The sequence below is a fragment of the Candidatus Binatota bacterium genome, assembly GCA_012960245.1.
GTDB lineage: Bacteria > Desulfobacterota > Binatia > UBA1149 > UBA1149 > UBA1149.
This window is the reverse complement of the sequence record DUBO01000006.1, coordinates 1-43,402: the sequence shown is the minus strand read 5'-3', so window position 1 is coordinate 43,402 and position 43,402 is coordinate 1. Positions and strand designations below refer to the sequence as shown.

The 43,402-nt window shown below is 64.2% G+C and carries 41 protein-coding genes and 1 tRNA gene; 30 read left to right on the top strand and 12 right to left on the bottom strand.

Annotated features, from left to right (window positions below; translation table 11 throughout):
- The 4 genes from EYQ35_00765 to EYQ35_00750 all read left to right on the top strand — a co-directional run.
- Positions 1-1,253 (top strand): hypothetical protein (locus tag EYQ35_00765; GenBank protein HIF62677.1); only part of this gene is annotated, 1,253 nt, incomplete at its 5' end.
- Between the two features lie 104 nt (positions 1,254-1,357).
- Positions 1,358-1,804: a hypothetical protein gene (locus tag EYQ35_00760; protein HIF62676.1), complete on the top strand. Its 447-nt coding sequence runs from the start codon at positions 1,358-1,360 to the stop codon at positions 1,802-1,804.
- Complete coding sequence (locus EYQ35_00755; protein ID HIF62675.1) at positions 1,801-2,940, top strand: ferritin-like domain-containing protein; 1,140 nt, start codon at positions 1,801-1,803, stop codon at positions 2,938-2,940. The genes EYQ35_00760 and EYQ35_00755 overlap by 4 nt, the downstream gene beginning before the upstream one ends.
- A 1-nt stretch (position 2,941) precedes the next feature.
- Entirely contained in the window at positions 2,942-4,036 is a 1,095-nt protein-coding gene (locus tag EYQ35_00750; protein HIF62674.1) for a hypothetical protein, read from the top strand.
- On the opposite strand, the gene EYQ35_00745 is transcribed toward EYQ35_00750, so the two are convergent.
- A complete protein-coding gene (locus EYQ35_00745; protein ID HIF62673.1) occupies positions 4,033-4,542 on the bottom strand; it encodes a peroxiredoxin in 510 nt (169 codons plus the stop codon). The genes EYQ35_00750 and EYQ35_00745 overlap by 4 nt on opposite strands.
- A gap of 92 nt (positions 4,543-4,634) precedes the next feature.
- On the bottom strand, positions 4,635-5,480 hold the full coding sequence (locus EYQ35_00740) for an alpha/beta fold hydrolase (protein ID HIF62672.1): 846 nt from the start codon (positions 5,478-5,480) through the stop codon (positions 4,635-4,637).
- A 125-nt stretch (positions 5,481-5,605) separates the two neighbouring features.
- Between EYQ35_00740 and EYQ35_00735 the strand changes: the two genes are divergently transcribed.
- Positions 5,606-6,670: a glutathione S-transferase gene (locus EYQ35_00735; GenBank protein ID HIF62671.1), complete on the top strand. Its 1,065-nt coding sequence runs from the start codon at positions 5,606-5,608 to the stop codon at positions 6,668-6,670.
- 30 nt (positions 6,671-6,700) lie between these two features.
- Here the strand turns inward: EYQ35_00735 and EYQ35_00730 are convergent, their stop codons facing one another.
- The 5 genes from EYQ35_00730 to EYQ35_00710 form a co-directional block, all read right to left on the bottom strand.
- Positions 6,701-7,774 carry a ketoacyl-ACP synthase III gene (locus tag EYQ35_00730; GenBank protein HIF62670.1) on the bottom strand — a complete coding sequence of 358 codons (1,074 nt, stop codon included), beginning with the start codon at positions 7,772-7,774 and terminating at the stop codon, positions 6,701-6,703.
- Positions 7,767-10,340 (bottom strand): ABC transporter permease, encoded by a 2,574-nt coding sequence (locus tag EYQ35_00725; protein ID HIF62669.1) that lies wholly within the window; start codon positions 10,338-10,340, stop codon positions 7,767-7,769. The genes EYQ35_00730 and EYQ35_00725 overlap by 8 nt, the downstream gene beginning before the upstream one ends.
- A gap of 6 nt (positions 10,341-10,346) precedes the next feature.
- The gene (locus EYQ35_00720) at positions 10,347-11,120 is read right to left on the bottom strand and encodes an ABC transporter ATP-binding protein (GenBank protein ID HIF62668.1); all 774 of its coding nucleotides are present in this window, start codon (positions 11,118-11,120) and stop codon (positions 10,347-10,349) included.
- On the bottom strand, positions 11,117-11,725 hold the full coding sequence (locus EYQ35_00715) for a PadR family transcriptional regulator (GenBank protein ID HIF62667.1): 609 nt from the start codon (positions 11,723-11,725) through the stop codon (positions 11,117-11,119). The genes EYQ35_00720 and EYQ35_00715 overlap by 4 nt, the downstream gene beginning before the upstream one ends.
- A gap of 239 nt (positions 11,726-11,964) precedes the next feature.
- Positions 11,965-12,984: a glutathione S-transferase family protein gene (locus EYQ35_00710; GenBank protein ID HIF62666.1), complete on the bottom strand. Its 1,020-nt coding sequence runs from the start codon at positions 12,982-12,984 to the stop codon at positions 11,965-11,967.
- An 86-nt stretch (positions 12,985-13,070) separates the two neighbouring features.
- Here EYQ35_00710 and EYQ35_00705 point away from each other — a divergent pair, with 86 nt between their 5' ends.
- The 12 genes from EYQ35_00705 (at position 13,071) to EYQ35_00650 (ending at position 24,117) form a co-directional block, all read left to right on the top strand.
- Complete coding sequence (locus EYQ35_00705) at positions 13,071-14,348, top strand: redoxin domain-containing protein (GenBank protein ID HIF62665.1); 1,278 nt, start codon at positions 13,071-13,073, stop codon at positions 14,346-14,348.
- Positions 14,349-14,466: 118 nt separating this feature from the next.
- A complete protein-coding gene (locus EYQ35_00700; GenBank protein ID HIF62664.1) occupies positions 14,467-15,162 on the top strand; it encodes an ATP-binding cassette domain-containing protein in 696 nt (231 codons plus the stop codon).
- Entirely contained in the window at positions 15,159-16,085 is a 927-nt protein-coding gene (locus tag EYQ35_00695; GenBank protein HIF62663.1) for a hypothetical protein, read from the top strand. The genes EYQ35_00700 and EYQ35_00695 overlap by 4 nt, the downstream gene beginning before the upstream one ends.
- Positions 16,082-17,254, top strand: a complete 1,173-nt coding sequence (locus EYQ35_00690; protein ID HIF62662.1) for a hypothetical protein — start codon at positions 16,082-16,084, stop codon at positions 17,252-17,254. The genes EYQ35_00695 and EYQ35_00690 overlap by 4 nt, the downstream gene beginning before the upstream one ends.
- Before the next feature lie 59 nt (positions 17,255-17,313).
- Complete coding sequence (locus EYQ35_00685) at positions 17,314-18,702, top strand: S41 family peptidase (protein ID HIF62661.1); 1,389 nt, start codon at positions 17,314-17,316, stop codon at positions 18,700-18,702.
- Positions 18,703-18,712: 10 nt separating this feature from the next.
- A complete protein-coding gene (gene xseA / locus EYQ35_00680; GenBank protein HIF62660.1) occupies positions 18,713-20,062 on the top strand; it encodes an exodeoxyribonuclease VII large subunit in 1,350 nt (449 codons plus the stop codon).
- On the top strand, positions 20,059-20,964 hold the full coding sequence (locus EYQ35_00675; protein HIF62659.1) for a M23 family metallopeptidase: 906 nt from the start codon (positions 20,059-20,061) through the stop codon (positions 20,962-20,964). Before xseA ends, EYQ35_00675 begins: the two co-directional genes overlap by 4 nt.
- A gap of 37 nt (positions 20,965-21,001) precedes the next feature.
- Complete coding sequence (locus EYQ35_00670; GenBank protein ID HIF62658.1) at positions 21,002-21,487, top strand: hypothetical protein; 486 nt, start codon at positions 21,002-21,004, stop codon at positions 21,485-21,487.
- Positions 21,367-22,044 carry a molybdenum cofactor guanylyltransferase gene (locus EYQ35_00665; GenBank protein ID HIF62657.1) on the top strand — a complete coding sequence of 226 codons (678 nt, stop codon included), beginning with the start codon at positions 21,367-21,369 and terminating at the stop codon, positions 22,042-22,044. Before EYQ35_00670 ends, EYQ35_00665 begins: the two co-directional genes overlap by 121 nt.
- 52 nt (positions 22,045-22,096) lie before the next feature.
- The gene (xseB, locus tag EYQ35_00660; GenBank protein ID HIF62656.1) at positions 22,097-22,360 is read left to right on the top strand and encodes an exodeoxyribonuclease VII small subunit; all 264 of its coding nucleotides are present in this window, start codon (positions 22,097-22,099) and stop codon (positions 22,358-22,360) included.
- On the top strand, positions 22,272-23,351 hold the full coding sequence (locus tag EYQ35_00655; protein HIF62655.1) for a polyprenyl synthetase family protein: 1,080 nt from the start codon (positions 22,272-22,274) through the stop codon (positions 23,349-23,351). Before xseB ends, EYQ35_00655 begins: the two co-directional genes overlap by 89 nt.
- Position 23,352: 1 nt before the next feature.
- On the top strand, positions 23,353-24,117 hold the full coding sequence (locus tag EYQ35_00650) for a TlyA family RNA methyltransferase (protein HIF62654.1): 765 nt from the start codon (positions 23,353-23,355) through the stop codon (positions 24,115-24,117).
- A 16-nt stretch (positions 24,118-24,133) separates the two neighbouring features.
- On the opposite strand, the gene EYQ35_00645 is transcribed toward EYQ35_00650, so the two are convergent.
- Positions 24,134-24,826, bottom strand: a complete 693-nt coding sequence (locus EYQ35_00645) for a hypothetical protein (protein HIF62653.1) — start codon at positions 24,824-24,826, stop codon at positions 24,134-24,136.
- Positions 24,827-25,010: 184 nt separating this feature from the next.
- Here EYQ35_00645 and EYQ35_00640 point away from each other — a divergent pair, with 184 nt between their 5' ends.
- The 10 genes from EYQ35_00640 (at position 25,011) to EYQ35_00595 (ending at position 35,813) form a co-directional block, all read left to right on the top strand.
- A complete protein-coding gene (locus tag EYQ35_00640; GenBank protein HIF62652.1) occupies positions 25,011-25,232 on the top strand; it encodes a DNA-directed RNA polymerase subunit omega in 222 nt (73 codons plus the stop codon).
- Positions 25,233-25,316: 84 nt separating this feature from the next.
- Entirely contained in the window at positions 25,317-26,504 is a 1,188-nt protein-coding gene (locus EYQ35_00635) for a sigma-70 family RNA polymerase sigma factor (GenBank protein HIF62651.1), read from the top strand.
- A gap of 40 nt (positions 26,505-26,544) precedes the next feature.
- Positions 26,545-27,291 (top strand): competence/damage-inducible protein A, encoded by a 747-nt coding sequence (locus tag EYQ35_00630; GenBank protein ID HIF62650.1) that lies wholly within the window; start codon positions 26,545-26,547, stop codon positions 27,289-27,291.
- A gap of 117 nt (positions 27,292-27,408) precedes the next feature.
- Positions 27,409-28,029 (top strand): SRPBCC family protein, encoded by a 621-nt coding sequence (locus tag EYQ35_00625; GenBank protein ID HIF62649.1) that lies wholly within the window; start codon positions 27,409-27,411, stop codon positions 28,027-28,029.
- 58 nt (positions 28,030-28,087) lie between these two features.
- On the top strand, positions 28,088-28,696 hold the full coding sequence (locus EYQ35_00620) for a YihA family ribosome biogenesis GTP-binding protein (GenBank protein HIF62648.1): 609 nt from the start codon (positions 28,088-28,090) through the stop codon (positions 28,694-28,696).
- Positions 28,636-29,583 (top strand): decaprenyl-phosphate phosphoribosyltransferase, encoded by a 948-nt coding sequence (locus EYQ35_00615; GenBank protein HIF62647.1) that lies wholly within the window; start codon positions 28,636-28,638, stop codon positions 29,581-29,583. The genes EYQ35_00620 and EYQ35_00615 overlap by 61 nt, the downstream gene beginning before the upstream one ends.
- Positions 29,584-29,605: 22 nt before the next feature.
- Complete coding sequence (locus EYQ35_00610) at positions 29,606-30,736, top strand: DUF362 domain-containing protein (protein ID HIF62646.1); 1,131 nt, start codon at positions 29,606-29,608, stop codon at positions 30,734-30,736.
- Positions 30,726-33,374 (top strand): preprotein translocase subunit SecA, encoded by a 2,649-nt coding sequence (gene secA / locus EYQ35_00605; protein ID HIF62645.1) that lies wholly within the window; start codon positions 30,726-30,728, stop codon positions 33,372-33,374. Before EYQ35_00610 ends, secA begins: the two co-directional genes overlap by 11 nt.
- Before the next feature lie 40 nt (positions 33,375-33,414).
- On the top strand, positions 33,415-34,644 hold the full coding sequence (gene argJ / locus EYQ35_00600; GenBank protein HIF62644.1) for a bifunctional glutamate N-acetyltransferase/amino-acid acetyltransferase ArgJ: 1,230 nt from the start codon (positions 33,415-33,417) through the stop codon (positions 34,642-34,644).
- An 80-nt stretch (positions 34,645-34,724) separates the two neighbouring features.
- Positions 34,725-35,813 (top strand): Zn-dependent alcohol dehydrogenase, encoded by a 1,089-nt coding sequence (locus EYQ35_00595; GenBank protein HIF62643.1) that lies wholly within the window; start codon positions 34,725-34,727, stop codon positions 35,811-35,813.
- 211 nt (positions 35,814-36,024) lie between these two features.
- Here the strand turns inward: EYQ35_00595 and EYQ35_00590 are convergent, their stop codons facing one another.
- Genes EYQ35_00590 through gatC form a run of 4 tightly spaced genes read right to left on the bottom strand, consistent with a single transcriptional unit; the run spans position 36,025 to position 40,490 of the window.
- Positions 36,025-37,212, bottom strand: coding sequence for a hypothetical protein (locus tag EYQ35_00590; GenBank protein HIF62642.1), 1,188 nt, complete (start codon positions 37,210-37,212; stop codon positions 36,025-36,027).
- Positions 37,213-37,218: 6 nt separating this feature from the next.
- Positions 37,219-38,679 carry an Asp-tRNA(Asn)/Glu-tRNA(Gln) amidotransferase subunit GatB gene (gene gatB / locus EYQ35_00585; GenBank protein ID HIF62641.1) on the bottom strand — a complete coding sequence of 487 codons (1,461 nt, stop codon included), beginning with the start codon at positions 38,677-38,679 and terminating at the stop codon, positions 37,219-37,221.
- Entirely contained in the window at positions 38,676-40,187 is a 1,512-nt protein-coding gene (gatA, locus tag EYQ35_00580) for an Asp-tRNA(Asn)/Glu-tRNA(Gln) amidotransferase subunit GatA (protein HIF62640.1), read from the bottom strand. Before gatA ends, gatB begins: the two co-directional genes overlap by 4 nt.
- Before the next feature lie 15 nt (positions 40,188-40,202).
- Complete coding sequence (gene gatC / locus EYQ35_00575; protein HIF62639.1) at positions 40,203-40,490, bottom strand: Asp-tRNA(Asn)/Glu-tRNA(Gln) amidotransferase subunit GatC; 288 nt, start codon at positions 40,488-40,490, stop codon at positions 40,203-40,205.
- A 93-nt stretch (positions 40,491-40,583) separates the two neighbouring features.
- On the opposite strand from gatC, the gene EYQ35_00570 reads away from it, so the two are divergent.
- The 3 genes from EYQ35_00570 (at position 40,584) to EYQ35_00560 (ending at position 42,412) form a co-directional block, all read left to right on the top strand.
- Positions 40,584-40,982, top strand: a complete 399-nt coding sequence (locus tag EYQ35_00570; GenBank protein ID HIF62638.1) for a YraN family protein — start codon at positions 40,584-40,586, stop codon at positions 40,980-40,982.
- 21 nt (positions 40,983-41,003) lie between these two features.
- Positions 41,004-42,272: a serine--tRNA ligase gene (gene serS / locus EYQ35_00565; GenBank protein ID HIF62637.1), complete on the top strand. Its 1,269-nt coding sequence runs from the start codon at positions 41,004-41,006 to the stop codon at positions 42,270-42,272.
- 50 nt (positions 42,273-42,322) lie between these two features.
- Positions 42,323-42,412, top strand: a tRNA-Ser gene (locus tag EYQ35_00560).
- Positions 42,413-43,402: the final 990 nt, after the last annotated feature.

Here is a 43,402-nt window from a genome sequence, read left to right as displayed (position 1 = left end):
CTGCGACCCTGGCCGTGATCGGGCTGGACGGTGGCACCTGGGACCTGCTGGATCCTTGGATACGCGAGGGCAAGCTGCCCAACCTGGCCGCCATCGCGGAACGCGGCTGTCGCGCGCCCCTGGGCTCGATGAAACCGAGCGTGTCGCCCGTGATCTGGACCACGGTGGCCACTGGCCTGGACCCCGAAGATCACGGCATCACCTTTTTTCTAAGGACGGGCGGGGGCGATTCTCCGCGGCCGGTTGACAGCGGCATGCGTACCGCGCCCGCGCTATGGAACATGGCCTCGCGATCGGGGGTCGACGTTGCGGTCATCGGTTGGTTCGTGAGCTGGCCAGCCGAACCCCTGAACGGTCGCATAGTGAGCGATCGCGCGCACTACGGTCCGGGGGTAGAGGGGCGTACTTTTCCAGCGGGGTACCTGAGCGACCTCAAGCCGCCGGGGCCCGGCAAGGTCACCGAGGCCATGCCGCGCTTCCTCACGGCCGACTACGATCCCGGTCGCATCGCCGCCGGTCGCGCGACGGACGCCCCCCCCGATGATCGCATTAACTTCCTGGTTTTTGATCGTTTTGTGCGCGCGTGGACCCGCGATCGTTTTTATCTCGACGCCGCCCACCGCCTGCTCGACGACGGGGCTCCGCCCGAGCTGCTGTTGCTCTACCTGCGCGGTACCGACGATGTCCAACACGGTTTCTGGAAATTCATGCAGCCCGAGTTTTTTGAGGGTGTGACCGAGGAGCAGGTTCGCGACTTCGGGGGAACCATCGAAAACTACTGGCGCTGGGTGGACGAAGAGCTAGGGTTGTTTGTAGACCGCTTGCCTCCCGACAGCGCCTTGCTGCTGCTTTCCGACCACGGCGCCGGCCCCGCGGTGGGTGAGTTTGCCATCACCAAGCCAGACTATATGCATCTTTCGGGTGCCCATCGCGACACGGGAATAATCGTGGCGGCGGGCCCGGGCGTAAAACGTGGCTGCAAAGTTGAGGGGGCCACCGTGAAAGACATAGCGCCCACGGTGCTGGCCTGGATGGGCATGCCCGTGGGCCGCGACATGGTGGGCCGGGTGATAGATGACTTGTTCGAGGCCGGCCCGGCCGTGGCCCGCGAGGCGGGCAGCGTGGCCACCTGGAAACGCGGCGAAGCTACTGCCCCGGGCGATACTGCCCCGGGCGATACTGACCCCGACGAGAACGACCCCGCCCGCGACGACGTACTGCGTCACCTTCGCTCCCTCGGCTACATCAACTGAGTAGAAGCGGCGAAAAGGTTGCAGGCCCGGTGTGCGGCCAGCTACCCGGTCCTCTTGCATGGGGTAGGGTGGTGGATATTCTTCGTGGGCCGTAGGAGCCCACGATGAAAGTAGATTTTCCGTCCGCCAGTTTTTTCGAGGCGCTCAACGCTCGCATGGCCCAGGAGCAGGACCGTTTCACCAAGCTGGGTTACTTTGACACGACCTTTGGTGTCACGGTCGTGGGACCGGGCGAGCAGCGCCGCAACTACCTGCTCAACTTCGAGGTCTACGAGTGCATGGGCGCGCGCGAGATAGACAACCTTGAAGGTGAGGATCCCGACTTCGTGCTCGAGGCCGACATCGCCCAGTGGCAGGACATGCTGCGCAACATCCAGTCCAACGGTGGCGCCGACACCGACCACGGAATCAACACGCTCACGCATTTTGGAGAGGGCATGAAAGTGATCTACGACGACCCCGAGCGACACGACAAGCTGTTCAGGTTTTCGGAGAGCATACAGGAGTACTTCGACCTGGCTGCCGGCCTGGAGATCGAGTACGCATCATGAGCTATCTCGCCACCAGTCATTTTCTCGACGACAACGAGTTTGTCGACAAGTACCTCTACAGCATGCGCACGGGTGAGCTCGACCTGTCCTGGATGGATGCGGCCACCAAGGAAGTCCATTGCACGTCGGCCAACGAGCGACGCGGGCTCACGTTTCGCGACCTGGACGTCGACGGCTACGGTTTCTCCGAGCTCCCCGACGTCGTGCGCGAAAATCGCTGCTACGCACCGCGCGGCGCCGAGATTCCCGACGGGGTTCCCGACATGCAGGCAGGCGTCAATCGCAGCTCGGACGTGTGGGCATACAACGTGGAGGGCTACGTAGAGGAAGCCATGAGTCGGCAGTGGGACGCCACCACGGACATTCCCTGGGCCGAACTGCAGGAGGCCGAGCTTCCCGAGGAAATAGGCAAGGCCTACGCCCAGCTGCTCACCTTTCTCACCGAGGTGGAGATGATCGCAACCGATGTGCCTGCCAAGTGGATGGGCCAGGTCAACGCCGACTTCATCGAGGTGAAGAACTTCATCGCCTTGCAGGCCATGGACGAGGCGCGCCACGCCGAGATCTTTCGCAAGCGCGCGTTGTCTACCGGCTACGGGCTGATGCGCGCCAGCGTACAGAACGAATACAACCTCAAGTTTCTGCGCGACGCCGAGACCTTCTCGGAGGCATCGGTCACCCTGCACCTGCAGGCCGAGGGTAACGTGCTTACCCTGTTTCGCTTCAGCGAGTACATCAGTCCCACCGACGCCGACAAGAAGATGTTTCGCCTGGTGATGCAGGACGAGGCTCGCCACGTGGGCTACGGCATGCAACACCTGAAGTGGCTCATGAAACACAACCCCGAGTGCCGCGAAACCTTGCACGCCCATCTCGAGGAGGCCGAGAATTTTCTCTTCGGATCGATCTTTGCCAACGAGGTTTTTGAGCCTTTCGTCATCCTCTCGGGCAAGGGGCTGAAGAAGGAGAACATTGACAAGGGCATGGTCATAACCGGCATGTTCCAGATGAGGCAGACCGAGGAATACTTCGAGAGGCTCGACAAGTGCGGGCTCACCGACCGCAGGGAACGCAGTCGCCTGCACGAAGTATACGAGTTGACCAAGCAGGGGCTCGCCGCGCAGGGGGCTATCTGAAGTGGCCTACTTTGCCGACCGCCAGTACTTTGACGACCCCGAGGCTATCAAGCGCGGCACGGAGTTCGGAGAGGGCAAGCTGATACTCGACTGGTACGAGATCGAGACCGACCGGGTGCGCTGTACACCGTCGGACCCGAGGCGCGGATTGACCTACGAGGACTGCAGTAAGGGCGCCTATTCCTGGGACCTGCTGCCCGAGTTCGTTCGCCACAACTACTCCATGGCAGCGCGCGGCTCCGTGCTGGTGCCGGGGCTACCCGACATGGGCTATACCGAGAACCGCAAGTCGGACATCTGGGCAGATAACATCGGCGAGCTATACGAGGAATCAAAGTCTCGCCGCTGGGCTCCCGCGGTAGACATCGACTGGAAGGCGCTGGCGGCCACCGACTTCGATCCGGCGGTGACCGCCTCGATGTGCCAGCTGTGCACCACGTTGAGCGAAGTGTCGCTGGTGGTCATGGAGTTTCCTTCGCGTTGGGTCTACCTGGTCAACCAGGAGTTCCTCGAGCTCAAAAGCCTGCTCTGTGCGCAGATGATGGACCAGGCCCGCGCGGTGGAGGTCTTTCGCAAGCGCGCGCTCAGCTCGGGTGGGCTCAAGCGCGCGAGCGCTAACGTGCAGCAGGCCTTGAAGGAGCTGCTCATGGCCGACAATTACATCGAAGGCTCGATCGGTATCAACCTGCTGGTCGGCAGCCTGCTGCTCGGCGTTTACCGTGTCGCCGCCACGGCGTCGACCATCGACGCACACTTGTTCCGGCGCTGCGAGCAGGACGCCGCGCGCCTGGTGGCCTACGGTATGGGCAATCTCGCCTACCATCTTGCCCATCGCGAAGGTCGGCAGGAAGTTCTCAACGAGTACCTCGACTCGGTGGAGCATTGCTTTGCGGGTATAGCCGGCGCTACCGAGATGCTGGAGCCGCTGATCGTGATCGCGGGCGGTGGCACGGAGCCTGGGCAGGTAGCAAGTGGCCGCGCCAGGGTCGCTTCGATTTACCGCGTGGTGGTCGATGAGTACCTCGGCCGCCTGGCTGCCGCCGGCCTCGAGCGCCGCGACCGCAGCCGCCTGCCCGCCTTCTTTGACGCCGCCTAGGACTCCTTGACGGCGGCGAGCACTTCGTCGGCGTGGCCGGGAATCTTGATCTTGCGCCACTCGCGCAGCAGTCGGCCATCCTCGCCTAGCAGGAAGGTGCTGCGTTCAATTCCCATCACCTGCTTGCCGTACATGTTCTTCTTCTTGAGGGTGTCCCAGCTGCGGCAGACTTTTTCGTCGGCGTCCGACAGCAGCTCAAAGGGGAAACCCTGCGCGGCCTTGAACTTTTCCTGCTTGGCGACCGTGTCTCGTGAAATGCCCAGGACAACTGCCCCGGCGCGCTTGAACTTCGCGTGCAAACCAGCGAAATCCAGGCCTTCCTGCGTTCAACCGGGTGTCGCGGCGCGCGGGTAGAACCACAGCACGACTTTTTTGCCGGCAAGATCGGCGAGCTTTATCTTCTGATCACCCGTGGCTTCAAGGTTGAAGGCGGGCAGCTTGTTGCCGACTTTTATGTTGGCAGGCTTCACGGGCTTGGCCGCTTTGGCGGACTTGGCAGTTGTCATTCCTCACTGACTGCCGCGCACGCGCTTCGCAGTCAATGCGGGGCGGGCTGCTGGTCGCCAGGCGCCCGGTGCTTATGCTCCCGGCGGGCCTCTCAGTCGAACACCGAGTCGGGGAATTCGACCACGCGGTCACCCAGGGTGAGAACGAGAAAACGATGCAGCTCGTCGGCCAGCTGTTGCGGCGCGACCGCCGGCCACCAGTGGCCTGGTAGCGTAGTGTCGGAGAGTTTCGCAGAGGCCCGCGAGGGAGCAGCTGCCAGCTTCACGAGCGGGTCGTCCTCTGCAGAGAACATCAGTGTGGGCACGTCTTCACCATTACCATCGCCGCTTTCAGCACTCGATTTGCCCGGGCCGGCCAACATCAACGCGGCCAGTAGCCAGTCGGGTTCCTCGCTCAGCCAGCTGTTGGAGCGGGCAGTGCCAATCACACCCTTGGGTGCCACGCCGGGGTTCGCCTTACCTGGTCGCCAGCGCTGCATCATTCCTCGCGAACGTTGCCAGCTCTCGCCCAGGACGGCGGGAGCGACGGGCGAGAACAACACGGTGGCCATGGGTTGCACCCTGGTGGTCAGTTCCGCAGCGAGGTGAGCGCCGAGGTCGGCGCCGAAGACGATGATCCCGGCGTTGGTTTCGGCGTCTGAATTGTCGGCTGGTGCGTAGCCCTGCCGGGTGCGCCGGGCCAGCTGCTCGGCCACGCGTGCGGTCTGCTCCACCAGCCCATCGAGGCTCGTCGCCCCCGGGCTCTTTTGGTCGCCCGAGCCGCCGTCGCGCGGCAGCAGGTACAGCTCCCATCCACGGTGGGCCAGGCGGGTGGTAAGCGGTCGCCAGCATTCGAAGGACTGGAACAGACCCGGCAACAGCAGTATTGGCGCGCGATAACGGCCGGCTTCGGGGCTTTCATAATACAGTTCACATTCTGCAATCGTGGTGCGCGACACGTTACTGGTTTACGATGCACTAGACGCCAATTCCACAGCCGTGCAGAAAAACCTCGCCGAACCGCCCGAATGGGTGTGATACAGCGTTGACGGCTTGCACGAGCGCCAGTTATCTTGGTTCAGGTATGGCAGTTCACTGGCAGTTCATGGCTACGCCGTTTTCGTACTTCTCGGCGAAAATACGTCCGCTGCTCAGGTACAAGAACGTCGATTACGAGGAGATCGCTCCCACGCCGGTCGTGTACCGCGAGGTAATACGGCCGGCCACCGGGTCTTACTTCATTCCGGTGCTGATCTCGGGTGACGACGTGTTGCAGGACACCCCGCGCATGATCGAGGCGCTTGAAGCCCTGCACCCCGAACCGGCCGTATTGCCTGCCGACCCGGTGCTGCGATTGGTGGCCGAGATCATCCAGGATTTTGCCGACGAGGCGATGATACTTCCGGCCATGTATTTTCGCTGGAGCTTTCCCGAGCAACGCGCGTGGATCGAGCACGACTGGAGCGTGTGCACCGGCCCCGAGTCGGCGCAGATGGCCGAGCGCATGTCGTCATCGCTGCCACCGCTGGGCATAAGCGATCGTACGCGCCCCTTGATAGACGAGTGGTTCAACCGCTTGCTCGAAGTACTCGACTTTCACCTCGACGGCAGCCGGTTTCTCCTGGGCGATCGCTTGTCGCTCGCCGATCTTGCCATGGCCGGCCCCATGCACGCCCACCTGGGCCGCGACCCGGTGCCTGCCCGACGTATGCGCGCACACGCTCCGCTCGTGATGGCCTGGCTGGCCGAGATCAACGAAGCCGCGCCGCCCGCCCCCTGGGCAGCCGACTTTGAGCTCAAGGAGAGTCTCGGCCCCTTGCTGTCCGAGATAGGTCGGGTGTTCGTACCCATGCAGCTGGTGGCGAGCGGTGCCGTCGCGGCTGAGATCGCCGACCTCGCCCCGGGCGAGCCGGTACCGCGGGTACTTGGCATGGCCGAACAACCGGTACTGGGCGTGAGCGAGCAACGCTTGCTCAACAGCTACTCTGCCTGGCGGCACGTGCGTACCGCCGAACGCTACAAGCACCTGGCCGATGATGATCGCGCGCGCGCTGACCAATTGCTGGGCGCACACGGTTTACTGCCCTACCTGCACGAAGCTCCCGAGCCTGCCCCGGTGATGGATGGCTTCGAGCTGCGCCGCGGCTGAGCGACGGCGACCAGCCGCTGCCGCGTGATCTTACCAGCGGAGGGCGGTCACGCCGGCTGAAAAACCGGCTGCGGCACCCACCATCAGCACGTGGCTACCGGCGTCGAGACGTTCCTGTTCGACTGCCCTCGCGAGCGCCATTGGCATGCTCGCGGCGGCGGTATTGCCGCAGTCGGTGAGCGTAAATACGGCGTCGTCCACAGTCCATCCAAAGCGGCCGCCGACGTTGGCAACCGCCGAAATGCTCACCTGGTGGGGCACGATGAGGTCCACATCGTCAGCTTGCCAGCCAGCGCGATCGAGCACGTGCTCTATCATGTCGGGCAGCAAGCGGTAGGCCGCATCGTAGAGCGGGCGGGCCTGGCAGGTGAACCAGTTGCCGTCGCTGGCGCCGGGATAGCGTGACCCTCCGGAGCGTATGACCGCTGCCTCCCACATGTCACCCTCTGTTACGAAGGAACTGGCCAGCAGGCCGCGGCCGTCACCCGCCGCCGGCACCACGAGGGCAGCGCCACCGCCGTCGCCCAGGGTTATGGAGCCGATGTATTCCAGCGGATCGACGGAGGCTTCGGCCAGGTGCCAGGGTATGAAGGGCGCCAAAGATTCGCCACAAGCCACGGCTACGCAGTCGAACTGACCGGTGGTGACCAGCGCGTCGGCCACCTGCAGTGCGCTGAGGAATCCGTTGCAGGCATTGCCTACGTCAAAGGCGGCGCCGCGTGCGCCCAGGCGTGACTGTACCATGTTGGCGGTGCAGGGTTCTATGCAGTCGGCGGTGGCCGACCCTACGATGATGCAGTCGATGTCATCGAGCGACCAGCGGCTGCCCTCCAACATGTCGAGCACAGCCAGCGCGGCGAGTTCCGATCCCGGTGTGCCGGGCTCGGCCACCCTGCGTGCTCGCACGCCGGTGATCTCTTCTATCCAGCCGGGTGGAGCTTCCACCCGCAGGCGGCGCTCTATGTCTACCGACAACAATTCGCGTGGCGGCAGGTAGCTGCCCACCGCGGCTATGCGCGACGAGACCACAGCGGGAGCCGTTACTTTAGAAGCCGCCGCCCCGGCGGGCATGTTTTTTGACCTGCCCAAGCGTTGTTCAGTCACTGCGCAGAGCCTCCATGGTGTCCACCCGGGTGGCCGCCCGCGCCGGGCCCCAGGTTGCCAGTGTGGCTACAAGGGCCGCCAGCAGGGCTGCCCGTGCTGTTGATTGCCAGGGGAAGTGTAATTCGAGTATCCAGCCTAGCAACCAGGTCCAGTGAAACTCCACCCACATCCAGGCCGACACCGCGCCCCCGAAGATACCCAGGCAGATGCCGGCGCTGATGAGCACCGCCGACTCGGCCATTACTGAGCGCGTGAGCAGTCGCGAATCGGCGCCCACCACCGACAGCAACGCGAACTCGCGCCGGCGGTCGTTTACGCTCGAGGCCAGCACGTCGACGATGCCGGCGAAGGTGACGATGAGCATCAGCAGCTCGAGCGATCCCGCCAACGCGAAGGCGCGGCGAACGTGGCTCGAGTGGTACTCGAGAAGCGACGACAACGACAGCACTTTGAGGTCTTCTCGGTCGCGGACTGCGTGTACCAGCGCAGCGCGCATGGCCGCCGGCTCGCGCGACGACGAGGTGTACACGTGCAGGCGGTTCACCGTGGGGTCGCGCCACTGCGCGGCGTAGAGGTGCGAGGCCAGTACTATGGCTCCCTGGTCCGAGGTGTAATCCACCACTATGCCCATCACCGGTAGATCGAGCTCGCCCTCGAGCGTGTTCATCACGAGCTGTTGCCCGAACTCAACCCCGTGCAAGCGCGAAAAGTTTTCGGACACCAGCACCGCATCTCCCTTTCTCACGGCCCGAAGCGCATCGCTGGGCCTTCCCTCTACGAACCACGGCCCGTAGTGATCCACCGTAAAAAAACCGTCCGACAGGGCCAGCAGTCCTACCCGCGCCGCCCCGTAGTGGTAGCCCGAAACCAGGCGCAGTGTTTCTACCCGGTCGACACCGGGCACGGCCTCCACCCGGGGCAGTATGGCCGAGTCGATGGGCTCTTCGAGCCATCCGCCGCGCGTGTGCCTCGAGGAGACCGAGAAGTCGCCGTCCATGAAGGTGCCCACGTAGCCGACGATCGAACGCTCGAAGCTCAGGAACAGGCCGGCAAAGGTAATGGTGGTGGCCAGGCTCAGGGCGAGCGCGGCCACGGCGACTGCCGATCTGCGCGAGCTGCGCGCCAGGCTTTCCGATGCCATGCGGCCAGCCAGTCCGAAGGTGCGTACCAGGGCAGGTCGCAGGCGTAGCGCGAGCCACGATACGGCGGGCACGCTGGCGAGTATGAAGGCCAGGAACCACGCGGTCGAGGCGATGTTGCCGAACATGATGGAGCGAAATTTCACCTCGGCGGCGATGCAGGCAACCACTAGGGTTACCAGCGCAGCTGCGGCGAGGGTAAAGTAACGTGACTGGCTGCCCTCGAGGGCTTCGCGTCCACTGGGGCGGTCGTCGAGGGCTTCGAGCGGGTGCAGCGAGGCGGCTTTCCACGCCGGCAGTAGTGCCGCCACCAGCGAGCACAGCGTGCCCAGGCCTATGGCCTTGAGCGCAACACTGGCGTCGAGTCCACTGGCCGTGATCTCGGCGCGTACCTGGAAGATCACTCCCATGGCTCCCGACAACTGGCCCGACAGTGCTCGCGCCAACAGAGCGCCCAGCAGGCAACCGATAGTCGAGGCTACCACTCCGCAGGCGACAGCCTCGGCGGCGAACATCAACATGATCTCGCGCCTGAGCACGCCCACTGCGCGCAGCGTGCCAATGGCGCGTTGCCGCGAGACGACCGAGGCCGATACCGCGCTGTAGACGATGAACATGCCGGTGAGCAGGGCAAGCAGGCTGAGCGAGAAAACCATGACCTGGAAACTTGACACCGCGTTGGCAAAATAATTTCCGCGTCCGTAGGGAGTCACCACCTCGGCCCTGTGGCCAACGGCCTCGCTGAGCAGGGCCTTGATGTCGGCCACACTGGCGCCTTCGGAGGGCACTATGTCTATCCTGTCCACCAACCTGTCGAGTGCGAGCAGCCTCTGCGCGGCCATGATGTCCATGACGAGGAAGTCTTCGCCCGTGGCGGCGAGCAGCCCGTCACCCGCGAGCAGGGCGGCCACCCGGAACTGCTGCCGACCGATGGCGCCGGCCACCGTGACCGTGTCACCCTCGGCCAGTGACAGGCGCCGGGCGGTCTGTTCGGGTAGCAGGGCTGCGCCCGGGTCGGCGAGTATCTCGAGTGGGTCGCCGCCACCCACGATCGTGACCCCGTAGGTTTCTTCGGCGCGGGGGTTGGTGAAGTCGGTTGCGAACAGCCGCAGGCGGGTCGCGCTGTCGGCCATGGGCACCGAGGCGTCTATGACCGGCAGCGCGGCCTTCACTCCGGCGACGCCGCCCAGGTCGTAGGCCAGCTCGTCGGGCAGGCGCGAGTCGGTGCCAGGCGCCACCAGTTGCAGCTCGGCGCGGCCCGAGGCGTTTTCCATCGAGCTGCGGAACTGCTCGACCACCTCGCGGTTGAGCAGCTCGATGGCCGACACCATCGACACACCGACCACTATGCCGCCGAGCATAAGCGCCGTACGACCGGGTTTCAGCCGAAGCTCGCGAAGAGAGACCAGGGTGAAAAGTCGCAACACTGTTTCTTACTGCAGGACCGCGGCGGCCTTGCCTCCGTTTTTGCCGCTGGTTTCTGCCACCGCGCCCCGCTCGTTGGGTTTGCTGTCACCGTTATCCCGAGGTTTCAGGTAGGTGTCCTCGCTCACCAGCCCGTCCACCAGCCGTACCACGCGGTCGCAGTTGGCCGCCCACACAGGGTCGTGGGTGACCACCAGCATGGTGACACCCGTGCTGTCGTTGATGTCGCGCAGCAGGCTTATGATCTGGCGGCCGGCGGCCGAGTCGAGGTTGCCAGTTGGTTCGTCGGCCAGTACGAGTCTGGGCGAGATCACCAGCGCCCTGGCGATGGCCACGCGCTGCATTTCGCCGCCTGACATCTGCGGCGGACGATGCGTAGCGCGGTGGAGCAGGCCCACCATCTCGAGCGCCTTGGTGGCGCGATTCCTGCGTTCATCCGTGCTGACGGCGTCAAGCAAGAGCGGCAGCTCCACGTTTTCGCGCGCGTCGAGATAGGGCAGCAGGTTGAAAAATTGGAAGACCACGCCCACCTCGCGCCTGCGCATGAGTGTGAGTTCCTCGGCGGTCATGCGCGATACGTCGCGCGCGCCTATGCTCACCGAGCCCTTGTCGGCGTCCACCAGGCCGGCGGCTATGTGCAGCAGGGTGCTTTTGCCCGAACCGCTCGGACCCATGATGCCGCAGAGCTGGCCGACCGGGATCTCGAGGTCTATGCCCTGGGCCGCGCAGACCTGGTTATCGCCGGTGCCGAATGTCTTGTGGACGTTTTTAAAACGAATCATGGGTTAGTTCTCCCTGTTGATTGGTCGCGGATGGTGGTCGCAGCGGCCGCGGCCATTTCTTCGAGCAACGTGTGCTCTACGTGTTCGAGCCAGGAAAGGTCGGCCTTCACCCGCATCTCCAGTCCGTCCATCACCAGCCGGGTGACGGTGGACTCAAAATCTATGCCGTCCAGCTTCCTGCGCCGTCGTGCGACGCGGGCCAGGCGAGACATGTAGATGGCGCGTTGCTCGCAGACCAGGCGCTGTACTTTCAGGGGGTCGCGGTGGCGTTGGAACAAGAGGCGCAACGACAACTCGTCGCGCAGCGGGCGGGGCTCGTCGGAGAGTGGCTGCAGCAGCCAGTCATCAAGACTCTGCTCACCCTTGCTCGTGATGCGGTAGACCTTACGGTTGGGCCGGCCGATCTGCACCTGCTGTTCGCCGACCAGTTCCCCGCTGGTCTCGAGGTTGTCGAGCGCCCGGTAGAGTCGGCCGTAATTCAGTTGCCAGAAATCTTCGCAGAGGGCCTCAAACTCGGTCTTGAGTTGGTAGCCGTGTACACCGGAGCTTCGTGCAGCCACGAGTCCGAGCAAAGCGAAGTTGAGATTACCTGCCGGTATTTTCATCGGCCCCCCTTGCCTTTCGTTTATAGAGCGGCTGGCTGGAGGTGGCGTCGGGGGAACCGCAGGTCAGAAAGGCGAATTGCAGAACGCGAACAAAAACATCACGTTTTACCACTTCGGGTCAATGCTAATCTGACACAACCGGAGAAAAACTATTTCGCCCGTGATATGCCCGCGCGAACTAGGCGCAGGCAGTGGTTAGAACGCGGGCCGTGGCGCGCCGCGTCAGGAAAATAACTCGCTCAACAGGCCAGCCAGTCGAGGCAGCCGCTGCGTTTGAGCAGGGGGGTGAGCTTCGACTCGTCGTCGGCCTGCGCGGCCGCATCGGCGTATTTCTGCTTGAGCGCGGTCAGCGAGCGCGCGTGGTACTTCTGTGTCTGCTGCACGAAGGGTCGGCCGTTCAGGTCCACTTCGAACTTCTCGTCGCCCCGGGCCAAGGCGACGGCGTTGGCCGTTGACCAGGGTAGGAACACGGCCGCCAGTTCTTTTGCGAGCAGGGGCTCGAGCGTGGCGGCCAACGCATCCCAGGTTTCGAACTTACCCTGCACCTTCGGGGTGAGCATGCGCTCGCACCATGCAGTAACAGCCGGGCTGTTGTCGCGCAGCAGCCCACCGGCAGTCGGGTCGGTCAGGCATTGGTATAGCTGTGGCGCGATGCCGAAGTCGGCCATGCAGGGACGGCCACCGAAAAGATAAGGCCGCTCAGCGAGGTGGGTTTCGAGCAGGGAAGTGAGCGTGGCGAAAGACTCTTCTATTATGGGTGCGGTGCCTTCGTTGCTGCCCACGAACGACAGCCGGGGAACCATGCGCTGCTTGATGACGTCGGCCACCCCGGAGAGCGTTTGCTCGTCGGAGTCGGGGGGGAGCATGTCGACGGCCAGGCGACCGGCGGCCGAATCCTGGTCGGCTTCACGCGACCAGCGGTAGTGAAACATGGGCTTGTTGACCCACTCGTCGCCGTATTCTTCGAGAAGCACTGATACGAAGGCCGACACCGGGTCGGGCGGCTGCAGGGACGGTTCGACAAAACGCTGTTCGAGTTTTTCGATGATGGGCGTGGAGTCCTGCATGGCCTCCTCGTCGGGCGATACCACCAGCGGAACCAGCGGCAGCTTGGCGTAGCGCTGGAATTCTTCCATGCGGTCCTGGCTGCGGATGATCCACTCGTGGGGGATCTGCTTGTAGTGAAAGTAAGCCCTGGCCTTGAGCGAATAAGGCGAAAGCTCGGATCCGTAGATACGCCAGACGGTTTCGTTGGTCATGCCCGAAGTTATCCCCCGGCCCGAGCTGAATAAAAGAGCGCGTACCGGCTGTCGTAGCGGGAGGCTGTGCTTGCTATGTTGCCGGCGTGCATCCGGTACTGTTCAGCCTGGGCCCGTTCACGGTCTACAGCTTCGGCGTGATGATGGCCGCCGGCTTCTACTTTGGCTCCATGGCCGCCGTAAGCGAGTTCCGCCGTCGCGGTGGCGACGGTGATAAGATGTGGAACTATCTCGTGTGGGTGTTCGTGGCCGGTCTGCTGGGCTCGCGCCTGCTCTCGCTCACCAACGACCTGTCGGCCCTTGCCCGCAACCCGTTGCAGGCGTTGCTCTCGGGCGCGGGTTTCGTGTGGTACGGGGGGCTGATCGGTGGCGCGGCCGTGGCCTGGCTACTGGCAAAACGCAATCACTTCGATTTCCCTACCGTGCTCGAGTGCTGTGCGCCGGCGCTCGCCCTGGGCCAGGCGCTGGGCCGGGTGGGTTGCCACGTGGCGGGTGATGGCGACTGGGGCAAGGTGACTTCCGTGCCCTGGGGCGTGGCTTACGAAAAAGCGATTATAGGCTGGCCACACGCTCCGGGCGTGCTCGTGCACCCGACCCCACTGTACGAGTTTGCCGGCTACATGGCTGTTTTTGGCGTGTTGTGGGGGCTTCGTCGTCGCGACCTGCCCCGCGGCACGATGTTCGCTCTTTACTGTGTACTGGCCGGTTCTGTGCGCTTTGGGGTAGAGTTTCTGCGGGTAAACCCGCTGGTGGGACTGGGCCTGACCCAGGCCCAGTTCATTGCCGCGGCGATGGTAACGGGAGGCCTGGCTTGGCTTTTCTGGCGCAGGGGGGCGTTGCTGCGGGGCCTGGGCACCCCGGCGGCGGTGGTAGTGCTGGCCCTGGGCTTGCTTGCCCTGCCGGGCTGCAACAGCACGTCGGGCTTGTCGCGCGGCCAGAAAGCCCCTGATTTCATGCTTGTGCGGCCCGATGGCGCCGTGCGCAAGTTGTCGGGTTACCGCGGCAGTACGGTGCTGCTCAACCTGTGGGCCACCTGGTGCCCGCCCTGCATAGAAGAGATGCCCCTGCTCAACGAGCTGGCGGCCGACTACAAGGACCGTGGCCTGCGCGTGGTGGGCCTGGCGGGCGACGACGAACCGGCTCGGGTTAAAGAATTTCTCGAGCGAAGCCCCCTTGACTTCGAGATCCTCTTGGACCCCGACGGTCAAGTAGGTACACTGTATGGTATAACCGGTTATCCGGAGACCTTCCTGATCGATCGTGAGGGGCGTGTACAGGGTAAGTACATTGGCCCGCTGCCCGCCGAGGGTGGGCGCCCAAGCGCGGAGCTCAGGAAGAGAATAGAAACCCTGCTGGGAGGCTGATCGTGGCAACGCGGTATCGGCTACGCGGCCGCCGGCAAGAGGGTGTGGTGCAGGTGGTGTTCGCAGGAACACCTTGAGAGGAGAGAGGAGGGGGCCGTACGCGGCTCCCGGGTTTCAGATGATCCGGCTTAACAACATAGGTAAATCTTTTAAGGGGCGCCTCGACCCAGCGGTTGACTCGGTGTCGCTGCACGTGGAGCCGGGAGAGTTCGTGCTGCTCACCGGCGCCAGCGGTGCGGGCAAGACTACGCTCATGCGCATACTGTTCGGCGATGAGATGGCCACCGTGGGTACGGGCGTTGTCAACGGTCGCAACCTTGACTGCATGGAGAGCGACGCGCTGGCCGCTCTCAGGCGCGAGATGGGCCTGGTGTTTCAGGACTCCCGCCTGATCGATCGCTTGAGCGTGCGTGAGAACGTTGCCCTCGCGGCCGAGGTTGGCGGCGTGTCCTGCACAGAGGCTCGTCGCAGGGCCGACGACCTGCTGTGCATGATGGGCATGGAGGACTACGGCGACATGCTGCCGCTGCACCTGGCCAGCGGTGAGCGACAGCGGGTGGCCCTGGCACGCTCTCTTGTCAACGATCCGGTGCTGCTGCTCGCCGACGAACCTACCGGCAGCCTCGATCCCGATACCACAGCCGAAATTCTCGAGCTTCTGCAGGAAGTAAACCGTCGTGGCACCACCGTGCTGATGGCTACCCACGACATGGACGCGCTTGAGCAGCTTTCGTGTCGCATGCTCGTGATGGCCGGCGGGCGCATAGTAGAAGACAGCCGCCTGGGGGAAGACCGCCCGGACCGCGTTCAGTGAGCCGGGGACGACCCCAGCTGCAACCAATCTCGTTTTTCGTTCGCCGCGCCGTTGACAGCATTCTCGCTACGCCGGTCATAAGCAGCGTCACCATAACCTCTATCGCGGTCAGCGTGCTGCTGGCCGGCACCGTCCTGCTGGTGGGTAGCAACGTCTACCGAGTGGTCTCTGGCGTGGCCTCCTCTGGTGTTGACGTTTCGGTATACCTCGCCAACGGGGTGAGCGAGGCCCGGGTGGTGGAACTCAAGAAAAGCTTTGCCGCCACCGAGGGCGTGGGCAGGGTGCAATACGTTTCGAAGGACGAGGCCTGGCAGTTCCTGGCGGGCAACCTGGTGGGCAGCGCCGAACTGCTCGACGGACTCGACGCCGAGGTGTTGCCCGCGTCGTTTGAGCTGGCCCTTGAGCAGGGGTTCAGCGGCCCCGGGCTCGACTCCCTGCTCGAGTCGTGGTCGGCCATGCCCGAGATCGAAGACGTTCAGTACAATCGCCAGCTGGGTCGCCGACTGCGCGGCACCATGGGGCTGGTGCGCTGGGTGGCGTGGGCGCTGGGGGCGCTGGCGCTGGTGGCCTCCACCATTATCGTGAGCGCTACCTTCCAGCTCGCGGTGTTTACGCGCCGCGAAGAAATGGAGGTGCTCAGGCTCGTGGGGGCCGTCGGCACTGCCTACTGGGGACCCTTGCTGCTGGCCGGCCTGCTCGAAGGGCTGCTGGGTTCGGCTGCTGCGGTGGCCATGCTGGCGCTGGTGTTCCGCCTGACCGCCGGGCCGCTGGCGGCCGAGATGCCGCTGCTAGCCGGCGCGACTGCTTTTCTCACGCCGCTGCAATCTGTGACGCTGGTGGCCTGGGGAGCCGGCCTTGGTGTGGTCGGTAGCTGGCTGGGCATGCAGAGGTTCGCGGCCTGGAGCTCGGCGCCGCAGCGATGAAAGCCGGCGTCGCCCGGATGGCAAAGATTTCTACGGCCGTGCTTTGCCTGCTGTTGGTCGCCGGCGTCGCGGGCGCGCGCGATGATATTGTCGCCGATAGTGTCGCCGCGGCCGAACTCACCGAACCCGGCCCGCTGCTCGAAGAGATCCAGGATCTCGATGACACGCTGATTCGCACCAGCCGCAACTTTGACCGCCTGCGCGAGGAGCAGGACGAGCTCACCCGCGAGCGGGACGCCCTGGCCGCCGAGCTCGAGGGGCTCGAGCAGCGCCGCGTCGGGGCCCGGCTGGTTATAGAAAAACGCCTGGCCGGCATCTACCGTCGCGGTCGCCTGGGTAGCATGGGCTCGCTGCTGGGCATGGCGTCGGCCAACGATCCGCTGCGCATGGCTCGCTACCTGGTGGCCGTGTCGAGGGCCGACAACGGCGCGCTGCACGACTACGAGCAGGCGCGCGACGGGTACCTCGAGGGATTGTCGCGTCTTGAGCAGGCCGGCCAACAACTGCAAGGCCGGGTGGGCGCGGCCCGCGCAGTCATGGACGAGAACGGGGGGGCGCGCGCGAAAAAAATCGTCCTCTTGCGGGGACTCGAAAAGCGCCTCGATGAACGCAGCCTTGCCGAGTCGGCCGGATCATCTGGCGGGCAGTCGGGCACCGCGAGCGGCGCCCGCGAAAGAGAAGGAGCCATGGAGCGAATCCTCAAGCGCGATCGCGGAGGCAGCTCGGGACACCGCTCGTCGCTGCGTGGGAGGACAGGGCTGCGCAGCTTCTCGCGGCGACAGGGGCAGCTCGAGGTGCCAATGACGGGCAAATTGCTGCGGGTGTTCGGGCAGGAGGGGCGACGACCGGGTACGACCAGCCAGGGTCTCGACGTGCTCGCGGCCTCCGACCGCGGGGTGAAGTCGGTGGCCCGTGGAGAGATAGTGTTCGCCGGACCCTTCCCGGGAATGGGAAACACCGTGATCATTAGTCACGGCGACCGATTTCACACTGTTTACGCGCGCCTGGCGGCCCTCGACCGGGAGGTGGGCGACGTCGTCAGCGCCGGCCAGCAGGTGGGCAGCGTTTCGGCGCTCACGCGCACCCTGCACTTCGAGCTCAGGCGCGAGGGGCAGACCACCGACCCCCTTAATTGGTTTGCCCGCGGCGGCGGCGCCTTCACTCCCTGAAAGCGAAAGCCCCCCCCCCTTTTGGAAGCCTCGAAGTCCTTGGTATATACTTAGTCGGTATGGCTTCACGCAGACAGCCCGCGACTAAAAAAACCCGCTTTTCACAGGCCCTGGCCGGTAAAAAACTGGCAGTTCTCGCTATCGCGGTAGCGGCTTGCACGGTGGTTGCCCTGCTTCCCACCACGGGCCGCGTGGCCAACGCCGCCCGCAAGGGCTACGAGCAACTTGAGTCCTTTGCCCGCATAATCTCGATCGTGCAGAAGAACTACGTCGACGACGTAGAGACCGACGCCCTGATCGAGGGCGCGATCAACGGCGTGATGTCGGCCCTCGACCCGCACTCTGCCTACCTCACCCCCGACCTCTACAGCGAGTTACGGATCGACACGCGCGGCAGGTTCGGTGGCCTGGGCATTGAGATCACCATGCGTGATGACGTACTCACCATCATCACCCCGCTCGAGGACACGCCCGCGTTTCATGCCGGCGCCAAGCCCGGCGATCGCATAATCGCCATCGACGGCCAGTTGACCAAGGGCATGGCGTTGATGAATGCGGTCTCGCTCATGCGCGGCCCCAAGGGCACCGACGTCACGCTGACCGTGGCCAGGGAGTCCGAGGTCGAGCTGGTGAGCATGACCATCACGCGCGCGGTGATCAAGGTGGCCAGCGTCAAGGATATCGACCTGCGCCAAGGTGATTACGGCTACGTGAAGCTCGCCCAGTTCCAGGAGGGTACCAGCCGCGAGTTGCGCAAGGCCCTCGATGAGTTGCGCGACCGGGCCGACGACGGCGTGCTCGACGGACTCGTACTCGACCTGCGCAACAACCCTGGTGGCTTGCTCGACCAGGCGGTAACGGTGTCCGATACCTTTCTTGATGCCGGGCTGATCGTTTACACCGACGGGCGCGTGCAGACCCAGAACCAGCGCTTTTACGCGTCGGCCGAGTCCACCGAACCGGCCTACCCCATGGTGGTGTTGGTCAACCGGGGCTCGGCGTCGGCCAGCGAGATCGTCGCCGGGGCGCTGCAGGATCACAACCGCGCCGTGGTGGTGGGTACCTCCACCTTCGGCAAGGGCTCGGTGCAGACCATACTGCCGCTGGGAGACGACGCGGCCCTGCGGCTCACCACGGCTCGTTACTTCACTCCTTCAGGTCGATCGATTCACGGCACGGGCATAACGCCGGATGTTGAAGAAGAGGCGCTTGACCAGGGTGCCCACGAAGGCGTCAAGGACGGCCCTGGCTCCTCGGATGGGGATTCTTCGGGAGACGATTCCCCTGGCGCGGATTCATCGGACGCGGTTTCGTCGGACGGCTCTTCCGGTGATGGCGAAGTGACCGACCGACAACTGCAGCGGGCCTTTGACCTGCTGCGCACCTGGAAGGTGTTTTCCAAGGTCGCCAGTTTCAGCGACGGGCCGGCTGCGCCGGCGGTTCCCTGATCGCTGACTCGTGGCGCAACAGGGCACACTCGATAACAGTGTAACGGTGAGCGAACTGCTTGCCGAGCTGGGGCAGACCCTCGAGGCCGGGTTTTCAAGCGTGGTGCTCAGCGGCGAGCTGTTGTCGTTCAAGCAGCCGGCGAGCGGCCATAACTATTTCACCATGGGCGATGGGAAGGCCGCTATCGATTGCGTCATGTGGCGCAGCGCGGCCCAGAAGCTGAGCTTTGAACCCGAGGCCGGCGACGAAGTGGTCTGTCGCGGCAGCGTATCGGTTTACTCCAAGCAGGGTCGCATGCAGTTCTACGCTCGCTCGATGCATCCGGCAGGCGAGGGCGCTGCGCGACTGGCGCTGGAAAAACTCCGTAACAAACTGAAGGAAGAAGGCCTGTTCGACGACGATCGCAAGCGCGAGTTGCCCTTCCTGCCGCGCACGATTGGCGTAGTTACCTCGCGATCGGGTGCCGCGTTGCACGACATACTGGTGACCCTGCGCAGGCGTTACGCTGGCGTGCGCGTGGTCATACGCGCGGCCACCGTGCAGGGGCCGGGTGCGCCGGCCGATCTTTGCCTCGCCATGTCCGAGCTCGCCGAGTTCGGCGCTTGCGACGTGGTCATACTGGGGCGCGGTGGCGGGGCGAGCGAAGATCTTGCCGCGTTCAACGACGAGAAACTCGTGCGCGCCGTCTCAGCTTTTCCGGCACCGGTGGTTTCAGCCGTGGGCCACGAGACCGACTTCAGCCTTTGCGACTTCGCGGCCGACCGGCGCGCGGCGACGCCCACCGCGGCTGCCGAACTGGTGGTGCCCGTGTATAGCGATCTTCTGGCTGATCTCGACCAGCGCAGTTTGCGCCTGAGGTCGGCGATGCAACGCAGGGTCGAGTCGGAAGGCTATCGCTTGCGCGCGGCCAGGGCCGGGCTCAAGGATCCAGCCCTGCGAGTGGCCGAGGGTCGCCAACGAAGCGACGAACTGGGCGTGGCGTTGGAAAGGGCACTCACCGGTCGGGTGTTGCAAGCCCGCGAGCAATTGACTGGCCTGGCCTCAAGCCTGGCGCTGGTCGGTCCGGGACAGCGTATGCTGCCGCGCTGCCGGAGCGCTACCGAGAGCGTGGCGGTGGCCTTGCGCAGCGCGCTGACGCGGCGATACCAGCTGGCTGGCAACGCGCTGGCAACTGCCGAGTCGAGGCTGGCAGCGCTCAGCCCGCTGGCGGTACTTGAACGCGGTTACTGTGTTGCAACCGACTCGTCGGGAGCCGCGCTTACGGTGGCGTCGCAAGCGGCGCCCGGAGATAACCTGGACCTGCGCCTGCACCGCGGTGCACTCAGGGCGCAGGTGCTTCTGACAACGGAGGATGAATGAAAAATTTTCTCAAGCGTAATCGTTTTGCCGGGCTTTATATGCCGGCATTCGCACCACCCGTGGCAACCGTGGCCCTACTGGTAGCGGCGTTTCTGTTCCTGCCGTCTCACGCGCCCGCCATGGATGTTGGCGAGCTGGTCTTCGACCCGACCGAACCGCGCCCGGGGGATATAGTGCGCGTGGTCACGAGGCTGCCCATGAAGGTACACGCCGGCACGCTTACCGTGGAGGGCCGTACCTTCAAAGGATTTGAGACCGGCGGCTTGATGACCACTTACATAGGCATAGACCTGGGCGTGAGACCGGGCCTCAAAGACGTGCGCTGGCGCATGGGTGCCGAGACAGGCGCTTACGGCGTCACGGTGGTCGACAGGGAGTTCGGCAAGGAGTCGCTCAAGGTGGCGTCGAGCTACACCGACCTCGACCCCAAGACCATAAAGCGGGTCACCGCCGAGAAGATCCGGCTCGATAAGCTCTGGAAGCAATCCACGGAGGAGAAGTACTGGTCAAAATCTTTCGTGCGGCCCGCGGTCGGCCCGGGCGGTTCGCCTTTTGGCCTGCGCAGGTTTTTTAACGGCCAGGCCCGCAGCCCCCATTCCGGCATAGACATCAAGGCCAACCGTGGCTCGGAGGTGTATGCTTCGAACACGGGCAAGGTCGTAGTGGCCGACGATCTTTTCTTTACCGGCAACACCGTGGTCATCGATCACGGCCTGGGCCTCTACACGATCTATGCCCACCTCTCGAAGATCGAGGTCGAAGAGGGGGTGATGGTGGAGCGTTCGCAGTTGCTCGGGCTGGTGGGTGCCACCGGGCGGGTGACCGGGCCGCACCTGCACTGGGCTGCAAAGCTGGGTGGCGCACGGGTGGACCCGCTGGGCCTGCCCGGCCTGGTATTTTGAGCCGGCGGGATGATTCGATCCGGCGGGAAGTTATGATGTGGCCCTGCTGCGCGCGACGATGAGTTACCCGCTGCTTGCCTTCGAGAAGTCGGACGATCCCGAGGGGGAGTGGATGAGTATGGGCCTGCGCATGAAGCTCGATCTCGCGGGCTTGCGCATCTCGTTGGCCGACTGGCAGGCGCTCGAACCCGACGACAGGGCGGCGCTCAACAACGCCCCCGCCGAAGCCCAGGCCGAGGTCGAGTCTTTCGCGGCACTACTCAAGCGGGCCATGCAGAGCGTGAGCAGGACTTGCGAATCCATCACGGTCGAGCGTGTGGGTTCCGCCGTGAACTGGAAAGACAGCTGTGACGAGCCTGTCGAGGTGACGAAGATGAGGACCGACGCGCAGTCGACGCCGCCCTGGCAGGGCCTCGATCGTTTCGGGCGCTACGTTCTTTATTCGCTCGCGTCCCGTGGGCGCAGGAAAAAATTCGACTGGGCTGCGCGAGAGTTAGCTGCGCGAGAGCGAGACGGTCGGTGAAGGGCGTAGATGGACTGTTACTCGCCGGCGGTCGGTCGAGCAGGTTCGGTCGCGACAAGAGGGTGGCACTGTTGAGCGGAGAGCCGCTGTGGGCCATCACGCTGGGCAAGCTGCGACGGGTGGCAGGTGGTCGCGTGATGATAGCGGGCGGTGGCGGCCCGGCCCTGTACAGGCACGGCTCGCGGGTTGAGAAAGTACCCGACGCCGTGATCGGTGGCGGCCCGCTGGCGGCGTTGGTTGCCGGACTGCAGCGCAGCAGCAGCGGCCTGGTCGTGCTGGCCTGCGACCTGCCCTGGATCAGCAGTTCGGTGTTGGAGGGAGTGGCGCGGGCGGGGTTGGCCTGCGGGCTTCCGGTGGCACCGCGCGGGCCGCGGGGCTGGGAGCCGCTGGCGGCCTGGTACCCGGTGTCGGTCTTGCCCCTGGCGCTGTCGCTGCTGGGGGGTGGCTGCGCCTCGCCGCAGCGCCTGTTGGACAAGGCCGGTGCGCTGGCACTTGACTGGCCGGCGCGCCGGCAGTTTCGTAACGTAAACAGGCAGGGTGATCTTCCCGCCGCATAGTAATAAGGAGAGCCGCGTAACATGCCGACTGAGATTGCGCCCATTGGGACTGATGCCAGCTAAGAAAAAAGAAACAACGAACAAGCAGGGGCCGAGCTTCGAAGAGGCCATGGCCGAGCTCGAAGAAACCGTGCGCAAACTCGACGAGGGGGACGTGCCCCTGGAGGAGTCGCTGGTGGCTTTCGAAAAAGGCGTGGCGCTGGTGCGCTTGCTGCACGGTCGCCTTGATGCCGTGCAGCAAAAGATCGACGAACTTACCCGCGGCGCCGACGGCAGCCTGTCGACGAAGAGCTTCGAGGGTGAAGACGACGGCTGAGTCGGCCAACCCGGCCATTGCTCTCGAGGCACGGGTGGAGGAGTTGTCCTCTCGCCTCGAATCAAGTCTCGCGGCGGTGCTTCCCGGGATAAGCGGTGCCGGTGCCGCGGATGCTGCTTCGCCCAGTCGCGAGTTTGGAGTCGACCGCCTCGTCGAGTCGATGCGTTACAGCCTGCAGACACCGGGCAAGCGCGTACGGCCGCTGTTGTTGCTCGCCGCTGCCCGCGGATTGGGAGCACCCTTGGAAAGCGCGCTCCCTTTCGCCACAGCGCTCGAGATGATCCACGCCTACTCGCTGATCCACGACGACCTACCGGCCATGGACGACGACGAGCTGAGGCGCGGTCAACCTACCAACCACGTGTTGTTCGGCGACGGCATGGCCACGCTGGCCGGCGACGGATTATTGACCGAGGCCTTCTGTTTGCTGATGGCTTGCAGCGCCGACCCCGCGCTGACCCTGCGAATTGCGGGTGAGTTTGCGCGGGCGGCGGGCGTGCAGGGCATGGTCGGGGGGCAGGCTGCCGACCTCATGGCCGAGGGCCTGCAGAGTGGCGACGGTGCTGCTGCTGCGGGTGGCGACAAGCGCGGCGACAGGGCTGAACTGCTGCGCGCGATACACCGCCGCAAAACCGGCGAGCTTCTCCAGGTCTCTGCGGTCGCCGGGGTCCTGTTGGCCGGTGGCGATTCGGCGCAACTTGCTGCTGCCGATGACTTTGGACTCCACTTCGGCCTCGCCTTTCAGATCGCCGACGACGTAAAAGACGAGCTGCTCGACACCGCGGCCACCGGCAAGCGAGCTGGGGGTGACCGAGCGCGTGGCAAGCTCACCTACCCGGCCGTACACGGAGTGGCTCGTGCGCTGGAGCTCGGTCGCGCCGAACTGGCAGCGGCCCTGGCCGCGCTCGCGCCACTCGGTCCAGCCGGCGGGCTTTTGCAGCATATTGCCAGCAGCAGCGTCGTGCCCGTTTTTGAGCAGGCGGCAGGCTGACGTGGCAGCTGCTGGATCTACTGGCGGTCGACTGCGCGCCGACCTCCTGCTGGTGGAGCAGGGGCTGGCTGTCGACGGCGATGAGGCCGCACGTTTGATCATGGCTGGCCAGGCCTGGGCGGGCACCGAGCGGCTGGACAAGCCGGGCCAACTACTGGCCGCCGACCTGGCGCTCAGGGTGGAACGGGGCAGTGACTGGGCCTCGCGCGGCGCCCTCAAGCTTTCCCACGCGCTGGAAGTTTTTGACCTCGAGGTCACGGACCGCGTGTGTCTTGACGCGGGTGCCTCCTCGGGGGGCTTTACCGACTGCCTGCTGCGCGCCGGTGCCAGCAGGGTGTACGCCGTCGACGTAGGTTACGGGCAACTCGACTGGCGCTTGCGCGGCGACCCGCGAGTGGTGGTCATGGAACGCTGCAACGTGCGTGCTGTCGATCGCGAGCAGCTCAGTCCACCGCCCACGCTGCTGGTGGCCGACCTGTCGTTCGTGTCGCTAACCACCTTGCTCGAAAAACTCTCTGCCCTGGCTGGGCCCGCCGGGGAACTGTTGTTGCTGGTGAAGCCGCAGTTCGAGACCACGCGCGATAAACTCGAAGGCGGCATCCTGCGCGATGACGCCGAGCGCGGGTTGGCGGTCCAAAGGGTAGTGTCGCGCGCGCGCGAGCTGGGGCTGACAGAGAGGGGGCAGACCGAAAGCCCGATCACCGGCGCGCGTGGCAACCGCGAGTTGCTGTTGCATTTTACCGTCGGGGCCGACGCTCCCGGGTGAGCCTTGGCGGCTGTCGCTACAGCCAGCGTGGCAGGGCTGTGTGTAACCAGAATACCAGCCAGCTGAGAAACAGTGCCCCGGCCAGCGCAGTCAGCGGAAACTCGGACAGGACCAGTCTATTGCGCCGCGCGGCTACGGCTGCGAAGGGCAACAGCGAGGTGTTGTTGAAAAAGTCGGCGAGCTCGTCGTCGGTTCCCCCTCGCTTGCGCGAGTCCTGGTGGGCGCAGCCAACGAGCGCGTAGACGGCGAAGCCGCCGAAGAAAACCAGGTCGGTGGCAAAGGGGTTGACCAGGCAGTGGGCCAGCCCCCACAGGCCTATTCCCATGAACATCGGGTGCCGCGTAATACGCATCACACCGCGGTCCAGCGATGTGATGCCGTCGGATTTGCCCGCTGTCAGGCTGGCGGGGCTGGGTTGCACAAGGCCGAGCACCACCCCCAACATGGCCACCACGGACAGCGCTATCGCAGCCTCGCGGATGCCGGGCAGGGCGGCCAGTGAGTGCAGGGCGGGGCCGCTGTGGCGGGCAGAGGACCAGGATATGACCAGTGGCACGAAGGTGGCAAACGCCACGAGCGAGTATAGGCCCGCGAAGGCGCCGTCGCCGGTGCGTTGGATGATGCTACCGCGAACGGTGGTAGAGGAGAGCAGTGCGTGACTGCCGCCAAAGGCCAGCCACCATAACAGTACCTCGATCCAGTTTTCCATGGTTTCCTCCCGCGGGTGGATTCCCGTTGGCTGGATAAATACCGGGTGTTTCGGGCTCTGGGAAGCGATATCGATGCATGAGCGTTCCAGGGTGGGTAAGCTGGCCGCGGCTTGTTTGCCCACGACCTTGTTTGTTGACTTCCGCCCAGTCCGGGCCTAAACTCCCGTGCTGGAAGGATAATCAATGGCACGAATTACTGTAGAAGACTGTCTCAAGAAGGTTCCCAACCGCTTTGAACTGGCCGCCCTGGCCGTCAAGCGCGCCAAGATGCTGCTGCGTGGATCGCGGCCCTTGATAGAGACAGACAATAAGGAAGTTGTTACCTCCCTGCGAGAAATTGCAGCGGGTGAAGTCCTCCTGGTGCGCAAGGAAGATACCCTTGCCATCGGAGACGATGCTGCCTGAAGGCGGCTGCCTGAAGGCGGCTGCCTGAAGACGGCTGCCTGAAGAGAGTTGCCTCGGGAGCGCTCGTTTGAGAGCGCCGGTTGGATGAAAGACTCCGGCAAAACAGGCCGTAGAGGCCGCGGCAGCAACACCGGCGGACCTGACAGCGGCGCGGTGGACATTCCAGACTCCAAGCACGCCGCCGCTGAAGATGCCGATGCGGAAACGATCGACGCGGACGATATCGACTCGCTTGAACTCGATCCGCTGGAGCTCGAGGCCGTCGTTATTGATCCGCCCCACGCCCACCGATCTGACGGTGACACGGCCAAAGTAGACGCGGCGGAAGTCGAAGTCGTAGACGAGCCGGCGACTTCGAAGAAGGCTGCCACGCCGGCCCCCGAGGTAATAGAGCTGGCCGACAGCGGCGCGCTCACCCTGCGCGATTCACTGCAGGCCTACATGGCCGAGATGCGTCGCTACCCGATGCTTTCGCCCGAGGAGGAGCACGAGCTGGCGGTGCGCTTTCACGAAACCGGCGACGAGGAGGCCGCCTACCGCCTGGTCACGTCCAACCTGAGGTTCGTGGTCAAGGTGGCGCGCGAGTACCAACGCGCCGTGCACAACCTTCTCGACCTCATACAGGAAGGCAACGTCGGCCTGCTCGAAGCCGTGCGCAGGTTTGATCCTCACCGCGGTGTTCGCCTGCCGAGCTACGCGGTGTGGTGGATACGCGCTTACGTGATCCGCTACGTCATGAACAATTTTCGCATGGTCAAGGTGGGTACCACCCAGGCCCAGCGCCGCTTGTTCTTCAACCTGCAGAAGGAAAAATCCCGGCTCGAAGCCAGCGGGTTTACGCCCACCACGGTGCAACTGGCCGAGAACCTCGGTGTGCGCGAACGTGACGTCGAGGAAATGCAGCTGCGCATGGCCATGTCTGCCGAGGTTTCTGCCGACGCCCCGGTGGGCATAGACACCGAGACCCGGGTACTCGATCTCATCCCCAGCGAGGCGAACGTTGAAGAAGACGTCGCCGACTCAGAGTTTTTTTCGCTGATGAAGCAGCAGCTCGATATTTTCAGCGAAACGCTGTCGGGGCGCGACGAGCAGATCTGGCGCGAGCGCCTGGTGTCTGAAGACCCCGTAACTCTTGCCGAACTGGGCGAGCGCTGGGGCGTGAGCCGAGAGAGGGTGAGACAGGTGGAGGCCGCGCTCAAGAAAAAACTACGCGAGTTCCTCGTCGACGCACTGGGTGAGCAACCGCCGCTGCTCGAAGATAGCCGCGGTTGACCCAGCGTGTTAAGGTTTCAGCCACGGTGACGGCAATACGGTGACAGCAGTACGTAATCCAAGTACCGCCGCGATGGTGGTCATCGGCAACGAGATCCTTTCGGGCAAGGTCGTAGACAGCAACTCCGGCTTGCTCGCGCGCGAACTACGCGAACTCGGTGTGTCGCTCGACCGCGTAGTCGTCATTCCCGACGACACTGAGACCATCGCCGATACCGTGGCGCGTTACTCGGCCGAGTTCGATGTCGTGTTCACCTCCGGTGGGGTGGGCCCGACCCACGACGACATCACCATCGGTGCGGTGGCCGGCGCTTTTGATCGCGAGGTGGTGATACACCCCGAGCTGAGGCAGCTCATCGACGGTTGGATAGACGGTGATCTCACGCCCGCTCACCTGAAGATGGCCGAGGTGCCCGCGGGTGCCGAACTCGTGGCGGACGAACACTTCAGGTTTCCGACCGTGATGATCGAGAACGTGTACGTGCTGCCGGGCATACCCGAGATTTTCAAGGCCAAGGTCGCTGGCCTGCGCGATCGCTTGCGCGGGCAGCCCTGGTACCTGAGGCAGGTTTACGTGAGCAGTGACGAGGCGGCCATCGCACCTTCGCTCGACGCCACGCTCGAAGCTTTTTCCGAGCTCCTGCTGGGTAGCTATCCGCGCCTGGATCGCAGCGAGTACTCGGTCAAGCTCACACTCGAATCCCGCGACGAACAGTACGTGGACGCGGCCCTCGACGATCTTATGGGGCGCCTGCCTGCGGGCTCGGTTCTGCGCGTGGAGCGCTGACTCTCCTCCTCTTGTGAACCGAGTGGGCCTGCTATAGGTTTTCGGGTGTCATTATCTACCGGGGCGGGCGTAAGTATCCGGCCGCTGGGTAAGAGAATATTACAGGGGTTATATAAGATGCGGTATTTCAGGACGAATAATAATTTCAGGGCTGGTATGGTCGCTGTCTGCGTGACCGCGTTTCTCGGTCTTTCGGGTTGCGACGCCATCATGGGCCTTCTCAATACGGGCAAGGCAGCCAGGCAGTGGGAAGGCGACATAAAAGAGATCGCATTTTCCGAGCTTATCAAGGACGGCAAGGTCTTTACCATCGAGCTACACTCGCGCATCGACGCACCGGCAGACAAGATCTGGGAGTCGATGAAGAACCCCGGGCGTCTCGCCGAGACCAGCGAGCAGTACAAGAAGAGCGAAGTGCTGGTCGACGAGGGTAATCGCAAGGAAGTCGAGGTGCACATGCTGGCCCTGGGCAATCTCCAGATGCTCAAGCTGGAGATGACCTATGACGACGCCAACAAGGTCATGCACTTGAAGACCCTGGAGTCGGCCATGGTCGACATCGACGCCACTTACTCGCTGGAGGCTTCGCCCGACGGCAGCAGGACCATGTACGTGTACAAGGCGAAACAGACCGACAAGATCCAGCTACCCATCGGTACCGGTGTACAGGAAAGCGCCATCAAGGAGAGCTTTGTGAACCAGGTGCGCGCGATCAAGTCGCAACTGGGCGCGGGCTGAAAGCGGAAGCGCCGCCCGTTGTCGCGTTGGCGGCACCTGGCCGCGGTAAGTTGAAGTCGTGGCCAGGGTTCGAAGCGTGGAGTTCGCGGCCGAGGCCAATTCGGCAGCCGCGTTGCCGCGGGCGGTCGGCCCCGAGGTGGCCGTCGCCGGTCGATCCAACGTCGGCAAGTCCTCGCTCATCAACAGCCTGCTGGGACGCCGGCGACTTGCCCGCACCAGTCGCACCCCGGGCTGCACCCGCGGCCTGATCTTCTACGCCATCAACGAACGCCTGCGCCTGGTTGACCTCCCCGGCTTTGGTTACGCCAAGCGGTCGCGCGGTGAGCGCGCGGAGTGGAAAAAGCTCGTCGAGGGATACTTGTCCGACCGCGAAGAGCTCGTGGCGGTGCTCATACTCATAGATGTCAGGCGCGGGCCACAGACCGAGGAAATAGAGCTGGGCGCGTTTCTCGACGAGGCCGGCGTACCGTGGCTGTGGGTGCTGACCAAGTGCGACAAGTTGTCGCGGGCTAAAACGCAGACGGCCATTCGCGAGATTTCTGCGCAGACAGGCGACGTGCCGGTGTATGCTACTTCGTCGAATACGGGTGCGGGCGTAAAGGAACTCTGGGCCTGCATAGACGAAGCCTGGCAGACGGCCCTGGGCAGCGAGGGCCGGCCGCGGTGAAAGACCTGCTGGTGCTGGCCAGGCCCGCGCAGTGGACAAAGAACGCCTTCGTATACGCGCCCCTGTTGTTCTCGGGCAGGCTCTTCGAGGGCGAGGGTTTCAGCAACGCGGGCATCGCGCTGCTGTGTTTCTGCGCGGCGTCGAGCGCAGCCTACGTTTTTAACGACCTTGTCGACCGCGAACGCGACCGACTGCACCCGCTCAAGTGTGACCGTCCGCTGGCAGCCGGGCGCGTGGGGACACCCGCGGCTTGCGCGTTAACCGTTGCGTTGGCGCTGGTGGCCGTGGGGGGCGGCTTGCTGCTCGGCGCTCGTTTTACCTTGGTGGTCGCCGTGTTTCTCGGCCTTCAGCTGCTATACAGCTCGTGGCTCAAGCACGTCCCGGTGGTCGACGTGGTGGCCATCGCCGCCGGCTTCTGCTTGCGCGCGGCGGCGGGTGTGGTGGCCGTCAACGCTCGAATGTCGGCGTGGCTGTTCGTGTGCACCTTTTTTCTCGCGCTCTTTCTCGCCCTAGCTAAGCGCAGGCACGAGGTCACGCTTCTGGCCGGCAGCGCCACTGGTCACCGCGAGGTGCTGGGGCGCTATGACCCCGAGCTGCTCGACAAACTGGTAACCATCTCGGGTCTGTTGACCATGTTTGTCTACGTCCTGTACACGCTGAGCCCTGCGGTGGCTGCCAACCTGGGTACGGATCGCATGTACCTGACCATTCCCTTTGTGGTCTTCGGGGTTTTCCGATACCTGTTTCTGGTTTACGGCAGGCAGCAGGGCGGTTCGCCCACCGACGTATTGCTGGGAGATTTGCCCCTGCAGGCAGGCATAGCGCTGTGGGCGGCAACTGTAGTGCTGCTGCTGTATAGTCAGCTGGCGGCCGGGGCGGGAGGATAGCCGGCCGGGCGGGTCTGAGAATATGAGTACAAGTGTAGTCGGCATAGTAAGAACCAGCCCAGAGACGGTGCTGGACGACTACCGCCGCGTGATGGAGGCGGCCGACTACCGTTCGGAGCTTTCCGACCAGGTGGACACCCTGGTCAAGCTCAACCTGTCGTGGACCCGGTATTTCCCGGCCTGTTCGAGCCAGCCCTGGCAGCTCGAGGGGGTCCTGCGCACCATGCTGGGCGACGGTTTTGCCCCCCAGAGGCTGCTGCCGGTCGAAAATCGCACCGTTGTCACCGACCCCCTGAAGGGTTGTCGCAACAACCTCTGGCAGGGGGTGCTCGACCATTACGATCTGCCGTTTATCCCGCTCACCGACGTGGAGTGGAAGACCCACCGTTTTGAGCGTCCGCTGTTGAAGCTCAACGATATATTTCCCGACGGCATCGAGATACCGGCCATGTACGAGGGCCGACAGGTACTGCACCTGCCGACCGTCAAGACGCACGGGCACTCCACGACTACCGGGGCCATAAAGAATTCGTTCGGTGGCCTGCTCAAGGAGGTGCGCCACTACGCTCACAAGCACATCCACGAGGTGCTTGTCGATCTTGTTATAATGCAGAAAGAGCTGCACCCGGGTATTTTTGCCGTGATGGACGGCACGGTCTGTGGCGACGGAGCCGGACCGCGTACAATGGTGCCCAGGATTGGCAACGTTCTCATAGCCGGCGCAGACAGCGTGGCCGTGGACGCGGTCGCGGCAAAGATGATGGGTTTTGATCCTATGGAGATTCCTTACCTGGCCATGTGCCACGAGCGCGAGCTGGGTTGTGCCGATGTATCCAGGATTGATATCGTCGGCGACGAGCTGCGGGAGTTTAACCCTGCCTTCAGCACGCGGCGGAGCCTGGTGATCTGGGGTGACCAGATGCTCAGGCGCGGACCGCTGCGTTTTCTTGAAAAGGCCGCGCTGCATTCGCCGTTGATGGGCTGGGCACCGTTCGCGTCTAACGTCTACCACGACTTCCTGTGGTACCCCACGATAGGGCGCCGCCGCATACGCGAATTCGAGCAGACGCCATGGGGCCAGATGTTTGACCGCTACCGGCGGCCGGTCACGGCACCGGGCGCGCGAGGTGGGGAGACTGGCGATGCTGGTTGATTCGGTACGAAAGATTTTCGGCACGGCCAGCGATAAGTATGTCAAAAGCATGCGGCCCTTCGTTGCCCGTGTCAACGAACTTGAGCCGGACATGCAGGCGCTCGACGAACAGGCTCTTGCCTCGATTTCAACCGACTGGCGCCAACGGCTCGACCGTGGCGAAGAGCTTGACGACCTGCTACCCGAGATTTTTGCAGGCGTGCGCGAGGTGGCGACGCGGGTGCTGGGTATGCGTCACTACGACGTGCAGCTAATCGGTGGTCACATACTGCACGACGGCAAGATAGCCGAGATGAAGACCGGCGAAGGCAAAACGCTTGTGGCCACCCTGGCCCTGGTGGCCAACGCGCTCGAGGGCAAGGGTGCCCACCTGGTCACGGTCAACGACTACCTCGCCCGTCGCGACGCCGACTGGATGGGGCGCGTGTATAAGTACCTCGGCTTGTCGGTGGGTATTGTTTACCCCGACATGGACGAGCAGGAGCGACGCGAGGCTTACCGCGCCGACATCACTTACGGGCAGAACAACGAGTTTGGTTTCGACTACCTGCGCGACAACATGAAGTTCGACGCCGAGGAGTTCGCCCAGCGCAAGCTCAATTTCGGCATAGTTGACGAGGTGGATTCAATTCTGGTCGACGAGGCCCGAACGCCGCTTATCATCTCCGGGCCGGCCGAGCAGTCGACCGAAAAATACGGCCAGGTGAACCGCCTGATTCCTCGCCTGGTCAAGGAAGAAGACTACAAGCTCGACGAGAAGACCCGCAGCGCGACCCTCACCGAGGAGGGCGTGACCAAGATGGAAGGCCTGCTGGGCGTGGGCAACCTTTACGACCCTGCCGAGATCGAGACACTGCACCACGTGAACCAGGCGCTCAAGGCCCACACGCTGTTCAAGCGCGACGTTGACTACATGCTGCAGGACGGCGAGGTCGTCATCGTCGACGAGTTCACCGGTCGCCTGATGCCGGGACGGCGCTGGTCGGACGGCCTGCACCAGGCCGTCGAGGCCAAGGAAGGCGTGAAGATCGAGCGCGAGAACCAGACGCTCGCCACGATCACCTTCCAGAACTACTTTCGTATGTACGACAAGCTGTCAGGCATGACCGGCACCGCGGAGACCGAGGCCGAGGAGTTCGGTAAGATATACGGGCTCGAGGTCCTGGTGGTTCCCACCCACCAGCCCATGGTGCGAGATGATCGGCCCGACGTGGTCTACAAGACCGAGCGCGAGAAGTTCAATGCGGTCATCGAGGAGATCCGAGAGTGTACTGTCGACCAGCAGCCAGTGCTGGTGGGTACGATCTCCATTGAGAACTCCGAAAAACTCAGTGCGGCGCTCAAGAAGGTGGGCATGAAACACCACGTTCTCAACGCGAAGCACCACGCGAGCGAGGCAGAGATCGTGTCCCAGGCCGGGCGCAAGGGCGCGGTTACCATTTCGACCAACATGGCCGGCCGCGGCACCGACATCGTGCTGGGTGGTAATCCCGAGTTTCTGGCCCGCAAGGATCTCGCCAACGGCGAGGATGATCCCCAGTGGGAGGCCACGCTGGCCGGATACACCGAGCAGTGCGCGGCTGAACACGAAGAGGTGCTGGCAGCCGGTGGCCTTCACATCGTGGGTACCGAGCGCCACGAGTCGCGCCGGATCGACAACCAGTTGCGTGGTCGCTCGGGTCGGCAGGGCGATCCCGGCTCGTCGAGGTTTTTCATGTCGCTCGAGGACGACCTGCTACGCGTGTTCGGCGCCGAGCGTATACAGGGCCTGATGGAGCGCATGGGCATGGAAGACGGTGTGCCCATCGAGGCCAAGATGGTGTCGCGCGCCATCGAGAACGCGCAGAAGCGGGTTGAGGGCCAGAACTTTGATACCCGCAAGCACCTCATCGAGTACGACGACGTGATGAACAAGCAGCGCGAGGTGGTGTACCATCGGCGTCGCGAATGCCTGTCCGAGGGCGAGCTGAGGACCGAGGTGCTGGGCATGGCAGCCGCCGCGGCTACAGATCTCGTGGCCTTGCACGCAAACGAGGAAATCGAAACGGCCGAGTGGGAACTGGAATCGCTCGACGACGCCTTGTTCGCCCAGTTTCTTGTGCGCGCTGGACTGGCCGACCTGCCGCGCGACGGTTTGACTGTGGAAGTGCTTGAAACCGCCATACAGCAGCGGGTGCTGGCGGCCTACGAGAAGCGCGAAGAAGAAATGGGCGTCGAGGTGGTGCGGCACCTCGAGCACGTGCTCTCGCTGCAGTGCCTGGACAACCACTGGAAGGACCACCTGCTGGCCATGGATCACCTCAAAGAGGGTATCGGTCTTCGCGGTTACGCCCAGAAGAATCCCCTCCAGGAATACCAGAAGGAAGGCTTCGACATGTTCGAGAACATGATGCTTTCCTACGAGAACGATGTCGTCGAGAAAATGTTTTCGGTGCGTATCGCCGACGAGCAGGAAGTCGACCGCATGGAGGAACGCCGCCGAGATGAAAGCGCGGCGGTGATGATGGGCAGGGGAGGCGGCGAGGGTGGCGCTCCCGAACAAAAACAAGTGAAGCGCACGGGCAACAAGGTGGGTCGCAACGACCCCTGTCCCTGCGGTAACGGCAAGAAGTACAAGAAGTGTCACGGCAAGTCATGAGCGCCTCACCGACGGTGGCCCAGCGGGCGACGGGGCGACGGTGGCAGGGCCCGCGCGCGTGAAGATCGATCCCGGGCCGGCCCCGGGGCCCGTGGCGGGCTTTCGTTTTGCCGGCGTTCACGGCGGCCTCAAGACCGGTGGCAGGCGTGACACGGCGCTCGTGGTGGCCGATTCGCCGGTGCCGACCGCGGCCGTGTTTACCCGCAATACCGCTGCCGCCGCGCCCGTTGTGGTGGCGCGCGAGCACGTGGCCGATGGGCTGGCGCAGGCGGTGCTCATCAATTCGGGTAACGCCAACGCGGCCACGGGCAGCAGTGGTCTCAAGTTGGCCGAGTGGAGTTGTCGTGAACTGGCCAAGCGGCTGGGCATAAAGCCTGGCCTCGTACTGCCCTGCTCAACCGGCGTCATAGGCGTGCAGCTCGACCGACGGCGCATGACGCGGGCGATCTCGCTGGCCGTCGACGCGCTCGGTACGCGCCGCGCCAGCGCTTGCGGGCGCGCCATGATGACATCTGATGCGTTTCCCAAGTGGGCCTCCCGCAGCGTGCAACTGCCGGGCGGGGAGACCGCTACGGTGGCCGGCCTGGCCAAGGGTGCAGGCATGATCCACCCGGGCATGGCCACCATGCTGTGTGTGTTGGTGACCGACGCGCCCTTGTCACCAGGAGCCGCGCGGGCGGTGTTGGCCGAGGCCGTTGCGAGCAGCTTTAACAGCATCACCGTCGACGGCGATACCAGTACCAACGACACCGTGGTGTTGATGGCATCGGGACTTGCCGGTGGCGAAGCCATACGTTCGAGGAAGTCGGCGGGTTACGAGCTGTTGGCCACGGCCGTCGGCGAACTCACCGATGAACTGTCGCGCATGATAGTGCGCGACGGGGAGGGCGCCACGCGGGTGGTGGACGTGCTGGTGGAGGGTGCCCCGGGTGACGCCGACGCTGAGCGCGCGGCCCGCGCCGTTGCCACGTCCACGCTCGTGAAAGCCGCGTTCGCGGGCGGCGATCCCAACTGGGGACGGATAGTCTGCGCGCTCGGCAATTCTGGCGTCGATGTCGACTTCAAGCGCGTGGCGATATCGGTGGACGACGTGGCGCTGGTGAAGGCCGGCGAGCTGTTGTCCGAAGAGGCCCGCCGTCGCGCTGCCCGCGTGATGAAAAATGATACCTTCACTCTCGCCATACGCCTGGGCCACGGCCCCGGCCGCGCAAGCATAGTCACGTCGGACCTCACCGAGGCCTACGTCCGCTTCAACTCTGCATACTCCTGAACGGGGACAGGCAGCTTTAAGGCAAAAAGTACCTGGCCCCCCCTTTTGTTGGCAGGGGCGGGGGGGTAGATTCCGGCATTATGAAAGCTGCGATAATGCTGGCAAATAACGAGCCCATGGTGATCGAGGACGTAAACCTCGCCGATCCCGGGGATAACGAAGTACACGTCAAGTGGGGCGCCACCGGGGTTTGCCACTCAGATGTCTCGATCTGGCAGGGCAAACTGCCGCTGCCGCCGCCGGCCATCCTCGGCCACGAGGGCGCTGGAGTGGTCGTGTCGGCCGGTAAGAACGACTACGGCCTGGAGACCGGCGACCATGTGATCGGCAGTTTCGTGCCCACCTGCGGCGAGTGTTTCTACTGTAAAAACGACCAGGCCTTCGTCTGCGAAAAAGCACTGGAGATCGGCATGGGCCGTTTTCCCTTCAGCCGCCAGGATGGCAGCCCCCTGCTCTGTGGACCCGGCGGCCTGGCCACTTTTGCCGAGGAGACCGTCGTGCACGAGGCGGCGCTGGTAAAGATACCCGCAGATTTTTCGCTTGAGCAGGCTGCTTTGGTTGGTTGCGGCGTCACCACGGGTGTTGGTGCCGCCTTGTTTGCCGCCGAGGTCAAGGCCGGCAGCACCTGCGTGGTGATAGGCTGCGGAGGCGTGGGACAGGCCGTTATCCAGGGCTGTCGTGTCGCGGGTGCCGAGCAGATCATCGCCGTCGACTTGAACGAATCCAAGCGTAGCGCTTCGATAAATTTTGGTGCGACCCACTCGGTGAACCCCAACGACGAGGACCTGGGCGAGTTCGTCAAGGGCCTGACTGACGGCCGCGGCGCCGACTACGCCTTCGAGGTGGTCGGCGTGCCCGTGTTGCAGCGGCAGGCCTACGACATCACCCGCCCGGGCGGTTCGGTCATCTGGGTGGGCATCCCCAGCTACCTCGACGAGTGCAGCATACCCTCGGCCCTGCTGCCGCTTGAGAACAAGCGCATCGTGGGCACGATCTACGGCTCGGCCAACGTGCGCACCGACTTCGTCAAGTTCATCAACTTCGCCAAGGAAGGTAAGCTTGATCTCGAGGGTATGGTGTCGCAGCGGATCAAGCTCGAAGACGTCAACGACGCTTTTACCGCCATGCTCGAGGGCGACGTCATCCGTTCGGTTATTACCTACGACTGAACGACATCGTGATTATTGTGCGCGCGCCGAACTGGGGAGGGCGGCGCACACGCGGTAGAGAACTGGCGATGAGCGAAGCCTCCGCGATTGCGGTGCCGGCGACTCAGAGGGCGCTCACCCGCTTCGCCTTCTACCTGGCCATCCCGTTGTGGACCTGGATGGGCTCGTCGATGGTCGATCGCGCGGTACGCGCTGCTCGCCTGACCTGCGGCTACTCGTCCCTGGCCCCGGCTTGACCGAGCTTGACCCCACGCGCCAGGGCTTCCTTGTAAAACTCGAGCATACGTTTCTTCCACGGGCTGCTGTACTCCGCGGTGGTGAAATCGGTTGGCTCGTAGTGACCGGCGAGGTAGTACTCGCCCGGGTAGTCGGCCATGTCCTGGCGGTGAGGCGAGCCGCCGCGGCGGAGGCGGTAGCCGCGCAGCTGTCGCAGCACGAAGGGGCCGGTAGCGCCGGCGTCGTGGAAGACCAGCCCGTAGAATTTCAAGGGCACGCCTTGCAGCCCGGTGCGCAGCTCGTCTTCGAACGAAGCCCAGGCCACGGGCTTGCCCGCCACGTCAAACAGGTTGGCCTCCACCCGGTATCGCCCCTGCTGGTCTACCCTCATGCCGACATCGACCAGCAGGTCGCCCGCCGACAGGCGATCGCTGAACTCACCGGTAAACTCGCCGGGCAGCTGCCCGGGCGAGGTGAAGTAGAAGACCAGCGAGCCGGTCTGCTGGGCCAGGCCGGTCGCAGAAAACGTCGCCTCCACGCGAAGCTCGCCGACGTAGCCGGGCCAGTGCTGGGCGGGAAACAGCTGCGCAGACCAACCGCTGCCATCTCTCTGAAGTGACAACGACACCGTGTTGTCCACGTCCAGCCTGCTCGCCGTCATCACCACGCGGCGCGGCACTACCTCTCGGTTCTCGTGCCAGAGCGCTAGCGAGACTTCTAGTGGCTCACGGCCGCGCACAAAATAACGGTCGGCGGTCAGCAGCACCTCCCAGCTCATGTCGGCGTTGGCCTCGCCGTCGGCAAGCAGCTGCCGTCTTTCGTAGCGGGAGTTGGGGTTGAGCAGATCGGCAGAGTCTCCGGTAAGCCGGCGCGACGAAGCCGGGTAGCGGTTGAGTTTCTTGAAATCCTGAACGGCGCCGTCCTGGTCGTGGCCCTGTTGATCGTTGGCTTGTTGCGAGCCGGCCGAATCGCCAGCCGGCGGGGGAGCCGGCCCGGGTACCACCTTGAACTCGGCTGGCGGTTCGGGCCTGCCGCCGTGATCGGCCGGAGTTGGCTTGGCGATCTCGTCTGCGACGGGGGAGGGGGTGTCACCGGGCTGCTCGCGGTTGAGCAAGAGCACGAGCAAAGCAACGGCCGCCAGGGCGACCAGCAGCACGACTACTCTTCGCGGGCCCGTTGGCATGATGCCTCAGCCCGCCAGTCGTTCGCGCAGCAGGCGGTTGACCTCGCCGGGATTCGCCTGCCCGCGGCTCAGTTGCATGACCTGCCCCACGAACCAGCCCAGCAGCTTGTCGCGGCCGCCGCGGTAGTCCTCGACCTTGTCGGGATTGCCGTCCACGACCTCGGCTATCCAGGCTTCGAGTTGGCCCGAGTCGCTGACCTGCGCCAGGCCCTCTCTCTTGACGATGTCGGCGGGGTCGTCGCTGTCCGTGAGCATGCGGTCGAAAACGGTTTTCGCGATCTTGCCGCTTATGCTGCCGTCGTCGACGAGCGCCAGCAGTGCGCCCAGGCGTTCGGGGGCCAGTGGTATGCGCGAGTAATCAACCTCGCCTTCGCCCGCGGCCTCCCGGGTAGCGCGGAGCACGTCGCCCATCACCCAGTTGGCCACCAGCTTGGGGTTGTCGTGCGCGGCCACGGCGGCCTCGTAGTAATCGGCCAGTTCCCGGCTGGCCGTTAACACCTCGGCGTCGTAGGCCGAAAGATCGTAGCTTTCCACGAAGCGTGCGCGCCTGGTGTCGGGCAGCTCGGGTAATGCGGCTCGCACTCTTTCGACGAGTTCGTCGGCAATGACCAGCGGTAGCAGGTCGGGGCAAGGAAAATATCGGTAGTCGTGTGCTTCTTCCTTGCTGCGCATGGAGCGGGTGACGCCGTGGTCGGCGTCCCAGAGGCGCGTTTCCTGGGTGATCTCTTCTCCGGCGTTGAGCAACTCGGCCTGGCGCTCGATCTCGTAGTTGACCGCGCGTTCGACGGCGCGGAAGCTGTTCATGTTTTTTACCTCGGCGCGCGTTCCGAGCTCGCTCGTGCCGCGCTTGCGCAGTGACACGTTGGCGTCGCAGCGCATGCTGCCCTCGTTCATGTTGCCGTCGCAGATGCCCAGCCAGCGCACCACCGTCCTCAGCTTGCGCATGTAGGCTGCCGACTCTGCCGCCGAGCGGATCTCGGGCTCACTGACGATCTCCATCAGTGGCACGCCAGCGCGGTTAAGGTCGACGTAAGAAAAATCCGAGTGCGCGTCGTGGATGCTCTTGCCGGCATCTTCTTCCATGTGTATGCGCGTGAGCGTGATGTTGCGTTCTTCACCGTCGGTCACCAGCGTGACCTGCCCGCCCAGGCAGTAGGGCAGTTCGTACTGCGATACCTGGTAGGCCTTGGGGAGGTCGGGGTAGAAGTAGTTCTTTCGCGCCCAGCGGCTGGTGGGCTGCACCTCGCCCCCCAGCGCCAGCGCGGCCATCACCGCGTATTCAACCGCCTGCGCGTTTACCACCGGCAGTACGCCGGGCATGCCCTGGCACACCGGGCAGGTGTGCTCGTTGGGCTGGGCACCAAAGCTGGCCGAGCACCCGCAGAACAACTTGCTGCGGGTGAGCATCTGAACGTGCGTTTCTATGCCGATGACGGCTTCCCAGTCGCCCTGCTCGTAGTGGCTCATTTGCCGGCGCCCCCGGCCAGGTCTTGTTCGGGAGGTCGCTGGTCAAAACCGATGAGTTTTTCGCAGGCCCGTGCCGCCCTGAACAACAAGGGCTCGGCCAGTGGCGGAGCCAGCAGCTGCGCGCCTATGGGCAGGCCCTTGGAGTCGAGCCCGCAGGGCAGCGACAGGCCGGGCAGTCCGGCAAGGTTGCAGGGAATGGTGAGCACGTCGCTCATGTACATCTTCAGGGGATCGTCGGTGCGCGAGCCGAGTTCAAACGCCGTGTCGGGCGAGGTCGGCGTGAGCAGGACGTCGCAGTTCTCAAAGGCCTGTTCGAAGTCGCGGCGAATGAGCGTGCGCACTTTCATGGCCTTGAGGTAGTAAGCATCGTAGTAGCCGGCCGACAGCGCGTAGCTGCCCAGCACGATGCGGCGCTTTACCTCGGCGCCAAATCCGGCGTCGCGACTCGCCCCGTACATGTTAGTGAGTCCGCCGTCCTCGCCTTCGCGTAAGCCGTAGCGCACGCCGTCGTAGCGGCCCAGGTTCGAAGAAGCCTCGGCCGTGGCCACGATATAGTAGGTGGCCACCGCGTACTCGGTGTGTGGCAGCTCCACTTCAACCAGGCTCGCGCCGTCGCGTTCTAACGCGGCCAGCAGTGCGCGCACCGATTTTTCGACCTCGGGGTCCAGGCCCTCGCCGAAGTATTCGCGGGGCACTCCGACGCGCAGCCCTTTTGCGCCGTCGTGCAAGGAGCCGCGGCAGTCGGGCGCCGGCTGCGGAATGGAGGTCGAGTCGCGCGGGTCGTGTCCGGCCACTGCCTCGAACAGCAGGGCGGTGTCTTCAACGCTGTTGGCCAGCGGGCCGACCTGGTCGAGCGACGAGGCGAAGGCTATCACCCCGTAGCGGCTCACACGTCCGTAGGTGGGCTTCATGCCGACCACTCCGCAAAGCGCTGCCGGCTGCCTGATCGAGCCGCCGGTGTCGGTGCCGAAGCTGCCCGGTACCATGCGCGCGGCCACCGCCGCCGCCGAGCCACCCGACGAGCCGCCGGGCACGCAGTCACGGTTCCACGGGTTGCGGGTGGTGCCCAGCGCCGAGTTTTCGGTCGATGAGCCCATGGCAAACTCGTCCATGTTGAGCTTGCCGGTTATCACGGCCCCGGCTTCGCGCAGGCGCGCCACCACCGTACCGTCAAACCTGGGTTTGAAGCCGGCGAGTATTCTGGACGCGCAGGTGGTGGCCAGGTCGCGGGTGATGAAGATGTCTTTCAGGGCTATGGGTACGCCCGTGAGTGGGGTGGTCGGGTCTCCGCTGGCGAGCAGGGCGTCGGCGGCGCGGGCCTGGTCGAGCGCCGATTCGGCGCTGAGCTCCAGGTAGGCGCCGATCGCCTGGCTTGTGCCCTGGTCCAGCGCAAGCGTTCGCTCGAGGAAGGCACGGGTGAGTTCCTCAGAACTTACATCGCGGGCTGCCAGCCCCTGCGATGCCTGGGCAACTCCGAGGTCGGTGAGTTCGTTGGTGAGTTCGGACACGGCGTGTGACCCTTTCTACTCGATTATGCTGGGCACGACGAAGAAGTTCTTGTCGCTGCGCGGCGCGTTGGCCACGGCGTCCTCGGGGGCTGGCTTGTTGGTGACCTCGTCGGTTCGCATGGGCGCGGCAAAGTCGACCACCTGGGCGGTGGGCTCTACCGTGCTGGTGTCGAGCTCGTCCAGCTTAGCCACGTAGTCGAGTATGCGGTTGAGGTCGCGCCCCACGCTTTCGAGCTCGTCGTCATCCAGTTCCACCCGGGCCAGCGTGGCCACGCGGCGAACCTCGGCCTGCGAAATCTTCATATTCTCGCTGTTTAACACGGCGCCTCGAAAATTACATCCCGGCCCTTGAGAGCGGGTTGGCGTGGAAGGTATATTTGCCGGGATGGTGTAGTGATGGCCGGACAGGACAAAAGACAGAAGGCCGAGAGCCTTGGCCAAAGGCGCCTACGCCTGGCCCGGGCCGGTGAGGATGCGGCGGCCGAGTGTCTTGAGCGTGCCGGCATGCGAGTGCTTGACCGCAACGCCAGGCTCACTTCGGGCGAGATCGACCTCGTGGCCCTGGACGGCGAGGAGCTGGTGTTCGTGGAGGTAAAACTCAGGGCCGACCTCGACTCTGCTCTCGCGGCGGTAGACCAGCGAAAGCGTAAGCAGGTATCGCGCGTTGCGGTCGAATGGCTGGCGAGGCACCATGGTCTGGATCGGGCCGCGCGCTTTGACGTGGTGGCCGTTGAGGGCGGCAGCCTCGAGTGCGTACACGTGGTTGACGCTTTCGATTGTGCTCCCGAAGACTGATCTGCCCAGGCTGGCAAGACTATGCTCGACATAAAGCTTATACGCGAAGACCCCGCGGCAGCAGCCGACCGCCTGGCCCTGGTGGGCTGCGAGCGCGAGCAGCTGACGGCCGTGGTCGAACTCGACGCGCGCCGCCGCGAACTGATAGCCGCGGCCGAACAGATGCGCGCGGATCGCAAGACTCGCTCGAAGACCATCGGCGCTATGCCGCCAGGCCCGGAGCAGGAAGCGGCCAAGGCCGAGGTGCGAGAGTTGGGCGAGCGCATGGGCGCTGCCGAAAAAGATCTCGCCGAGGTCGCCGGCAGCTTTGAGGTCGCCATGCTCGAGCTGCCCAACTTTCCCCACGAGGACGTCCCGGTGGGTGAGGGCGAAGAGCAGAACCTGGTGTTGCGCGAAGAAGGCGCGCGCCGCGAGTTCGACTTTACGCCGCTGCCGCACTGGGAGCTGGGCGAGCGCCTGGGGATAATCGACTTTGACCGTGGCGTAAAAATCTCGGGCACGCGTTTCTACCTGTTGCGAGGCGACGGCGCCCGTCTGCAGCGCGCGCTCATCAGCTGGATGCTCGACCTGCACAGCCGTGAGCACGGTTACAGCGAGGTCTACCCGCCGGCCATGGTGCGCGGCGAGTGTCTGCTGGGCACCGGCAACCTGCCCAAGTTCGGCGACAATCTTTACCGCGACATAGAGGAAGACTTCTGGTGGGTGCCTACCGCCGAGGTGCCAGTGACCAACATGTACCGCGACGAGGTGCTGTCGGCCGATTCGCTGCCAATAAAACACGTGGCCTTCACGCCGTGTTTTCGTCGCGAAAAGATGTCGGCCGGCCGCGACGTGCGCGGCATCAAGCGCGGCCACCAGTTCGACAAGGTGGAGATGGTGCGTTTCGTTCACCCAGACAGCTCGGACGCCCAGTTGCTCGAACTGCTGGGCAACGCAGAGGAGGTATCACGCCGCCTGGGCATACCCTGGCGCGTAATACAGATGTGCACTGGCGACCTGAGTTTCGTGGCCGCCATGAAGTACGACGTGGAGATGTGGGCTCCTGGCTGCGAGGAATGGCTGGAAGTGAGTTCCTGTTCGAACTTCCGCGACTTCCAGGCCCGTCGCGCCAACATCCGCTTCAAGGCAGGCAAGGACAAGCCGGCGCTCGTGCACACGCTCAACGGTTCAGGACTGGCACTGCCACGCGTGCTCATATCAGTGCTGGAGACCTACCAGCGCGCTGACGGCACGGTGGACGTCCCCGAAGTATTGCAGCCGTACATGGGTGGGCAGCAGGTCATCTCCTGAAGAAAGGGAAGAGCTAGCAGGTCTACTTTCGCAGCACGCAGGGTGAACAGGGAGGGGTGGCCGAGTCCGGTTGAAGGCACCGGTCTTGAAAACCGGCAATCCGCAAGGATTCGGGAGTTCGAATCTCCCCCCCTCCGCCACTCTTTATCGCTCCGGGCGTTACGCCGGAGCGGCGGTCTAAGGGTAGACCACCGGCCCGGCGAATACCGCGTAAGATACTTGCTCCGTGGTGTGCCTGCGCTCGGCGCCGCCGACCTGGTCTTCGTCCACTGACAGGAACAGCGTGGTGGCGTTGGACAACGTGGCACCGTGGGCCTGCGCCCATGAGCCGTCGTTGCCGTCCATTGCCGACTGGCTTGCTACTGCCACGGTCGGGGCCGCCGAGAACGGCGTTGAGTAGGAGTAACTGTAGGGCGGATTGTTGCCCGTGCCGCGCACCGTGTCTGCTCCGAGCGCTGCCTCGAACTCCACGCCGCCGATGGTACCGTGCCCGGCCTCGATCACGATGAATCCTACCGTCTCGTCGGCGCGGCTCGTAACACCGTCTTCTCCGACCGACTTACCGGTGTTCAGCGTCGTCGCCGACGGCGGGCTCTGCCTGGAGCCGCCGTTGGACCAGAAGTGCGACCAGTTGGCGTCGTTTTCGGTCATCACCTGTCCGATGACCACCGGGTTGGTGTAGGCCTGCCCGTAGGACTGGGATTGCCCGTTCCAGTTTCCCCTACGGTCGGTTACGGTGGACAGGTAGGCCTGGGCCTCGATGTTGACCCCGTCTATGGTCCACGTGCCTTCCTCCACGACCAGGCAGTTGACGTTGTCCGTGGCGACCGCGCCGCCAGAGGGGTTCTGTAGTCGTACCTGGAAGCTGGACGACCCAACGGCCGATACGCGTGTTACCACCGGCGTGGTGTTGTTGGCGTACTGCACCGTGCAGGCCACCACCGGGCTGCTGTAGAGGTTTTCGAGCAACACGGTAACCGGTGATCCACCGACCGGAACCGTGCCCGCTTCCATCATGGCCACCGGGCCGGTAAGACACTGGTCGCCGGATTCGTCGCAGCTCTGTCCCGGGCATGGATCTGCGCCGGACTGGCAGTCGAGCGTAGCGCTGCAGGTCTCGTTTCCGTCAC

Coding starts and splice junctions, on each gene's coding strand:
- EYQ35_00625 (HIF62649.1), top strand. CDS start 27,409: ATGCGGTATTTCAGGACGAATAATAATTTCAGGGCTGGTATGGTCGCT.
- EYQ35_00720 (HIF62668.1), bottom strand. CDS start 11,120: ATGATTCGTTTTAAAAACGTCCACAAGACATTCGGCACCGGCGATAAC.
- EYQ35_00655 (HIF62655.1), top strand. CDS start 22,272: ATGCCGTGCAGCAAAAGATCGACGAACTTACCCGCGGCGCCGACGGCA.
- EYQ35_00590 (HIF62642.1), bottom strand. CDS start 37,212: ATGCCAACGGGCCCGCGAAGAGTAGTCGTGCTGCTGGTCGCCCTGGCG.
- xseB (HIF62656.1), top strand. CDS start 22,097: ATGCCAGCTAAGAAAAAAGAAACAACGAACAAGCAGGGGCCGAGCTTC.
- serS (HIF62637.1), top strand. CDS start 41,004: ATGCTCGACATAAAGCTTATACGCGAAGACCCCGCGGCAGCAGCCGAC.
- EYQ35_00690 (HIF62662.1), top strand. CDS start 16,082: ATGAAAGCCGGCGTCGCCCGGATGGCAAAGATTTCTACGGCCGTGCTT.
- EYQ35_00595 (HIF62643.1), top strand. CDS start 34,725: ATGAAAGCTGCGATAATGCTGGCAAATAACGAGCCCATGGTGATCGAG.
- EYQ35_00735 (HIF62671.1), top strand. CDS start 5,606: ATGGCAGTTCACTGGCAGTTCATGGCTACGCCGTTTTCGTACTTCTCG.
- gatB (HIF62641.1), bottom strand. CDS start 38,679: ATGAGCCACTACGAGCAGGGCGACTGGGAAGCCGTCATCGGCATAGAA.
- EYQ35_00685 (HIF62661.1), top strand. CDS start 17,314: ATGGCTTCACGCAGACAGCCCGCGACTAAAAAAACCCGCTTTTCACAG.
- EYQ35_00635 (HIF62651.1), top strand. CDS start 25,317: ATGAAAGACTCCGGCAAAACAGGCCGTAGAGGCCGCGGCAGCAACACC.
- EYQ35_00675 (HIF62659.1), top strand. CDS start 20,059: ATGAAAAATTTTCTCAAGCGTAATCGTTTTGCCGGGCTTTATATGCCG.
- EYQ35_00755 (HIF62675.1), top strand. CDS start 1,801: ATGAGCTATCTCGCCACCAGTCATTTTCTCGACGACAACGAGTTTGTC.
- secA (HIF62645.1), top strand. CDS start 30,726: ATGCTGGTTGATTCGGTACGAAAGATTTTCGGCACGGCCAGCGATAAG.
- EYQ35_00710 (HIF62666.1), bottom strand. CDS start 12,984: ATGACCAACGAAACCGTCTGGCGTATCTACGGATCCGAGCTTTCGCCT.
- EYQ35_00760 (HIF62676.1), top strand. CDS start 1,358: ATGAAAGTAGATTTTCCGTCCGCCAGTTTTTTCGAGGCGCTCAACGCT.
- EYQ35_00645 (HIF62653.1), bottom strand. CDS start 24,826: ATGGAAAACTGGATCGAGGTACTGTTATGGTGGCTGGCCTTTGGCGGC.
- EYQ35_00700 (HIF62664.1), top strand. CDS start 14,467: ATGATCCGGCTTAACAACATAGGTAAATCTTTTAAGGGGCGCCTCGAC.
- gatC (HIF62639.1), bottom strand. CDS start 40,490: ATGAAGATTTCGCAGGCCGAGGTTCGCCGCGTGGCCACGCTGGCCCGG.
- EYQ35_00610 (HIF62646.1), top strand. CDS start 29,606: ATGAGTACAAGTGTAGTCGGCATAGTAAGAACCAGCCCAGAGACGGTG.
- EYQ35_00570 (HIF62638.1), top strand. CDS start 40,584: ATGGCCGGACAGGACAAAAGACAGAAGGCCGAGAGCCTTGGCCAAAGG.
- EYQ35_00640 (HIF62652.1), top strand. CDS start 25,011: ATGGCACGAATTACTGTAGAAGACTGTCTCAAGAAGGTTCCCAACCGC.
- EYQ35_00715 (HIF62667.1), bottom strand. CDS start 11,725: ATGAAAATACCGGCAGGTAATCTCAACTTCGCTTTGCTCGGACTCGTG.